Here is a 46512-nt window from a genome sequence, read left to right as displayed (position 1 = left end):
GGCCGGTGGAGGGCATGGCCGGCCGCGGCCCGGGGGTGGTGGGTGCGGCCCGGTGGCGGGTTGTCCCGTCGGGGCGTCAGTTGTCGTACGGGCGGCAGGCCTTGGCCTCCCTGGTGGCCAGGGCCCACCAGCTCAGCTTGTCCCACAGGACCTTGGCGGCCCCCTCGGCGGCCGCGGGCTCGGTCAGGGTGCCCTCGGAGTCGAACTGCTCCCAGGGGCCGTGGAAGCTGACGGCGTCGCGGACGGTGACCGCGTGCAGCTCGTTGAAGATGTGCCGCAGCTGCTGGACGGCGCGCAGGCCGCCGGCGAGGCCGCCGTAGCCGACGAAGCCGACGGGCTTGGCGTGCCACTCGTTCTGGGTCCAGTCCAGGGCGGCCTTCAGCGCGGCCGGGAAGCTGTGGTTGTACTCCGGCGTCACCACAACGAAGCCGTCGGCCTCGGACAGCCGTGCCGAGAACGCGCCGAGCAGTTCGGCGACCTCGGGCGTCGGCTGGTCGGTCAGGGCGGTCGGCAGCGGGAAGTCCGCCAGGTCGACCAGGTCGACCTCGATGTCGTCGCGCTGGTCGGCGGTGCCGACGAACCAGTTCGCGATCGTGGGGCCGAAGCGGCCCTTGCGTACGCTCGACAGGATCACGGCCACGCGGATGCGTTCACTCGACATGTCAGCCCTTTCACGGCGGTCGGTCTTCCACCAACAGGGAAACAAACCGGCTTGGCGGTTTTCAATTCGTATCGAAGAATCCGATGGGACACACCGCTGCCGGGCCCGCCGCCGAAGGGCGGGCCCGGCAGCCGGCGGGCCGTCGGAGCTCAGTCGATGCCCTGCAGGATGTGGGGTTCGGCGAGGTCGTCCTCGTAGCCGGCAAGGCGGATCGGGGCCGACCGCGCCCAGACCTCCAGGAAGCCCGGTTCCGGGGGAGCCGGGCCGCGGCCCACCTCCAGCGGCTCGGGCGTCTGACGTGCTGTCACCCGTACACTCTCCCTTCACTCGGCCGGCCTGCCCGCCGAAGCCGTTCAGCAGGCGGCGATGCCGGTTCGGTCCAGGGCCGTCTGCTGCGGCTCGTCCGCGGTCCTGCCCGGTGCGCGGGGCTCGGCCAGCTGCCGGGCCAGCTCCAGCCGCCGGATCTTCGCGGTGGCCGTGCGCGGCAGGTCGGACAGACGGCGCTGGACCGGCGCGCACAGCGCGGGCTGGTCGGCGACGGCGGCCTTCCAGCGCTCCGGGTCGAGCGGCTTGTCGCCGCGGGTGCACACCACCGGCACCGGCCGCCTGTCGGGGCCGGGCACGATGACCAGCTCGGTCAGCTCGTCCAGCCTGTGCAGCACCGCGTCCTCGAGCTCCAGGGTGGACTCGATGCCCGGGATGACGTCGACCTCCCGGTCGAGCAGGTGCAGGCAGCCCCACTTGGTGCGGTAGCCGACGTCGCCGCCGCGCCACCACTCGCCGATGACCTGCTTGCCGAAGCGCTCCTGCTCGCCGTAGTACGTCAGCGCGCGGCCCGCCGTGGAGACGTCGATGTAGCCGGGGTTCTCCTTGGACGGCTTGGCGCCGCCCCGGGACACCAGCCGGTACTTGGTCATGCCGGGCGTGGGATAGCCCTGGCAGCGGCCGTCGGCCTTCAGGGCGTTGCGGCGCCGGTAGGTGCGGGCGGCCAGCGGGCCGCACTCGCTCTGCCCGTACACCTGGAGGAACACCGGGCTGCGGCGGTCCGAGGCGTGCAGGAACTTGTGCATCGTGCTCGGGTGGATCGCGTCGAAGGTGCTGTTGAAGTACTTGACGTTGGAGACCGGCCGGCGCGGGTCCTTGAGCATCTCCTCCCACTCCAGGAACGAGTTGGGGTGGGTCTCCAGGACGCCCGGGCGGTGACGGACCAGCATGTCGGCGACGTGCGCCGGGCCGGCGTCGTTCATGAAGACCATCGGCATGCCGCGCATCTGCAGCACGGCCAGGCCCAGGTACATCCGCGAGTGCACGTACGACACGTGCATGGCGACGGTCTCCCGCTTGCGGATGAAGGAGACGACCTTGTCCTGCCAGTTGCCGCGGGCGCCCAGTGAACGCGCCGAGTGCACCACCAGCTTGGGTATGCCGGTGGTCCCTGAGGTGTGCGTCATCAGGGCCGGCTGATCGGGCCCGAGCAGCACCGGCCCGCGCGACGGCGCCCCCTCGAGGTCCGTCAGGCAGACGGCGTCCGGGTGGGAGCCTGTCACGGTGACGACCCGCGCGGTCAGCCCGGTGAGCGGCAGCCCGGCGAGCGAACCGGTCAGCTTGGCCTCGTCGGTGAGCAGGGTGGGACGCTCCAGCCGCTGAAGCAGCCTGCCGATGGTCTCGCCGTCGAGGTGCGGGGAGAGCATGGCCGGCACCGCGCCGATCCGTGCCGCGGCGCAGGCCAGCACCGTGATGTCGAAGCTGGACGTCTTGTGCACGGCCACGTGTTCACTGGGGCGCACCCCCGCCGCCCACAGCCGGTCGGCAGTGTCGGCCACATGGCCGGCGAACTCCGCGACGGTCAGCTTCCGGCCCGCCTCGGGGAAGGCGTCCATGTCGTGGTCGAGCGTGATCGGGGTGTCGCCGTACTTCTCGGCCGCACGCTCGGAGACGACCCCGAGGTGGAGGAACTTTCTGCTCTTCGGCACCTTAAACATCAGAACTCTTCCTCTGAGAACCGACACGCGAAATAAGAACTCCCCTGAAAAAACTCCCACATCAAGTCGTCACCAGAAAGAAAGGAACGGTTAATGCGTCACCTCGTCAGCAAAAGAGAAAGCCGGACCGCGCGAATTGCGCGGCCCGGCCGGTCGTACGGAAAACAGGCTCGGAAAAAGTCAGCCCTTCTTCAGCCCCTGCTTCAGCGCCTCGGCCACCTGGAGGGTGCGCACGGTCTGGTAGCCGACGGCGGCGAGGTTGTCCTCGGTGACGTTCTGCGCGAGGTGGCCCGGGATGGCCTGCAGGCCCGAGGTGGCACTGACCCCGTAGGGGTTGCCGTTGCTCGGCGTGAGCAGGATGTCGTCGGTGACGCCGGGCGGCACGATGACGGCCCCCCAGTGGTAGAAGACGTTGCTCAGGGACAGGATCGTGGACTCCTGACCACCGTGCGGGGTACCCGTCGAGGTGAACGCGGACATCGCCTTGTTCATCAGCCCGCGCCGCGCGTGCAGTTCGAAGGTCTGGTCGATGAAGTGCTTGAGCGGGCCGGCCGGCAGACCGTAGCGGCCCGGGGTGCCCCAGACGACGGCGTCGGCCCAGTCCAGGTCGTCGATGGCGGCCACCCGCACCTCTCGGGCGGCGGCCGCGTGCTCGTTGTTCGCCTCCGTCCATTCCCTGTAGTTGGGCGCGAGCGGCTCGTCGGTGATGTCCGCGACCCGCCGCAGCCGTACCTCGGCCCCTGCCTTCTCCGCCGCCTCGGCGGCGGCGACAGCCAGCTTGTGGATGTTTCCGGTGGCCGAATAGTAAACGATGGCGACATTGGTCATGGCCGTACTGCTCCCTCATTGGATTGGGTGCTCGTGCCGTTTCCGGCTGCTGGGTGCGTGCTCCATGGTGTCGCGGGCAGGACCGGGCGGCCAACGGAATTCACTAATCCGTCAAGTGCCTCCCCTCTTCCAGGCGGGCGGCCGGTCTTCCGGCCACTCTCCACGGCGGCGGGCGGGCAGCGGGTCACCCCCCGCCCACCTCGACCCCGGGCGGGTTGTCGATGATGTAGCGCCACAACCCGTCGGCTCCACGGCGGGCCACGTCGGTGGCGGTGCCCTCGATGTACACGTCCTCACCATCGGGCTTTGTGCCGTCGATGACGAAGTCACCGATCAGCAGGGCCGTGTCGTCGTAGACGTAGGCGTGCCTGAGACTGATCCTGATGGGGATGCCCAGCGCCAGGAAGCTGCTGGTCGCCCGGCGGCGGCCGTCGCCGGTCACCACCACGCCCGGCTGCAGCACCCGCACGGCCTCCGGCTCGAAGAGCCGGTCGATGGCGACGAGATCCCTGGCGTTGAAGGCCTCGACGAAGGCCGAGGGCAACTGGGCCGGGTCGCTGACTGCCATGATCTTTCCTCCCTTGGGTCAGGCTGCGGCCGGGGCGGCGGCCTCGGAGGCCTTCAGGGCCGCGGCGACCCGGATGGTGCGGCGAGTCTGGTAGGCGATGGCGCCGACGTTCTCGTCGTGGATGAAGCCGACGCGGTTGCCGGCCACGGTGCTCGCGCCGTACGGGTTGCCGTTGTTCTTCTCGTACAGCACCGCCTCGGCGGATCCGGTGGCCACGATGACCGAACCCCAGTGGCAGATCGCGTTGTGCAGCGCGAGAATCGCCGTCACCTGGCCGCCGTGCTCGGCGGAGCCGGAGGCGAAGGCGGAGACGGCCTTGTTGAGCAGCTTGCCGCTGATCGACAGCGGCGAGGAGGTGTTGATGAACTGCATGAGCTGCGGAGCGGCCAGCCCGAAGTGGACGGGCGAGCCCAGCAGGACGGCATCGGCCCACTCCAGGTCGTCCAGCGTCGCCTCGGGTATGTCCGCCACGCCGGCGGCGTGCTCCTCGGCGCCGGGCCGTCCTGTGGCGGCGAGCTCGGGCACCCGGCGCAGACGGACCTCGGCACCCTCCGCGGCCGCGGCGTCCGCGGCGGCCTGCGCGAGCCGGTGGGTCGAGCCGGTGGACGAGTAATAGATGACGGCGACGTTGGTCATGGTCGGGCGCTCCCTGGGCCTACGGGGTCATGGGCGGTACCTGGGCGCTGGAGTGTGCGCGCTGTCCGGCATCGTCAGGCGCCCGGCGAGCGCCCGGCAACGAACAGACCGCGAGTGCGTCAGGTCCTGCGGCCGCCGCGCAGGACGCCGCCGACGGCAACGGCCAGGGCGAATGTCAGGAACAGCGCCAGCGCAGCGAACCGGTCGAAAAACGCCGCGAGTTGGGCACCCGCTCCGGCTCCCAGGTTGAGCGTGAAGCCGTACAGGGCGATCGCCGTGGTCTGGGCCGCCGCCCCGGCCCGGGTACCGACCGACTCGATGAGCGCGGGGCCGAGGGTGGAGAAGCCCGCCATGAACGCGAACAGGGCGGCCCCGAGCACGAGGGCGTCGTCCCCGCCCAGGGCGGCGGCCAGCATCGCGACGGCGGTCACCACGAGCGCTCCTGCGGCACGGCGCGAAGCGGGCAGGCGGGCCAGGACGGGCGCGACCAGGACGGCGCCCAACAGCGCCGGCAGCGCGCTGGCGCGCAGCGCGAGCAGAGGCGCGCCGCCGCCCGCCACATCGACGGGCCCGTACAGCTGGACCCCCGTGTAGACGGCGGTGAGGCTGCCCGCGCCGACCAGGATGACCAGGTACAGCGGGACCAGCCGGGCGCCCAGCGCGCCCCTCAGGCCAGAGAGTCCGCCCGCGCTCAGCCGCCCTTCGGGCAGCAGGACCCGCCAGGAGACGGCGGCCCCCGCCAGCAGCAGTGGCACGGTCCCCCAGAACACCCACACCCAGCCGAGCCACGCCGTCACGAGCTGCGCCTCGACCTGGCCGATCACGACCGTGGCCCCCATGCAGGCCGAGACCACGGTCAGGGCCAGGGAGACACGATGCGGAGCGATCCGGGCGTGCAGATAGGCGTACGACATGGGGATGAACGAGCCGGCGAACAGGCCCTGCAGGGCGCGCAGGACGACCCCGGCGGTCAGGGAGGGCGCCAGAGGCAGCAGGGCGGTGACGACGGCCATGGCAAGGACATTGGCCACCATGACGGTACGCCGCCCCCAGCGGGTGGACAGCGGCCCGCTGACGAGCGAGCCGAGCGCGTGGGCGAAGGCGAACGCGGTGGTCGAGGCCGCTGCCGATCCGGCCGGCACCCCCCAGGCGTCGGCGAGTTCGGGCATGAGCGGGATGGTGACGTACATCTGGCCGACCACGAGCACGCCCATGACGGACACGGTCGCGACGGTCGTGGCGAGCGGTGCGGTCCCCGGCGTCGCTGAGGCCGGTACCTCGGCAACCGATGATTTCGACATACACCGATCTTCGGAGCGGCCTTCGGCCGCAGCAATCAACCGCCCGACCATGCGTCAAGTTCCCTCTGTGAAAAGGGAACGCGACATGCCGAAGACATGCCGAACCCCCGCACCCGCGGGGGAATGACCGGTGCGAGGGTCCGGCGCCCGGCGCGCCCGGGAGAGCGCGCCGGAGAGTGGATCAGACCTGGGCGGTCTGCGGCTCGTCGGCGGCCCTGGCCGCGGCCCCGCCCTGGGCGACGGCCCGTTCCTTGCGCGGCTTCTGCAGACCGAGGGCGACCAGCGCGGTCAGCGCGATGCCGCCCGCGGCGATGAGTACCGCCGTGCGCAGACCGTCGTTGGTGGCGGCGCGCAGCGCCTCGCCCTGAAGGCCGCCGAGGCCGGAGTTGGCGATGGCGACCAGGATGGCCAGACCGACCGCACCGCCGATCTGCTGGGTGGTCGAGGCCCAGCCGGAGGCGATGCCCTGCTCCATCGGGTCCACACCGACCGTGGCCGCACCGAACATCAGGGTGTAGCCGGCGCCCTGGCCGAGGCCCATGACGACCATGCCGGGGATCAGCGCGAGGTAGGAGCCGTCGGTGGCCAGGGTCAGGCCCACGATGACAGTGCCGACGAAGCCCACCACCAGGCTGACGATCATGATGGAGCGCAGACCGTACTTCGTGGCCAGGCGGCCGGCCGTCTGGGCGCCGATGGAGATGGCGACCATCGGGACCAGGAAGGCCAGGCCCGTCTCCAGCGCGCTGTAGCCGTGCACGCCCTGGAAGTAGACGGTCAGGAAGTACAGCAGGGTGCCGAAGGTCGCCATGTAGAAGAAGGTGACCGCGGCGCCGGTGCTCAGGTTGCGGTTGCGGAACAGGCGCAGCGGCATCAGCGGGTCACTGCTGCGCTTCTCGATGACGAGGAAGGCGGCCAGCAGCGCCACGCCCAGGACGAAGGCGCCGATGATCAGGCCCGAGCCCCAGCCCGACTCCGGGCCCTGCACCAGGGCGAAGACGACGGACGTGGTGCCGACGGTGGAGGTCAGCGCACCGGCCAGGTCGAAGGTGCGACGGCTGCCGCCCAGCGCGTCCGGGGCGATCAGCGGGAAGGCGAACAGGATCGCGAGGACGGCGAGGGGGACGTTGACGAAGAAGACGGACTCCCAGCCGAACGCCTCGGTGAGGACGCCGCCGAGCAGCGAGCCGAGGATCATGCCGGAGCCGCCGGCGGTGCCCCACACGGCGAAGGCGCGGTTGCGCTCCTTGCCCTCGGTGAACTTGGTGGAGACCAGGGTCAGCGTGGCCGGGAAGAGGAAGGCGCCACCGATGCCTTGCACCGCGCGGGCCGCGACCAGTACCCAGGGGTCGGCCGCCAGCCCGCCGAGCAGCGAGGACACTCCATACAGGGACAGGCCGAGGATGAAGATGCGGCGCGGCCCCCACAGGTCGCAGGCCCGGCCGCCGAGCAGCAGGAACCCGCCGAACGCGACGGCGTAGGCGCTGATCACCCACTGCAGGGTCTGGGCGGAGAACCCGAGCCCGTCACCGATCTCGGGGAGCGCTACGTAGACGATGTTGTAGTCGATGGAGATGATCAGCTGGGCGAACGCCAGCAGCGCCAGGAGGAGTCCAGGGCGCCGGCGCGGTGCCTCGGTGGCGGCGCCTGTGGCCGAAGACGGCATGACTGTGCCTTTCACTACGGGGTCGGAGATTCAACGGGCGCGCGAGGCGCCACCGCCGGGGGACGGCCCCGGCGCGTACTTCAGGTGCGCTCTCGGTTTCCGGCTCAGGTCCGGTCGAACCAGTGGCGTACGTGGTCCGGTGCGGCGGGGTTCGCCCGCCGGACCTCGTCCGCCAGACCGGCGATCGTCTGGCGCGCCAGCCTGCGCCGCCAGGCCAGCTCCGCACGGGAGAAGGCCTGGGACACGGTGCAGGGGGTGCGGTGGCCGGCCGGGCCGGCGATGCGGCCGGCCGGGCCCTGGTGGCGGATGCCCGTGCACAGGAAGGCCCGTGCCGAACCGTCGATGGCCGCCGCCACGTCCATCAGGGTGATCTTCTCCGGTTCACGGCCGAGACGGAATCCGCCGCGAGGGCCGGAGCGGGACGAGACGATGCCGGCTCGTCCCAGCGCGTTCAACTGCTTGTTCAGGTAAGCCGTGGGCAGGTCGTGGAACGCGGCCAGCCTCGCTGCCGGCACCGCCCTGTCAGGGGAGATGAAGGACAGGTTGATGCAGCAGTGCACTGCCCATTCCACGCCCTCTCGCAGCTTCATGTCCTGGACATTACGCATCGGGAATGTCCGCCAGAAGGGCCCGCCCCTTTTAATGTCAAGTCGCTTCGGGCAGGCCCGTTCCAGCCGGTCAGAGCATGTTTCAGCTCGGCTTCCAGACGGCTGAGGTCAGCCTCGTGGCCGTGGGCGGCGATGTGCCCGTCCGGGCGCACCAGCCAGTACCCGGCGCTGCGGCAGCCGGTGACGAAGGAGCTCTCGCGGCGCCGCAGCACCACCGTGCGCACCGTCTCGCCGTGGCGGGCCGCGATGTGCCCCGCCTCGGTGCGCCAGCTGTCCGACGCCGGTGCGAGGACCAGCGTCCAGGCGTTCGGGTCGGCGCCGGGCCCGCTGATGCCGTAGGCGAGGGCGTGCCGCCGCGGGAAGACGGCACCGTCCTTCAGACCGCCCGGCATCCGGCCCCGGACCCGGCAGCCGGCGAGCCCCGAGGGCCGCTGGGTGTCGCGCACCGGCGGGTAGGCCAGGCGCCGCCCGGCCATCACCGGGGTGTAGAACCGCGACACGACACCGGTGCGGTCGAGCAGTTTGAAGGCAGCGTCCCGGGCGAGCACCTTGGCCCGGCTGTTCGCCACCCAGGCACGGGTCTGCAGATCGGTGTCGCGCACGATCTGGCGGGTGGCCTCCGAGCGCTCGGTGCCGTAGCTGTCGAGCACCGAGACCGGCGACTCGCCCCGGATGACGGCGGCCAGCTTCCAGCCCAGGTTCTGGGCGTCCTGCAGGCCGTTGTTCATGCCCTGGCCGCCGGCCGGGCTGTGCACGTGCGCGGCGTCGCCGGCGAGGAAGACGCGACCGGCCTGGAAGTCGCAGGCGCGGCGGGCGTGCACCCTGAAGACCGCCTGCCACACCGACTCGGTCAGACGCACCCCCCGCGGCCCGCGCTCGTCGAGGATCTCCTGCATCATCTCCAGGGAGACCTCACGCCGGCCCCGCGGCATGACGGACAGGAAGCGGTGCACTCCGCCGGGCATCGGCACGACCACCAGGGCACCGCTGGGCGCCTGGTAGAACAGGCACTCGTCCGGGGGGAGTTCGCCCTCGATCCGCGCGTCGACGAGCGCGAAGGCCATCTCGTACGTACTGCCCTGGAAGCCGATGCCGAGCTGGCCGCGCACCGCGCTGCCGGCGCCGTCGGCGCCGACCACGAAGGGTGCCCGGATGCGGTCGACGCTTGCGTCGGGCAGCTCCACGACGGCGGTGACGCCGTCGCTCGCCCCGATGCCGCCGGAGAAGTCCACGCCCTCCAGGGCCAGCAGCCGCACTCCGCGCTCCACCTTGCCGCCGAGCTCGGCAAGACGCTCGGCGAGCAGCCGCTCGGTCACATGCTGCGGCAGCACCCGGCAGGCGGTGTCCTCGGTCAGGGCGAAGGAGGCGAGCGGCCTGCGTTCGGAGAAGTAGCTGAGCCGACCGACCGGCACGGACTCGCCTCTGATGCCGTCGGCGAGCCCTGCGTCCTCCAGGATGTCGAGGGCGCGGGGCCACACGGACAGCGCCTTCGGGGTGGTCGACGGGGCGTTGGCACGGTCGATGACACGCACCCGTATGCCACGGCGCATGAGCTCGACGGCGGTCAGCAGGCCGGTGGGTCCGGCGCCGACGACGAGCACGTCCATGTCGGACGCGCCGGTGGTGTTCTCACTCATCGCACTCATTCCGTCCGCACGCCGGCGGTGACGCCCCCGGCGGGCTCGTCGGGCAGCCGGTCCAGACTGATGCCGAAGTACTCCTTGTACGCATCGAGTGCCTCCGCCCCGCTCTCCAGGGTGCGCTTGGAGCGCTCCTCGCCGGCGACGGTGCTCACCTGCTTGTTGCCCTTGAGGGTGACCAGGCCGTCGGGGGTGCGGATGGAGCAGAACAGGCCCTGGAGGAACGACGAGTCGGGCGAGGTGCGGTACCACCACAGCGTGGGAGCGAAGTCGGCGATGGTCACCGGCCGGTCGGCGACCCGGTACAGGGGCTTGCCGCCGAGGTGGACGTCGATGACGCCGTCGCCGACGTCGTGCAGCTGGTAGTCGCCGTGCGGGTCGTGCTGCACCTCGCGCGAGGCCAGGTTCAGCGGGAAGCGGCTGTTGCGGCCGAAGCCGACGTCGACGAGCCAGTCCTCGCCGTCGGCCTTGACGCGCAGCGCCAGATGGCCGAGGAAGGGGCCGAGGACCCCGCCCGGGCGGTGCACCCAGCCCGGCAGGATGTCCACCTCGTAGCGAAGCGAGGTCAGCAGGAACGACAGGGCGGGGTTGACCTCGTAGCAGCCGCCGCCGCGGTTGCCGCGGACGATTTTCTCCAGGACGCGTTCGTCCATGACGACGTCCTCGTCGAGGTGGTAGCCGAGGTTCTCGAAGGGCACCGACAGAAGGTGACGCTCCATCAGATGACGGAGCCCCTTCAGGTCCGCGCGCTCGGGCCGCGTCGCTCCGATCCGGCGCAGGTAGTCGTCCATGATGCCGTCCAACATCACCGTCTCCTTAGGCGTACGTGGTGCTGTGTGAGGGGTGGGTGCGCTGCCAGCGCAGCAGCGACAGGCCCATCGCCATGCCGCCGCCGAAACCGGCCAGCAGAACGAGGTCCCCGTCCTCCAGTTGCCCCGAGCGGGCCGCCCGGTCGAGGGTGATGGGGACCGAGGCGGCTCCGGTGTTGCCGAAGTCCTCGTAGGTGACGCGGGTGCTGCCGGCCGCGATGCCGAGCGTGGCCGAAAGGTCCTCGAGCATCCGGCCGTTGGCCTGGTGCGGCACGAAGTGGTCGACGGCGCCGGCGGTGAAGCCCGACTCCTCGACGAAGGCGGTGACGGCCGGGGCGACTGTGGCGTTGACGAAGTCGCGCACCCCGCGCCCGTTCATGGTGAAGTAGTGCAGTCCCCCGGCGAGGGTCTCGGGGCTCGCGGGCAGGCGGCTGCCCCCGGCCGGCACCTCGATCAGATCGCGTTCGGCGCCGAATCCGGCCAGCCGTCCGGCCAGCAGGCCGCGCCCGGGCCGGGCCGGGCCGAGCACCACCGCTCCGGCGCCGTCGCCGAAGAGGATGGCGGTGCGCCGGTCGGCGGGGTTGAGGATGCGGGAGTAGATGTCCGCGCCGATGACCAGCGCATACGGCGAGTCGGCGGCGGCGAGGACGTGCTGGGCGGCGTTCAGCGCGAACACGAAGCCGCTGCAGACCGCGTTGACGTCGAAGGCAGCGGTGCCGTGGCCCGCGCCGAGGCCGTCGGCGACCACACTGGCCGTGGCCGGCTGCGGCTGGTCGGGCGTCGAGGTGGCGACGACGATCAGCGAGAGGTCCGCGGCACCGATGCCGGCAGCCTCCATCGCGGCCCGGCCCGCGGCGATCGCCAGGTCCGAGGTGGCCTCGTCCGGTTTGGCCCGGCGCCTGCTGCGTATCCCGGTCTTGAGCCGGATCCACTCGTCGGTGACCCCGGCGGCGGCTGCCACCTCGTCGTTGCCGACCACATGCGAGGGCAGACAGGACCCCGTCCCCAGGATCGCGACAGCTGCACTCGTCCGGCCGGACCGGGCCGTACCCGTTGTGATCATGAATGTGACCCTTCCGTGAGAGTTCGGGCCTCCCCACGCAGGCAGATGCTCCCGAGGGCGCCCGGCCGCGGGCAAAGCCCTGACGGCGAACCCGTCAGGTCGCCGGGGAGTACGTCAGATGGCGGCCGGCCCGGCCTCGAGGGGTGCGGGCCGGGCCGGAGGGGCCTTTACGCACTCGGCGCGAGCGGGAATCCGGTCAGCAGGCCGCGCACCAGGTCGCCGGTGATGGCGACCCCGTTCTGGGTGAGCACGGACTCGGGGTGGAACTGCATCGACGCGAAGTGCGTGCCGCGCAGCGCGTGGACTTCCCGGCTGCCGGGGTCGCGGGCGATCTCGACGACGCCGACCCCGGCAGCCTCCGTCTTGTCCTCGGCGCTCGCGGCCGCGAACGTGTTGTAGAAGCCCACGCGTTCGGGTCGCCCGAACAGGTCGATGTCCCGCTGGACGCCTTGGTTGGGGACGGCCCGGCGCACCAGGCCGAGGCCCAGACGGCGGCTGAGCACCTGGTGGCTGAGGCAGATCGCCAGGAACGGCCGGCGCTCCTCGATCAGCCTCGCGATCGTGCCGTCCAGGTGGGCGATCTTGGGGTGGGACAGGTCGCGCGGGTCACCGGGGCCGGGCCCCATCACCACCAGGTCGTGGCCGGCGAGGTGATAGGGCTCGTCGAAACGTCTGACCGTCACCTCCAGCCCCAGGGACTGCAGTTGGTGCCCGATCATCGAGGTGAAGGTGTCCTCGGCGTCCACCACCAGGACCTTGCGGCCCGGCGGCAGGGACATCTGCCCGCCGGGCGGCGCTCCGTGCGCGAGCCAGAACCCGGCAATGGTCTCGTTGCGCCTCTGAAGCGCCCGGCGCACCTCGGGGTGGGCCGCGAAATGGGCCGGCCCCTCTCCCTCCAGGGCGGCGAGCAGCCCGGCGGCCTTGGCACGGGTCTCGGCCACCTCGGACAGCGGGTCGGAGTGGCGCACCAGGGTGGCCCCGACGCCGATGCGCACCGCTCCCGCCGCGTCGATGTCGGCGGTGCGGATACAGATCGCGGAGTCCAGGACCGGGCCGCCCTCGGCGTCGCGGCCCATCAGAGCGACGACGCCGCTGTAGTAGCCGCGTCCCTCCTGCTCGTAGCGCCCGATGACCCGGCAGGCGCTCTCCAGCGGGGAGCCGGTGACCGTCGGCGCGAACAGCGTCTCGCGCAGCACCTCGCGCGGGTCGCTGACGGTCTTGCCCTCGATGAAGTACTCGGTGTGCGCGAGCCGGGCCATCTCCTTGAGGAAGGGGCCCGTCACCCGGCCGCCGCCGGGGCAGATCCGGGCCATCATCTTCAGTTCCTCGTCCACGACCATGTACAGCTCGTCGGCCTCCTTGCGGTCGGCGAGGAAGTCCATCACCTCCGTCAGGGTGGGGCCGGAGGCCGGGTAGCGGTAGGTGCCGGAGACCGGGTTCATCACCGCGGTACCGCCGTGCACGCTGATGTGCCGCTCGGGGGTGGCGCCGACCAGGGTGCGCTCGCCGGTGTGCACGACGAACGTCCAGTACGCGCCCTTCTCGCGCTCCAGGAGCCGCTTGAAGAAGGTCAGGGCACTGCGCGGGGTGTAGCCGGAGATGTCGACGGTGAAGGTCCGCTTGATGACGAAGTTCGCGCCCTCGCCGGTGCCGATCTCGTCGGTGATGATGCGGCGGACGGTCTCGGCGTAGGCGTCGTCGTCGACGTCGAAGCGGGCCCCGGTGGTGTGGATGGGTTCGTCGGGAAGCCGTTGCAGTACGGCGGTCAGCGCAGCGGTCTCCTGCCTGGTGACGCTCAGCGCCACCAGGGGGGTGCCGTCGTCGTGGCCGGTGAAGCCCCGCTCGGCGATCTGCCGGTAGGGCACGAGGGCGAGCACCTCGTGCCGGGGGGCGCCGGTGGCCCCCGACGGCTCGGGCAGCGGGATGCCGGCCAGGGTCCTGGGGTGCGACACCTCGCCGACGAGGAGGTCGAGCACCCCGGGGCCGGTGGCCTCGGGCCGGTGCAGCAGGGCGAACGGCGGCGGCGTGGGGCCGAGGATCATCTCGAGCAGACCGCCCTCGTACGGGCGTTCGGCGCGGGTGCCGGTCATGCGAAGACCTCCTTGGCGGTGGTGACGACCGCACAGCGCGCGGCCGCGTACTCGACGGCCATCCGATGGTGGCTCTCGGTGAAGTCGGCGACGGCGTCGGCGACCAGGAACGTCTCGATGTCGTGGCTGAACGCCTCCACGGCGGTGATCAGCACACCGACGTGGGCATAGACTCCGCAGACGACGAGCTGGTCACGCTGGTGCAGACGCATCCGGGTGAGCAGGTCGGTGTGGTGGAAGGCGCTGTAGCGCCACTTGGTGACCAGCCAGTCCCCGTCGCGGGGGGCGAGTGCGTCGACCACCGCGCGGTCCGCGGGTGCCGGACGCATGCCCGGGCCCCAGAAGTCCTTCAGCAGGCCCCGCTGGTGTACGGTCATGCCGCCGGGCTGGGCTGTGTAGGCGACCGGGATGCCGAGGCCGGCGCAGCGCTCGCGCACGTGGGCCGCGTTGTGCACGAGCTGGCCGCGCAGCGGCTCGGGGAACGGCTCGAGGAAGTAGCGCTGCATGTCGTGGACCAGCAGCACCGCGCGGGCGGGGTCGGGGGTCCACGGTGCGGTGTTCGCCGGCAGCTCCGGCGCGGTGGGCAGTGGGTAGGACTCGATGCTCGGAAGGCCGGCCATGACGTCCGGTGTCCTTTCTCGACGGGTGCGGGTGCGGCTGGGCGCTCTTGCGGATCGGCCCGCCGGGCGCGGGCCGGCGGCGGGCCGATCCGTCAAGGGGAGACGGCCCGTCAGACGCCCAGTGCGGCCCCGCCGTCGACGGTCAGGGTGTGCAGGGTGATGTGGGAGGCCCGGTCGGACAGCAGGAACGCGACGGCGTGCGCTACGTCGACGGGCTGGGCGAGCCTGCCCAGCGGGATGCCGACGCGGAACGCCTCCGGATTTCCGGAGACGGTGGCGCGCGGGCCGCTGTCGTCGTGCCACATCGAGCTCAGCATCGGGGTGTCGGTGGAGCCGGGAGCGACAATGTTGCAGCGGATGCCGTGGCGGGCGACCTCCAGGCCGAGACTCTTGGTGAACATCTCCGCCGCCGCCTTGGACGCGGCGTAGGCGGCCATGCCGGTGCGGGGTGTGACGGCCGCGTTGGAGGCGACGGTGACGACGGCTCCGCGGCGACGCGGCACCATACGGCCGACCACGGCGCGCGAGAGGTGGAAGACGCCCGTGGCGTTGACGGCGAAGACGCTGTTCCAGTCCTCGTCGCTGATGTCGGTGACCTCGCCGAGGCGCAGCACGCCGGCGGCGTTCACGAGGTAGTCGATGGGTCCCAGGCGCTGTTCGATGTCGGCGACGACGGCCTCCACCGTTTCGCTGTCGGTCACGTCCGCGGCGAACGGCGCCACGGGCAGGTCGTCCGCGCCCAGTTTCGCCATCACCTCCTCGAGCTGGCCGGCGTCGCGGTCGACCGCGGCCACCGCGACACCCTGCTCCCCCAGGACGCGGGCCACGGCTGCGCCTATGCCCCCGGCGGCACCGGTGACCAGGGCCAGTCTGCTTTCCATGTTGTGCCTCTCCTTCGCATGCCGTGCGGGCAGGGATGTGCACTGTTCGGCAGGGATCACCGGGGCCATACGGACACCACGGAGACGGCCTGGCCGACGTTGAGCCGTGGGTCGCAGAGGGTCTCGTAGGCGTCGCCGATCAGGTCGGCCGACCGCGCGTCGGGAACGCACTCCATGACGGCGTCGGGCGTGGTCTCCAGGTGCAGGCCGCCGGCGATGCCGCCGTGCTGGACGACCGCGTGATGGAAGGCGGCGACCTCGCGCTCGGCGGCCTCCACGTAGCGGGTCTTGAATCCGCTGGCGGTGGTGACGGTGTTGGCGTGCAGCGGGTCGGTGAGCCAGATGACCGGGTGGCCGGCGTCGCGGACCGCCTCCACCAGCGGGGGCAGCGCGTCGGCCACCGCGTCGGCGCCCATGCGCGCGATGAGGGTGAGCCGCCCGGGTTCGCGTGCCGGGTCCAGGCGGCGGCACAGCTCCAGCAGGTCGTCACGGGTGGTGCTGGGGCCGACCTTGCAGGCCACCGGATTGACCACCCCGGCGAGCAGGGCGACGTGCGCGCCGTCGGGCCGACGGGTGCGCTCCCCGATCCACGGCCAGTGCGTCGAGGACAGCAGCAGTCCGTCCTCCGAGGACCGCAGCAGCGGCACCTCGTAGTCGAGCAGCAGGGCCTCGTGGCTGGTCCACACTGTCGGGCTGATGCCCTGCACCGGTGATGTCCGGTGCCATCCGAGGTGGCCGATGATGTCGTCGGCCGCCATGTAGCCGGTCAGCAGACGCAGCGGGTCGGGGCGGCGGCCCTCCGGGGTGGGCTCGGGGTCGTTGACCATGTGCCCGCGGTAGACGGGCAGTTCCAGGCCGGCGACGTGCTCGGTGGGCTTCGAGCGCGGTTTGCCGAACTGTCCGGCGATACGGCCCACCCTGATCACCGGCTTGCCGGTGATCAGGCCGAGTGAGCCGGCCAGCAGGTCCAGGACGGCCGCCTTGCGGGCGACGTTTCCGGCAGCGCACTCGGCGGGGTTCTCCGCGCAGTCGCCGGCCTGGACCACCAGCGCCTCGCCGGCCGCCACCCGCGCCAGGTGGCGGCGCAGCAGGCGTACGTCGTCGGCGCGCACCAGCGCCGGCCGGCTCGACAGGTCCGAGCGGACGCGCAGCAACTGGTCCGGGTCCTCCCAGTCGGGCTGCTGGTAGGCGAGTTTCAGGTTGATGTCGAGCAACGAGTTGTCCACGAATATCTCCAGATGAGAGCGAAGGCGGTGCGGCCGTGGGCCGCGGTGTGCGTGACGGTGGAATGAAGGGCCTCAACCGGGCCGGGCGACCATTCGCCGTGCCGGCGTCACGCGCGTCACAGGCGCGGTGTCCAGCCGGCCGCGTCCCAGAAGCCGAGCTGGGCGAGCCTCGGAGTGCGAACGACCCCGGCGATGGCAGGGCCGCCCAGGACGAGGGTGCTGGGCGCACCGGGGTTGAACGGCGGCCAGTCAGGAAGATCCGCGGTGCCCGGGCGGGAAGTCCGGGCGAAGGCGGCCACGGCGTCGATGAGGAGGTCGGACAGCAGCCGTTCGGTGCGGCCGCCGCCGAAGACGTCGATGAGCTGGGGCAGCCGGTGAGTGCCGAAAAGGAATGGCGACGTCGCCTCGTGCGGGGTTCCGAAGTGCGGGGAGCGCACCGGGTGGGCGAACTCCATCGCGTACAGCGCGGTGCGGCCGTGGCGGGCGTGCCGTTCGGCGAACCGGACGATCTGGTGCCGGAACAGCGCGTCACCCCAGATCTCGGTCCACAGCGTCAGCGGGTCACCCGGCAAGGACTCGTCCCGGGCAGCCGTCCGGTAGGCGCCCAGGCAGGCGTCGGCGATGTCGTCACCGGCGTCCGGCTCGACCAGGCGCAGCACGGAGCGCACGGCCCGGCGCAATTCGGCCTCGTCACGCGGGGCGGGCTCCGGCTGCGGGGAGGAGGGGCCGGTGTAGAAGGAGCCCTCCGTGCTGGTGTGGATCGACAGCACCGGCACCTCGGGCGTGGGCAGCAGGTGGTCGTAGCCCGGCATGGTGCGCCCGTCGAGCACGGGCCCGCGGTACCAACGTCCGCTGCCGACGATCCGCCGCTTGGGCGGGGCCGCGAAGATCTCCTCCCATGCCCCGGCGAGCGCGGCCGCCGGAACCCCGCGCAGCCCCGTGACGGTGGTGCCCAGACGGCGGGCGACGGCCTCGTAGGCGGTGCGCGCGTCGCCGGGCGTCAGCGAGGTCGCGGGCGGGGTGACATGGCTGGGACTGATGGAGACGATACGGCGGATCAGCCCGCGCAGTTCGGGCAGCAGTGCCAGCTGCCAGGCGCTGGCGCCGCCGGCGGAGGTTCCGCACACGGTGATGTTGCCGGGGTCCCCGCCGAAGGAGGCGGCATTGGCGTGCACCCAGTGCAGCAGCGCCTGCTGGTCCTGCAGGCCCCAGTTGGCGCAGTGCCCGGTCTCCGGATCGGTGAGGTCCTCGTGCAGGCCGAACCCAAGGACACCGAGCCGGTAGTTGAAGGTGACGACGACGAGGTCACCGCGTCCGGCCGGCCGGGCGCCGTCGTAGGTGGGCATGCTGCCGGCGCCGGCCTGCCAGCCGCCTCCGTGGATGTACACGAGGACAGGCCGCGAGCCGTGCGGATCGGGTGTCCAGACGTTGGCGTACAGCGAGTCCTCGCTGCTGGGCGGCACCGGACGGTTGGGGACCGCGCTCTGGAAGGAGACGTCGGTGAACCGCAGCGCCGGGCGGACGCCGCGCCAGGGCAGCGGCGGCCTGGGGGAGGCCAGGCGCAGCTCACCCAGGGGCGCCCGGGCGTAGGGGACGCCCCGGAAGGCGGTGACGGCGCCGGCACGCTCGCCGGCCACCAGCCCGCCCGAGGTATGCACCACGACCCGGGACCCGGTCGTGGCGCGCGGGCGGGGCTCGGCCGTGACGAGGGCAGGGGCGCCCCGCACCCCTGCGGCCTCCGGCTGGCTGGTCATGGTGAACTCCTCGCACACACGGACGGGTTGGTCCGCCGATCGTGTGACGGGAGTTCCGGGGTCACCAAAGCACACCCGGGCAATACGTCAGCTCGGTGGCTGGATCACCACCGCAGCTGACGCAACGACCGATACGGCGGCTGACAGCCGGCGCATCGATGACTTATAGTTCGCCGCTCGCGGCGCTCACGAGGCCTTGGCCACCTCCGTCTCGGGCTCGGCCGTCCCGGACAGCACCGCGATAGCGTGTGCGGCCGAGGCGAGGGTCGCATGGCGGTGCCAGCCGCGGTAGGAGCGGCCGGAGAAGTCCCGTATGCCCACCCGTTCAGCGACCCCGGCGAAGTCCAGGTCCACACGGTCAATGAACCGGCTCATCCGCAGCAGCTGGGCGGGGCGCAGATCGGTGATGTCGGTCAGCCACAGTTCGGCCGGCCAGCGGCCGCCGTTCTCACCGACGCCGAGCAGGAGCAGGTCACGCTGGGAGGAAAGACGTCGTGCGGTGCGCCGGGGAAGCCGTACCCGGACAGTGGCGGTCAGCCCGGTATGGACGGCGCCGCCGCCGGGGCCCGGTTGGCGCTGGATGACCGGCTGGCGCAACGGGCGGGCCATGAGCATCAGCTGATGCGCCGCCATTTCCGCGCCGGCGGCGGTGCGCGATATCCCCGGGCCGACGGCGGCCAGCCGCAGGTTGGTACTGACCCGCAGCAGCATCAGGGCATCGGCGGCCTGCAGCAGCCGGACGGCGCCGGCGACGTCCGACTCGCGGGCGTCCATGACGACGGGGCGCATGGGCAGACCCCAGTTCCGGGCGACGTCGAGGTAGGCCTCGATGCCGGCCTGGTCGAGGGTTTCGGGCAGTACGCTCTCGGGGATCGCCGCCCGGCGGCGGCGGGTCTTGTCGTCCAGCCAGGTCTCGGGCAGGTGCAGGCGCCAGTTGATGGGGGTGCTGTGCTCGTCGGAGACCGCCCAGACGCCCACGGCCTGCTGGGCGTTCATCATCTGTCCCCGGCTCGGGCAGAAACGGCGGTCCACGCCCACGGAGCTGTCGCCGGCCTTGGGTATCACCATCGGCCGCAGCACGTAGGCGCGGGCCGGGGAGATCTCTTCCAGATGGCGTGCCAGGGAACGACGGACCGGCTCCCAGTCCCAGGTGGAGCCGCTGATGAAGTGATGCAGGCTCTGTTCGGCCGCCTCGCCCCCGAACAGGGAGGAGATGTTCCGGATCGACTTGCGGCCCTCGACGCCGAGCAGGCCCCGGACGTACTCCAGGCCCCGGCGCCGCTGGTCGCTACGCGGCAGGGACGTGAAAAGCACCGAGGTCAGTTCTCCCAGGATGTTCTCCTGGACATTCTCCTCGAACGCCCCCCGCACCGGACGGGACAGTCCGGCATCGTAGATATGCGTCTGCGTCCTGGTCTGCATCCCCGTTCCACCTCACCACTTGGTCGGCAGATCACGGCCGACCGGCCGTGATCTGCGTCTGCGCGGTTGCCACCGAGCGGTCATCGGTCGAAGCACGGCCCGGCTGTTCTGGCTGTGTCAGCAGCCTCGGAGGGAGCGCCCAAGGGGGGACCAAGGACCGGGAAACGTACAGGTCACGACGGTTTTCGCGGCTCAGGGGTCCTTGCACTGTGAGTGTCCGACAGCTCGCGCGACCCGGGCGGGCACAGTGCAGGGACCCCCAAGGCGCGAGGTACGCCCTGCACGGCGGGCCGGACGGAGGCGGTTCGCCCCGAAGAGGAGGGCGAATCACGGCCGCGCCCGATGGGAAACGGACAGTCAGGCCCGTGGGCGGCGAGGACACGTGCCCTTCGGCCGCGGAGGACGGTGCCGGCTCAGCGGCCGTGTCAGATCTGCGGCAGCTGTGGGCGGGAGGACCTCCCCGCCGCCGGGGCGCCCCCGGCGCACCGTGCACCACTTTGCGCTGAACCTCGGTGGAGGGGCGCCGGCCGGCCGCAGAGGCGCTCGATGAACCGGCTCCTGCGGCCTCCGCCGGGTGAGCGGGAGCTCCGTTCAGGGGCCGCCCCGGCCCGCCGCCGGGGCGGCGGGCCGGGGGGCACCGCAGCGGCGGCAGAGGGCCGGGGGCGCCGGGTTTGGAGGGCGGCCGCTGTATTCGTCCTCAGCGGACGGCTCGGATGCGAAGCCTGCGCCGTACCGGCTCTGTTGTCCGCCGCGCGGCGCGGTGATCTCGACGTCCAGTCCCGCAGGCACCATCAGCCAGCGGGCCGGCAGCACCGCATTCTCCTCGGACCGCATACCGCCTCCCTCGTCGGAGCCCTTCACGGACGACACGTGCCGTCGCCGCTCGAGCTTGCGACCACCCGGTCGAGGCAGGACGAAGCACCGCCCAACACCGAGGACCCGGGCTCTCACACCGCTTGGGCCGCTGCCACCGCTTCGGCCGTTCCACTCCGGGAGCCGCCGATGGGGGTCCTCCTGCGCTCGTGAAGAGGCTCGGGAGCGGCAGCGGCTGAAGTACGGCGACTGTCCAAGAGCCGGGCCTGTTTGAGCCGCTCGGAGAAGAGCGCGGGTCAAAGGCCATATCCCAGCCCGGACGGCGACTGAAGCGACTTAAGGGTCCGGCATATGAAGACATTCGCGTGTGCGCGCGTCCGTGCGCGCGTATGCGTGCAGACGTCATGTATAGAGGCCTTGAGTCGCTTCAGTCGCTTTTTGGTCACTGGCAAGTCTGTGACCTGTGGTTTTTCGCAGCTGCTGAGAAAGCGACCGAAAGTCCGCTCGGTCGCTGGGCCGGGACTGCTTCGGCAGCTCGCGCAGGAAGACGTTCGGAATCGCTGCTTCCCACAGGGCTCCTCCTTTGTCACCGACGCTTCGCCAGTCGGTTTCCCGTCCTGAGTCGCTTCGGCTGCTGACGGGGGAGTTCCATGACCGATGAACTGGGGCTTTCACGCAGCGACTTGTCCGCTGCTCACGCCCGGCGGAGCGTCCGGAGTTCGCCGGCCACTGCCCCGTGGTGTGCGGGACGAGGCCGGCCGGTGCATCCGCCGGCACCGGGCCGCAAGACGCCCGCAGGCAACTGCGTCCCCTGCCGGGAGCGGGGACACACCTACCGGGGGATGCCCCTGCGGGGCCGCCGGCCGCTGGTGCCACGGATTCCGAGGGACACCCCACGGGCCTGGCCCAACTGCACGGCCGGCGGATCATCGTGTGCAGCGAGGTCGAGCCCGGCGACCGTTTCGACGAGGCCCGCGTCAAGTTGCTCACCGGCGGTGACCGCACCAAGGCGCGCCGGATGCGACAGGACTTCTTCAGTTTCCAGCCCGCGGAGATCCTCGTCACCGAGGAGGGGCCGGGGATCCTCAACTGGCTCATGGCGGGCGCGCGCCGTTGTCCGGCGGGGGAGGAGGACCTCAACCGACCCGAGCGCGTCCGGACCGCCCCGACCGCTTATGCCGAGACGGAGGACCACACCGGCCGGTTCCTGAGCGAATCCTGCCGGTTCGAGCCCTCTTTGGGGGCGGAGCAAACCCGGCTCTACGCCGCTTACAAGACCTGGTGTCAGGATGAGGTGCCCCGGCCGTCTCATCCCGGGCGTTCGCCGCGCGTGTCCGTGAGGCGGTGGGACTGGCGTCTGGTCGCCGACGAGGAGACTGCATGAGCGCCCTCATCGCGGAGGACGAGATCATCCACGAGGCCGAACTCGTCCGGCTCGAGGACACAGCCGCACTCGACTATGTGCGCCAGAGCCTGGACCGGCTGCCGACGCGGCTGGTCAGGCCCGCCTGCCGCCAAGACGGGCGCATGGCCGGATACGCGCTGCTCGGCCCCAAGGCCGAGCCCTCCCGTTCCTCGGGACCCTTCCGCCGGCGTGTGTTCTGGCTGCTTCCGTATGACCGCGACACCAACCCGGACGGCCTGTACGCCACCGGGGCGCCCGCAAAGGCCGTGGACCCGCGCACCCTGGCCCCGGGCAGCAAGGGCCGCAAGACGGAACGCTCGGAGGGCGGTCCGCCGTCCTCGGCGATGCGGGAACTGGACGTCAGGTTGCCGCAGTAGGGGTGTCTCCCGCTGTCACGCGCTGTGCTCCAGCTGCCGCGCGTACCAGGAGGAACAGGCGGCGAAGCATTCGTCGAAGCCCGGGCCCGGATCCAGTTCCGTCCGGCGCCAGATGCGGCTCGTGTCGAACCAGTGGTCCTCGGTGAGGAGAGCGTATTGATGGTCGGAGAGTTCCGGCATCGTGCGTCTGAGCAGTAAACGGTGTTCCGCGGCCGGTATGCGCCCTCCCTCCGGCAGGCGCAGCAGTTTCCGCAGGCGGGTGAGCAGATCGTCCATGGCAAGGGGACGCGGATCGGCCACGTGGTATGTTCCGCCGCCCTCGTGCGGTCGCTGCGACCGCACGAGGGCGACCGCGACTCGGGCGAGGTCTTCGACGGCGATGACGGAGGAGCGGGCGCAGGCCCCGGCAGGCCATGACGGCACCTGCCGCAGGACGCGTGCCAAGCCGGGGACGAACCAGCGGTCTCCCACGCCGTAGACGAGGTGGGGGCGCAGGACGGTGCCGCCTGCGGCGCGCACCTCCTCTTCGGCCCGTAGCCGTGTGGTGCTGGCCCAGGAGACAGGTGAAGGCGTCAGCTGCCCCTCGTGGGGCCCGCGGTGGGGGCCCATCCCGTAGACAGCCGCTGTGCTGACGTAGATGAAGCGCCGCACCCCGTGACGGCGGGCCTCCTCCAGCAGGGCGCGCGTGCCGGTGTAGTTGACATCACGGCACTTGTGCGGATCGTGTCCCACGTAGCTGGCGGTGTGTATCACCGTTCCGATTCCCGAGCAGATGTCGCGCAGTGCGGTCGGGTCCGTGAGGTCGCCGGCCATGTACTGGGCCCCGGCGGCCTCGGGGGTCCGAGGCGGCCTGCGGCACAGCGCCCGTGGGAGGGGCGCCGTGCCGACAGGGCCGCGCCGCCGGGAGAGTTCCCTCAGTACGGCACTTCCGATGAAGCCCGTGCCGCCCACCACGAGAACGGTGTCGCCGCCCGGGTCGCGGTGATCGCGTTGGGCCACGTCGGCCTGCGGGCCGTCAGGGCGGCGGGCTTGCGGAAGTGCAGTCATCCCTGGCCTCCTGGCATGCGTATGACAAAGGGTGGCCGAGCGTTACGGGCAGCGACCCGACGTAACAAATCATACCTTCCGTCTGGTATGTTTTTATGGGAAAACTCCGGACCGGCTCGGGACCGGCTCGGTCCCGGCGCAGGTGTCAGAGGCGGGAGCCGCCGCTGGCATCGAGGCACTGGCCGGTGATCCAGCGGGATGCGTCCGACGCCAGAAAAGCGACGATCTCGGCGATGTCGGACGGCCGGCCGACCCGGTTGAAAACGGACCAGGCCGCGAGTTGCGCCGCGGATTCCGCCGTGGCCCGTTTCCTCTGGTTCATGTCGGTTTCCACGAAGCCGGGGCTGACCGCGTTCACCGTGATGCCGCGTGGCCCGAGTTCCTTGGCCAGGGCCAGCGTGAAGGTGTTCAACGCTCCCTTGGTCATCGAGTACACGACGGACTCCGGGTAGGCGATCCGGGTGGCCGCCGACGAGACATTGATGATGCGGCCGTTGTCGCGCAGGTTCTTCAGACCCCGCTGGACGAGAAAGAGCAGCGACCTGGTGTTCACGGCGAAGAGCCGGTCGAACAACTCGGGTGTCACCTCGTGGATGCTCGCTGACCCGCTGATCCCCGCGTTGTTGACGAGAATGTCGAGCTCGATCCCCTGCCCCTGCTGTGCCAGCCCTTCCTCCAGCCGGCCGTACAGGGTCTCGACATCACCCGGTACACCCAGTTCGGCGCGAACGGGAAAGGCCCGCCCTCCCTCCTGGTGGATCAGCTCGAGGGTCTTGCGCACCGCCGCATCGTTGCCGCCGTAGTGGACCGCGACCAAAGCCCCTTCGCGAGCCAGTTCCCGTGCGATTCCCCTGCCGATCCCTCGGCTGGCGCCAGTGACGAGCGCCGTCTTTCCGGCCAGCGCGCCCATGCCTCAACTCCCCCCTCGTGACCTGCGACATCACATCGGCAACGGCGCATGCCCCCACCCCTTGGCCGAGGGATGCGCGACTGCCGGCGCCACGGGTGCGGTCTGCCCGCGGCGGCTCCGGTCGTCGGTAGCACAGCACAGACGCAAGCGCCCATCACCGAGGAGACCGCGCGCTCGGTGCCCCGTGGGCGTGCCCGCTGGTCCGGGCCCGGCCGGGGCCGTCGGCCGCGTCCCGTGGACGCCTGCCCGTTCAGGGTCTCCGGCGAAGGCTCGTGCCGTCCTTGCGATGGCGCCGGGGCGCCGGGGTCCGGTCAGCCGACCGCCAACGCGGACGGGTCGTGCTCCTGCAGCCGCTCGACTTCCTCGTGCACCACCGCCCCGCGGGACCCGGACATGTGCAGCGAGGCGATCACGGACGGCTGAGCCACGCTGGGAAGCAGGTGGCGCAACAGGTCACTGACCCGGCCCATGAGATCCTCGTAGTCGCTGATGGTCTGCGACATGGACTGTATGCCGGCAAAGGAACCCACGAACACGTCCGCGGTCCGCGCCGGTGTGATGTGGGACAGCAGTTCGCCCCTGGCTTGCGCCCCTTCCAGCAGTTGCTGGATGACATTGCTCCAGCGCAGGAAGGGGCCACTGCGGTCCAGGTCGGCCGCCTTCTGGTCCATGGCCAGTCGCACGCTGGCGCGCACCATGGGATTGGTCTGCAGCCGGTAGGCGTGCAGCATCACGGCATCCACGATTTCCTGCATCTTGCAGGCGCGGTCGGGGACGACGAAGTGACTGTCCTGTTCGTCCAGCACGCCCAGGGCCAGGTCGTCCTTCGACTTGAAGTGGAAGTAGAGGGCGCCCTTGGTCACTCCGGCCTCGGCGAGGATCTCGGAGATGGTGGCGGCCTGGTAACCGCGTTCTTCGAAAACCTTGGCCGCTGCCAGAAGGATCATCCGACGCGTGCGGATGGCTCGGTCCTGTTTCGCCACACTGTCCTCCTCTGTTCAGCGGCTGATCAGGCCACCTAAAAAAACCGCCCAGTTCGTATTGTACAGAGGTTGTCGCGCTGCGCACTCTCCTGTTCGTGAAGATCGTGGAAATGCGGGTTCGTGAGGGGGCGCCGGCCTCCGGCGGATCGCGGTGACGTGAGCGGGGGTCCGGCACGGGCCTGCCGGCGGGATCCGCACGGTGTCCGGATGCACAACGGCTCCCGGGCGGGACGGAAGGCCTCGCCCGGGAGCCGCGGCCGAGGTGCGGTGGCCGATCGACGTCCTGTGGTGTTCTGCCGCCCTTCGGTCAGACGGCGGTCGAGGCCACGGTGACCACGGACCGGAAGACGGGTTCGTCCATCTGATGGCCGGTCACCAGCACGCAGTCCCCGCCGTCCGAGGAGTCGCCGGGAAGACGGCGGGCCTCGATCACGCACGGCGTGTCCAACTCGGCGTAGCGTCCGAAGGTGCTGGCGATACCGAGGGGCAGGGCGGGGCGGTCCAGGGCCGCGGCCGTTGCCTGGCGGGCCGCTTCGATCAGCACCATGCCCGGCACGTGGTCGACCGGGTGGTCGAAGAGGACCGGGTGCCGGGTGTCCACTCTCAGCTGCCAGCGGTTGTCCTCGCCGACCGGTGTGAGCACGACGTCCCTGGGTGACATCCGCCCCACGGACTGCGGTGCCACCGGCGCCGTCAGCGCAAGGAGCTGGGGGCAGTCGCCGTCGAGCGTGCGGTTGGCGCGCACACGCCGGTAAACCGCGGGCGAGGTGCAGGTGAAGGAGGCGCCACCAGCCGCCACGGGCCGCCCGTGGCGACGGATCACCACCTCGTAGTGCAGCCCGGTCAGGCTGCTGCCGCGCCACTTGATGTCACTGCAGGTGATGTCAAGGTGGAGCGATGCGGGTGCGCTGCCCATGAGCAGTTGCTCGGGGCACACGTCGACGTGCAGGTCCCACATCAGGAAGTGATGACCGAGCGGGACACCGAACTCTGCGTGAGCCAGGAGCAAACCGGCCTGACGGATCGTTTCGGCAGCGATGAGTGGGTCATGGTAGCCGTCAACGGCGGTGAAGAAGCTGTGCCCGCGGGGCCATTGGGCGGTCATGGAGAGGCGGCTTTCGTCCGTGCGCTCCCAGTCGGTGAGCAGGACCTCGGCCACGCTGGCGCGATGGACGAACTCCTTGGGGACCGTGGTGGTCAGGGACGGGTAGCGGAAGACGCCGGGCCTTGTTGGTTCCGGTGCGTCGTTCGTGATCAGCGATGAGCTGGGTACCGGGCGTGCGACGCGGAAGGTGCTCGCAGACATGGCTGTTCCCCCTGAGCTGCGCTGGCGTAGGAGCGGACAAGCGGGTCGGGCCCTAGGGGCCCCCTCCGGCACAGGAAGATACATACCACCCGGTTTAATTTCCACCGGTAGGGCTGACTCCGCTCGAGCAAGATATGGAGCGGTCTGTTCCGGGCTGTGCGCACGGCCGCCCTTCCGGCCCGTATTGCCTCTCTGACGTGCGCCGCGGAGCGCTGTGGGGGCGAGCGGCCTCGGCGAGGCGGCCGACCGCCCCCTGTAGCCCTCCGGGCTTCGCGGGGTGTGGCAGGCCTCCGGTGTGGAGCGGTTCTTGAATGTATCGGTGCGGTGCCGGTGAGGCGGCCGGAACCGCCCGCGCGAGGTTCGCGCGTCCGGGGGCGAAGAGAACCCGTAGACCATCAGCCACCCGCCCCCGGGGCGGCATTTAAACCACATAGACGGTTTGTTAATATGCGGGGAACTGAGATGCTTCTCTTGCGGAGCGTGGGCTTCCGGGAGGAGCCGGGGCAGTATCTGCGCCCCGCCGTGTCGGCACCCGATGCCGACGAGCTCGTGAACCAAGGGCTCGACCCGCCAGCACCTACGGGGCAGGCCCGCAGGGCCGGCGCCCCGGCATCCAGGAGACAGCCGATGGTCAAGCAGGAGCGTGCAGCCCGTACGCGACGGGCGTTGATCCGTGCCGCAGCCGAGGTCTTCGCCGAGGAGGGGTATGTGTCCGCCTCGCTCGCGGCGATCAGCAAACGGGCCGGAGTCAGCAACGGTGCCCTGCACTTTCACTTCGACAACAAGAAAGCGCTGGCCCAGGCCGTCGAGGAAGAGGCGGTGCGGGTCGTCCGCCGGATCACCGGCGAGCCGCCGGGCGGTGACACGTGCGCCCTGCAGCAGGTGGTGGACTCGACGCACCACCTGATGCGCCGGATCGCCGACGACGCGATCGTCCGCGCCGGCTTCGAGCTGTGCGCGGACCCCGCCAGCCGTGCGGGCTGTTCCCTCCGCTGGGAGTGGTGGCGCTGGATCGAGGACGTGCTCCAGCGCGCCCAGCGGGAGGGAGGGCTGGCCGAAGACATCTCGGTGGAGAACGTGGCCGCCCTCATCGTCGCCGTGACCGTGGGCTTCGAAGTGCTCGGTGTCTCCGACCGGGAGTGGCTGTCCGAGCGCAGAGTCACGGGCTTTTGGACTCTGATGCTGCCGCGACTGGCGGAGCGGCGCACCCTCGCCCGCGTCAGCCCCGGCCCGGCCCGCCCCTCCAGCACCACCCTGTTGCGTGGCAGGGAGCAGGCGGCCGGCTGAACGCCGGGCCCGGTGTGGATGTGCCGCCGCGGCGAAACGGGGCCTTCCGACGGTAAAGCCGGGAGAACGCAGCCGCCGCGCGCAGGCACTCACCGTCCACCGTCCACCGGCCGCCGCGCCGCCCCTTGGCGTGCCGGCGTTCGGGCGTCGTCCGCCCCTGTATCCGCCCCACGGCAGCTGACGGCCCGTCACGACGGATGGCGGATGGGGAGGAACCCGCCGGGCCCGACCGGTCGTACGCGTCACTGCCGCCGGGCTGCGTGGCCGCTCGGCGCCGCGCCCAGTGCCAGCCGAAGCTCCACCGCGGCCGCCACTTGCGCCACGGACCTGCCTCGCGTGGGCACACTGAACCGGGCCGTGCCTCGGTAGAGCGGGCCACGGGTCCGTGCCAGCTCTCGCAGCGCCGCGCTCCGCCCCGCCGCGAGCAGCGGACGGGTGGCGTCGCCGGTCAGGCGGCCGGCGATCTCGCCCGGATCGGCTTCCAGATGAACGACGGGACCGCCTCTGAGCAGGGTGCGGCTACGGGGGTCCAGGATCGCTCCGCCGCCCAGGGCCAGTACCCCCCGGTGCTCGGCGAGCGCCGCGCGCACCGCCTCGCGCTCCCACGCCCGGAAGTGCGGCTCGCCCCGCTCCTCGAAGATCCTCGAGACGGACTGGCCGGTCAGACGCTCGATGTCGCTGTCGGTGTCGCGGAAGGGCAGCCCCAGCCGGCCGGCCAGCAGGAGCCCCACGGACGTCTTGCCGCAGCCGGGCAGGCCGATCAGTACGACGGCGGGCAGCATCGTCCTCATTCCGTCACCAGCGCGTCGGCCGGACCGTCAGCCCGGTGGGTGCCCTGCAGCGCGGCCCGGCCCAAGGTCGGCATGATCTCCTCCAGGGGGACGCCCTGGCCGGTCAGCAGCCGTACCTGGGCAGCCGCCTGCGCGACCATCACCGGCAGGCCGTCGGCGGCCCGGCCACCGGCACGGGTGACTGCGCGCGCGAGCGGGGCGGACCCGCAGAGCGTATCGACGGCCGCGACGCCCGGACAGGCCAGACAGTGCGCGGGGGCGACAGCGTTGCCGGGCAGGGTGGAGATCACCGGATCGGTCCGGGGCGACTGTGTGCTGCCGGGGGCGTGCACCCGTATCCCGATGCCGATACGTTCCGCCGCCTCATGCAACCGGCGGACACCGGAAGTGCCGCGGACCGCCACCTGTGCGCTCGGCGGCCCCAGTACGTGCAATGCCATCAGCGCCGGGCAGGCGGCCGCGCCCTCTTCCAGGAGCAGGACGGATTCCGTGTCGGGGCGCATTGCCTCTCCGGGCGCGGCTGCAAACCCCAGGACACCGGTGTCATACGCCGTGACAGCCCCGTCCGAGAACACCGGGGTGTCGGCCGCTCCCGTGTCCCGGGCCACGCCGGTGACCGTGTCGGCGGCCTCGAAGGCGGCCGTCTTCAGGGGCGAGGTCGGGCACAGGCCTGCCCATGATCCGTCCAGCGCGCCGAGCAGGCCGGGCACTTCCTCCTCCCGGCACTCCAGGGCCGTGCAATGCCGGTCGGGCCCCAGCAGCGCGTAGGCCAGGGTGTGCAGCAGAAAAGACACAGAGGCGGCGAGGGGCCGGCCGGGAACGGCGGAGCGCCACGGGCCTGCTCCGCCACCGGCGGGATGTGCGGTGTCCAAGGGAGAGTCCTTCCTCCGGGGAGACGGATGGGCGGCTGGCCGGATGTTCCGCCGCCGGCCGCACGGACGGGAAGGACGACCTGACATCGCGACGCGGACGGGAGCGGGTATCGGTCCTTTCGATCACCATTGAAACCGGCATGTCGGTTTGTTTGCGTCATCGTGCGCCCTGGGGCAGGCCTGCGCCCGCGGCCGGAGCCGCCGGCCCGCCCGTTGGCCACTGCGTGGCCGGTGCGCCCGCGGTCCGGGCTCAGCCTGTGCAGCCACGGAGAGAAGCCATGCGCCTCCGGCGTGGTCCTCGTGACGTCCCGGGGGCGGCCTGGTCGAGCGTGATGACATCCGCCGTTGTGTGTGCGGGAGGCGACCGCGATCGCCGGCGGCGGGAGACGGCTGACCGGCGAGAAGTGCGTGCAGGCGGTGGGCCGGATGGCAGCCGGCCGCGTCCATCGGCTGCCGCGGGAGGGGCCCGCCCGCGCGGTCTGCCCGGCCGGCCGGTCGCAGCTCGCGGCCGTGAGGCCACCTGCGGGTTGAACGCCTGCGCCGCGCGGGCCGCGCCCGGCAGTGCGAGGATCGGCGCACGCCGGCTTCGGCGGACTGTTGGAGACCGGGCCCCTCCTTTGGCTGCCCGGGCCGCTCGCGCACGCCTTCGCCGCCGTCCGGGCGAGGGCCGGACGGCAGTCGCCGTACGCCGCGCCTTGGCCGGGGCCCGCCGGTTGACCGGCCGGGACCTGCCCGCGCCGGTTGCTGCGTCGGACTGAGCTCCTGCCTCGCTCCCGCAGTCGCGTCGCCCCCCGGGGGGCGACGCGACTGCGGGCTTTTCGTGTGCCCGCGGTCATGCTGCCGGAGAGGGATTAAAAAACCGGGCTGTTGGTATATTATTTTTCCGCAGCGGGGGTCACGGACGGCCGAACAGGCCACCGGGGAGAGGAGCCGACGTGCACTTGCAACAGTTGCGTGCCTTCTGCGAAGTGGCGAACGAGTTGAGCTTCACCCGTGCGGCGAAGAACCTCTACTACGCCCAGTCCAGTGTCACAGCGCAGATCCACGGGCTCGAAGAGGTCATCGGAGCCCGGCTCTTCGACCGCAGCGGCCGACAGGTGGCGCTCACCCCGGCGGGGCTGCTGCTGCTGCCCTACGCTCAGCACATCGTCGAGGTCACCGAAGAGGCGCGGCGGTCCGTACAGGAAGCCTCCCGCGCTTCGGAGAGCGTGGGCAGTGGCGCCCGGCTCAAGTGATCTTGACGGCATCACCGGCCGTGCCCGGTTCCCGGGCGGGCACGGCACGCCGCGCCCGGTATGCACGCCGGGGCGCGTACTCATCGGCGACCAGCCGGGTGAGCCGGCGCGGCTGCCGGCCGCCGCCTCCGAACCCGGCATCAACTCCGAGGACATGAGCATCGACCACTCGCCGGGCGACTGAAGCGGTCTGGTCGAACTGATGGTTGCCCCGACGCCGGCCGTGGACGTGGCAACCCGGCTGCGGCAGGGCGGCCGGTGCGTGCAGCGCGTGCCGGACGTCTTCGGCGGCACGGTCACCGGAGCCGAGACCGCCCCGACCCGCTGGCCGTGCCGAGCGCGGCTCGAACCGCCCGGCGGCGTCCTGCCACCGGGAAGGACAACGAAGGAGTTGCTGTGCCCACGCTTCGATGGCTCACCGCGGGCGAATCGCACGGACCGGCTCTGACAGCCGTGCTGGAGGGCCTGCCCGCCGGTGTCGGGATCACCACCAAGCAGGTGGCGGACGGGCTCACCCGCCGTCGGCTCGGTCACGGCCGCGGCGCCCGCATGACGTTCGAGCGGGACGAGGTGACCCTTCTCGGCGGCGTGCGGCACGGCCGTACGCAGGGCGGCCCGGTCGCCGTACAGGTGGCCAACACCGAATGGCCCAAGTGGCGCTCCGTGATGGCCGTGGACCCGGTCGACCCCGAGGAGCTGGCGGGCCAGGCCCGCAACGCCCCGCTGACCCGGCCCCGCCCCGGCCACGCCGACCTCGCCGGCATGCAGAAGTACGGCTTCGACGAGGCCCGACCGGTGCTGGAGCGGGCCAGTGCCCGGGAGACCGCCGCCCGGGTCGCGCTCGGCGAGATCGCCCGCGCCTTCCTCGAGCAGGCGTACGGCATCCGGCTGCTCAGTCACGTCGTCGGGATCGGCGGCGCGCGTTCGCAGTCCGCGTCGCTGCCCGGCCCGCAGGACGTCGAGCGTCTCGACGCCGACCCGGTGCGCTGCTTCGACACCACGGCGTCGGCGGCCATGGTCGAGGAAATCGAGCGGGCCCGCACGGCGGGCGACACCCTCGGGGGTGTGGTGGAGGTGCTCGTGCACGGACTGCCGCCGGGCCTGGGCAGCCACGTCCACGCGGACCGCCGGCTCGACGCCCGGCTCGCCGGCCACCTGATGGGCATTCAGGCCATCAAGGGGGTGGAGTTCGGTGACGGCTTCGGGCTGGCCCGGGTGCCGGGCTCCGCCGCGCACGACGAGATCATGAGGGCTGACGGCGTACTGCGTCGCCGCACCGGGCGGTCCGGTGGGGTCGAGGGCGGCATGAGCACCGGCGAACTGCTGCGGGTGCGGGCCGCGATGAAGCCGATCGCCACCGTTCCCCGCGCGCTGGCCACCGTGGATGTGGCCACCGGGGCCCCGGCCCACGCCCACCACCAGCGCTCCGACGTGTGCGCGGTGCCCGCCGCCGGAGTCGTCGCCGAAGCCGTGACGGCTCTCGTCCTCGCGGACGCCGCCCTGGAGAAGTTCGGCGGCGACAGCGTGGCCGAGACGGCCCGCAACCACCGTTCGTACCTGGAACACCTGGCGCTGCGATGACCACCTCCGCTCTCGCCCTGCGGACCGTGCCCGACGCCCCGCCCCGTCCCCGCCGGTATGCCGCACCCGCCGGTCTCCTCTCCGAGCCGGCCCTCGACCCGATCGCCGAACTGGCCCGTGAGGTCCTGCACTCGCTGCCCCGCAGCGACCAGCGGCGCAGTGGCGAGCTGTACCTGCGCGGCCTGCTGGCGGCCGAGGGGCGCAAGACGCTGCGCAACATCGCCGCGCCCACGGGCCGCCCGGCCGACGCCCAGCGGCTGCACCACTTCGTCAGTGACTCCACCTGGGACTGGGGGCCGGTCCGCCAGGCGCTTGCCACACTGGTCGACGATGCCGTACGCCCCGTTGCCTGGGTGGTGCGGGCCACCAGGACCAGCAGGCACGGACCCGGCGGTGTCGGCGTCGGCCCCGTCGTGGACCCGGGCACCGGACGCACCGTGAACGGCCGCAGGTCCGTGGGGCTGTGGCTGGTGACGCGCGACGCGGGATTCCCCGTCAACTGGCGGCTGATCCTTTCCTCCGCCTGGCGGGACGACCCGCGACGACGTGACCGGTTCGGCATCCCCGCCACCGCGGCCGGCGGCGGCAGCACTTCGTGCGGCATCGACATGGTCCTGGAGATGGCGGGGCGGTGGGGAGTGCGCCGTGCACCGGTGATCATCGACGCGCGCCGCGCGCACGTGACCGGTGTCGTCGACACGCTCTCGGCCCTGGACATGCCGTACCTGCTGCGTATCCGGGGCTCTCAGCACGTCGGCCCTGGCGCGCTGCCGCAGCGCCGTTCCGGGTCGGCGACGCTCGTGACGGCGCGTCAACTGGCGACCGCCGACCAGGGCTCCGCGGTCGGTCACGCCCGCAACGGCGCCTTTGGCGCCCGCCGTGAGGTGGTGCGCCACCCTTGCCACACCCCCGCGACCCGGCACGCCCGCCGGCCGCACGTCCTGCTGGTGGAGCGGGACCCGCTCCGTCCCCAGTGCGCCTCCTACTGGCTGACCAACCTGACGGGCCATGGCACCGCCGCGCTGCTGTGGCTGGCCAGGACCCCCGGGCGGGTGAGCCGGTACGAGGCCGGTCCTGGCGGCGGCATCGGGCTGCACGACTTCGAGGGCCGCTCGTTCGCGGGCTGGCACCGGCACATCACGCTCGCCTCGGTGGCCCACACGGCGATGACGCTGCTGCCCGCGCACCACCCGCACCGCACATCCGGCGTCATGGCCCCCTGAGCCGACGGCCACGACGGACACCGACATCTCTCCGCGGACCGACAGAAGAGGCACGATGACTGCAGTGCACCCTCCAGGGGACACCCGCGCGGGCGGACCGCCCACAACGCGCGGCGAGTACCGCCCGGCCCAGCCCACAGGCGCCGTACGAGGCGCCCGGCCCGGTCCAGGGCACTGCGCGACCGGGCCGGACGACGCCGAGGCCCGAGGCGGCTACGTCCTCGCCGAGGCGTCCGCCGAGCGCCCTGATGCCCTGCTCGTCGCCGCCGGCGGCGACGAGCCCGTGGCGCTGGCGGCGCGCCGCATTCTCGAGGCCGAGTCGATCGGCACCCGGGTGGTGGCCATGCCGCGTCCGGACCGGTTCGCCCAGCAGGACCAGGAGTACCAGGACACGGTCCTGCCGCCCGACACGCCCGTGCGGGTCTCGGTCGAGGCCGGTGCCGCGCTGGGCTGGTACGCCCTGCTGAGCGATGCCGGACGGACCGTCGGTATCGACGAGTTCGGTTACCGGGCGCCCGGTGAGAGCCTGAGCCGGCACTGCGGACTCACTCCCGAGCGGGTCGCGGCGGCGGTCCGCGCCGGCCTCGCCCGTGCACGGCGGAAGGCCGCGTGATGATCCTCTCCCTCCTCTCCCTCCTCGCCCACGAAGCCCGGCTCACCGCTTAGGCGCGGCGCGGGGCACCCTCCCTCGCCACTCTGGCGCAGGACAACCGCACCGAGCGGTTCGAGGGGGCGTCGTGCCCCCGGGGACGCCGCCGCTGACGGCCCGGATCCCCGGATCCAAGAGCATCACCCACCGGGCGCTGTTGCCGGCCGCTGCCGCGCACGGCCTCAGCCGGCTGCGCGCCCCGCTGGTCAGCGACGACACCGTCGCCTTCCGGCAGGCGCTGAGGGCCCCGGGCGTCACGGTGCGCACCGAGGACGGCGGCTGGACGGTGACCGGTCTGGGAGGCGGCCTGCGCGGCATCACCGGCGTGTGGTGCGCGGACGCGGGAACCGCCGCCCGGTTCCTGCCGGTTCTGGCCGCGGCGGGCCGGGGCGATGTCCTCTTCAACGGCTCCGCCCGGCTGCGGGCCGGGACGCTGCGCCCTCTGGTGGACGCGTTGCGGCGACTGGGGGTGGAGACCGTGCCCGGGCCCGCCGGCGGGCTGCCGCTGCTCGTACGGGCCGACGGGCTTCCCGGCGGGGAAGTGGAGCTGGATTCCTCGACCGGCAGCCCGTACTGACCGGGCTGCCGACGTCGGCACCACTGGCCCGGGGCCCGCTCACCGTCGTCGCACGCGACCGGGTGAGCAGTCCGTACCTCGAGATGACGCTGGAGCTGATGGGGCGCTTCGGCGCGGACGTGCACCACGACGACGAGCGGCTGCTGGTGCGGCCCGGCGCCCGTCCGGACGGGCGCCGGGCACGGGCCGCCGACCGACGCGGCATTGAAAACTCTGATCCAAAATCAAACCGACGTGCTGGTATGTTTTGATGTGAAGGACCGCACGAGACCAAGAGGGGGCGACCTGTGGAACGTGACGAGGGGCTCGGTACCGGCCCGGTGCAGACACCGGGAGAGCTGTCGATCCGTGTCCTGGGGCCCCTGGAGGTGCGTGCAGACGGCCACGACCGCACGCCCACGGCCCCGATGGCCCGGCGCGTCATGTCCGTGCTGCTGCTCCAGGCGAACCGGCCGGTCCCGGTCTTCACTCTGATCGACGAACTGTGGGAGACCGAACCGCCCCGCCTGGCCCGCAAAACCATCCAGACGTACATCTACCACCTGCGCCGCGCCCTGCAGGACGACGGCAGGCCCGCCGGGCAGGAGCGGCTGCAGACCCGGCCCAACGGCTATCTGCTGAGACTGGCGCCCGGTGAACTCGACCTGTGGGACTTCGAGGAGCGGGTCCACCGCGCCCGGACCGCGCTGGCGGCGGGCGACCCCCGCCGTGCCGCCGCCCTGCTCCGTGAGGCCCTCGGACTGTGGCGGGGCGACGCCTTCGCCGGCGTCGACGCCGGTCCGCTGCTGGCCGCCCGGCTGCCGCAGATCACGGACAGCTGGCTGAGCGCGGTGGAACTGCGGGTGGAGGCGGACCTGCGGCTCGGCGGGCACCGCAGTCTGCTCGGGGAGCTTCAGGAACTCACCGCGCTCCACCCTCTGCACGAGGAGTTCACCGCCCAGCTGATGCTCGCCGCCCACCGTTCCGGGCAGCGCCGCGCCGCACTGGACGCCTTCACCCGGCTGCGCAGCAACCTCGTAGACGAGCTGGGCATCGAGCCCTCCGACCGGCTGCGGCGGCTGCAACAGGACATCCTCAACGAATCCCCCGGCCTGGAGCTGCCCCACGAGCCCGTCGACCTGCCGGCCGAGTCCCCGGCACCACCCCCCAAGGACACCCGGCCTCAGCCCGCAGCCCTGAGCCAACTCCCCCCGGACACCGGCGACTTCGTGGGCCGGACCGAGGAACTGGCGTGCCTGGCCGACCTGGTCCGTCCCGACGGCACCCCGCGTACCTCGCCCCGCGTCATCACACTCCTCGGCGGTCCCGGTACGGGCAAGACCGCCCTCGCCCTGCGGGTCGCCCACGCGTTGCGCAACCGGTACCCCGACGGCCAGCTGTACGCCCGGCTGCACGACGGTCACACCGACGCCCCCGTCGACCCGGCGGCTGCACTGCGCTCGCTGCTGGAGGAGATCGCCGGCACGGGGGCGCCGGTGCTCCGTCCGGCACCGGGCGCCGGCGCGCTGGACGAACTGTCCCGGCGGTTCAGGACCTGGAGCGCGGGCCGCACCCTCGTCCTGCTCCTCGACGACGTCGCCTCCGCCGACCAGGTTCGACCCCTGCTGCCCGGCGGAGGAACCAGCACCGTACTGGTGACCGCACGCAGCCGGCTCGCCGGGCTGGAGGGCGCCACCCACATGGAGATCGGCCCGCTCCGCACCACGGACGGTGTGCGTCTGGTGACCTCGCTCATCGGTGAGGAGCGCGCGGCTCGCGAGCCCGAGGCGGTGCGCCGTGTGGTCACCCTGACCGGCAACCTGCCGCTCGGCGTGCGCGCGGCGGGGGAGAAACTGGCCGCCCGGCGGCTGTGGACCGTCGCCCACTTCGCCGAACGGCTCGTGGACGAAGCGGTACGCGGCGAGGAACTGCGCACCGGCACCTACGACGCCACGGCCTGGATGGTGCGGGCCCTGGCCCGGCTGCCGGGCCCCCTGCGCCAGGCCCTGGTGCGGCTGAGCCGGCCGGGAGACACTCCCATGGATTTCGTCGGCGCGCAGCGGCTGCTGGGCGTCAGCAGCAGATTCGCGGAGTACCTGATCGGCGACCTCGTCGACCACTACCTGTTAGTGGCCGAGCCGCGACGCGACAAGGGCGGCCTGGTGTTCCGGGTCCCCGAACTGGTGCGCGTGGCACTGCTCGACGAACAGACCACTCCCGTGGAGCTGAAGCTGCTGCCCGGGGGCAGTCCCGATCCGGTGCGGCGCGGTCCGGCGGGATCCGTCCCCGCGACGGGCTGACACCCATGCGGGCGTCTTCATGGTCACACCGGGCGGACGCGAACTGCTCAGTCCCGGGGCGTCTCCGTACACCTGGGCCTCGGCGCCGCTTTCCAACGTGGCGTAGGCCGCAGGGCCCTGCCGGCAGCGGCCCACCACGACCGCGCCCGGACGCCACCACGCCGGTGCCCCCGCCGAGCCGGTCCGATCGCGACCCTACTAGGCGGCGGCGCGCCGAGCGCAGGGACACAGTCCGCGAAGGCCTGATCCGCCCACGCGCACCACGGCGTCCTGCCCCGGAACTCGCTCCGGGGCAGGACGCCGTGTCGTTCGCGAACAGCCCGGGTGGTGCGGCCGAGACAACTCGAGCCGGCTGATGTCTGCCCCGGTTACCGCGTGGATGGCCAGGGCTGTCGCCTGCAGGGGGTGCGCCACGGTGTTCAGCCGGGCGGCGAGGACATCTGCTGGTGTGTGGCTCTGCGCTTGCGCGGGCGGTGCGCCGCTCTTCGTGGAAGAGAGCTCGGGCGCGCCCCGGCACCCGGCGCGTGTTTCGGACGGTCTGTCACCACGCCGTCCGACCATGCCGGAGAGGTGATCCACTGCGCGTCGTCCAGGCTGGAGTCCGGTCCGGTGGGCTCTTGCTGTCCGGTGCTTCGCGTGCCGTTCGGTGAGTGTTCCGTGCGGGCCAGGACCGCACGGGCCTGGGGGAGGGTGTCGACGAGGCGGTACGGCGTTTTTTCGAGGAGCGTTCCCAGGGCTGGGCCGGCTGGCCGATGCCGGAGGAGGGTGAGGTGGATGGTCAGCAGCATGTCGGTGCCGACCAACTGGGCCTGCTCCAGGCCCAGGAAGTGGTCTTCGCTCTCGTCGGGCAGCAGCCCGTAGTCCAGGTCAGCGATCATCAGCTTGGTCCTCGTCCGGAGTGGGTGTGCGCGGGGGCCTGGGGCAGGCTCAGGTATCGGGTGCGGGGCCGTGCGGAACCAAGTCGGGACGGGCCAGCGCACGGCGGTCCGTCTGCGCCGCCGCTCCCAGTTCCTCTGCGGCCTGCGTGGAGGTTGGGGCGACGAGTGGACGAGGCGGGGCCGCGGTGGTGGAGGCCTCGAAGCGCCGCCGACGCAGTTTCTCCGCAGCCCTCAGATCGGCCTTGAGCCGCCGGGCGGCCGCTGTCCGTGCTGCCTGGACGGAACGGATCTGCTCCCGGCTCGCCGCAGCGGCCAGGAACGCCGAGCCGAGGTGGCGGCCGGTCGCGGCGTCGAAGACTTCGATGGTGTCGTCGTGATGGGGCAGGTGTCGTACCAAGACCTTGGTGCCGGTCCGGCCGTTCATCCACGGGGCGGGGTAATCGCGGCGGCGCCAGCGCACCCCACTGGTGCTGATCGTGTACGTGCGGCCGTTGTCCTCCAAGGCGAACGTCGCCAGTTGCCCCGCGGACACGTCCGTGAGCGGCGTCGCATCGGCCTGCCACGCCTCGACGGGAGTCTTCCCGTTCAGCGCGGACGGGTGATGGCGGGTGTTCCACCAGGTCACCCAGTCCAGCAGCAGGCCGACGAACGCCTCGTAGGTGAGCGGTGGAGCGTCAGGGTCGGCGGGCTGGCCGCCGGTGAGTTTATGGCGGCCGGTGTAGCGGGGGAGGGAGACGAGGAGCATCTCCTCCACCGCGTCGTTCAGCGCCTCGATGGTGCCCTTCAAGTGCGGGCTGTAGGCGGGCAGATCGGTCACGGGGACGGCGAGCGCGCCCATCGCCGCGGTGACCGCCCGGCACAGGAACTCCTTGCCTCGGTCGACCCGGATCTGACTGGGTAGCCCGCCCACCGGTCCGAACGGCTCGGTGCGGGTGATCGCGATCCGTAAGGACGCCAGCACCGCGTCGCGGCTCGGAGCGTGAGCTGTGACCGCGACCCCGGTGATCGCCTTGGTGGCGCAGTCGATGAACCAGGTCACCCACGGCGTGGCCGGCTCACCTTCCACGTCCACCTCGACGGGCACGTGCTTGTGGTCGCCCTCCCACACTGCGTTGCGGTGCGTCGCCGGCCGCTGCCCGAAGACGTCATGCGCGCGCCGCGCCGCTTCCCCGCTCTTGAGACCGGCCCGTTCCCCACGGGTCAGGTCCCGGCGGATCGCCCGGTGCAACGTCGACAGCGACGGCACCGCGGGCGCGTCCGGATCGTCGGCAGCCCGCTGCATCAGCTCGGCGTGGACCCGGGAGGCGTTCCCGCCCCATAGCGCCAGCAGCCCGCCGGACTTCCGTGGTGACCGTGTAATGGGACGACTCCACCCGGGCGAGACGGTGATCCTCCCGGGCAGTGGCCAGCCACCGCCACACCGTCCGCTCCGACTTCCCCAACGCCTGAGCCACCAGGCGCACATGTGCGGCTCTCAACTCACCGCGGCTGTCGAGGTCCAGCAGTCGGGGCATTGCCGCCGCCCGCCCCGACGCCGGCGGGAACACGGCCATCGGACCGTCTTCGGGATCCTCGGCACGGCTTCCCGGCATGTGCGACCCCTTCTCCGCCGGTACTGGAGAGCACGGCCTGCCGTCCTGGTCTCAGGTATCCCAGCCCTTCGGCACCCAACTGACGGGAATCGGCATACGACTGACAGCAACCATCGCCATCCGGTACAGCCGTGCCCGCACGGGCTGCCGATCTGCTGGACGGAGTTCTCGCGGACATCGGAGAGCTGGTGGGCACACTCCGGGTGTGGCGAGCGGGGAGCGCCGGCCTTTCCCGACGCTGCGAAGCTGCTCCCAGTCGACCTCCGGGTGCGCCGGGCGGCGCGTCGACGGCCGCCGTGGTGAACATCGACGCGTCGACAGTCCCGGCCCGGGAGGTGCCGAACCGCACCTCCCGCCAATCCGTGGGCCTGATCCATTTCAGGGTCCGCAGGTGCTCGAACTCGACTCGCCTCACCTCGAGACGGTCGGCGGCTTGGTCGGGACCGAGCGGGGTGTTGGCGGCGACCAGGTCGGCCGTGCGGCTGCGCTGCTACCTGGACAGGCGGCGGCTCAGCGAGGGCATCTGAGCCTGGTCTGATGGGCCGCTGGTCTCATGCTGCCCACGGTGGCAACGGGCGAGGACGTGGTGCCAACACCGCGACCGGCCGCCGTCTGCGGCAGCCTGTCTCATCTGTGCTGATCCGCGGGTGCGAGTGTTGCGTGTTGCTGGTACCCGGGCTGGCAACGGGAGTTGGCGTTGCCGGTTTGGCGGTTGCCTGCTGCAACACCTTTGCCGCATTCCATCCTGTTGTTCATCTTCAGGCGGCCCACCAGGGGTGCTGCCGGGCCCGGCCGTGCCTGGTCGGGTGACACAGGAGGGGACACGATGGATCGTTCGCTTGTGTCGGTGAGGGCGGCGCTGGTGCTGCTCCTTGCCGCACTGGCCGGGCTCGCAGCCGGTCTGCTGGCGGTACTGGCCGGACAGGGATGGGCTGGCAGTGTGTTGTACGGCCTTGCCGCCACAGGCACCGCAGTACCGGTTTTCAACCAGGTCATCGCGCCGGACCCGGTGGACGTACACCGGCGCCTGCAGGGGAAGGGCGGCGACTGTGGGTGAGCTGCGGCCGCTGGCCCTGGACCTGACATCCGAAGCCCGGGCACTGGCCACGGTGCTGCGGGAACTGTTCGAAGGCCTGGAAATCTCGGTACGCCGCTACGCGGCCCGGCGCATACGAGACGCCGGCACCTTCTCCCGCTACCTCAACGGAACCCGCGTTCCGCCGTGGGAGGTCGTGATGGACCTGCTCACCGACGTGGCCGAGCACCGGGGAACAGCCGCGACTCCAGATGCCATCGAACTCGTTCGCCGCCTGCACCGAGCCGCCGTCGAAACCAGTAGTTCACCCCGCCACGCCGTCGAGGTACTCGAACAGCAACTCGCCGAAGCCGACCGCGTCTCCCGCCGCTCCACGGCCCGCGGCGACGCCTTGGGCGACGCCCTGCTGGACCGCAAGCACCGCATCGCCGATCTCGAAGTACGGCTGAACCAGCTCGAAGCGGAATGGAGCGCCGAACGGGAACGAGCCGATCGTCTGGCTGCGGCCAACCCCGACCTCACCGACCTCCTGCGTGAACGCGACCAACTGCAGGGGGAAGTCGCCCGTCTGTCCTCACAGGTGCACGAAGCCCGAAAGCAGCGCGACGAAGCCGAAGAACGCTGCGCCCTGCTGGAACGTCAGATGGAAGCTGTCGAGCAGGTTCAGCAGACCGCGGCCGCAGTACGGGCAGCACCCTGCCAGGTCATGCCCAAGATCCTCATCGTCGACGACCAGCCCAACAATCTCCTGGCCATGACCGCGGTGCTGTCCACCCTCGAGCAGGAACTGGTCGCGGTCTCTTCAGGACAGGAAGCCCTCAAAGCCCTGCTCGATCACGACGACTTCGCCGTCATCATCATGGACGTCCAGATGCCCGACATGGACGGCTACGAGACCGCCGCGCACATCAAACACCGCCCCCGCAACCGAGACGTCCCCATCATCTTCCTCACCGCCATGGGCATCGACCCCGAACACTCCGCCCGCGGATATGCCGCCGGCGCCGTCGACTACATAGCCAAACCCTTCGACCCCTGGGTACTGCGGGCCAAGGTCGCCGTGTTCACCCGCATCTATCTCGAGCGCCGCGTCAATGGCGACCGCTACTCAGGATGAACTCCGGGTGCCGCGGAAGAGAAGTCCCCCACAGCCGGGGAGGCCCCCGCTACCCGGACCCAGCCGTACGCCGACTCTGGGCAGCGGGGGCAGTTACATGCCGAGCATTCGGCGTACGGCATCGGCCGGGTCCACGCCCAGGACGTAGGCGACGGCGCCCACGCCCAGGACGGGCGCGGTGATGGCGCCGGCCTTGTTGGCGAAGCCCTTGATGTACTCCTCGCCGGACAGCTTCACCAGCTTCCAGGCGATGGCCCGCGTGCGGGCGGCCATGATGCGCAGACGCTGGGCGAGGCGGCGCGACGGGTTCGGGCTCGCGGGGGTGGTGGCCTGGTGGCCGGGGGAGGGCTGAACGGGCAGCGCGGGATCGATGTCCCGGGACATGGTGGGGCTCCTCTGGGCGGGGAGAGCAGGGAACGCGGACACCCGCGTGGTGTCGTCCGCGGGGGTGTGCGCCGCGCGGTCGGCGGTCCTGCGGCTCTCTGCCTGAGAGCGTCCCTGTGGGGTCTCGGCCCTGGCCCAGGGTGGCGTGTTCAGCGTAGCCGCGATCGGGGCGTGCGTTCCCCCGGCCACCTGGTGAGTGGTCATCAGCAAGTCCTTTCCTGCGTGTCGTTGGCGGATGAGCGGCACAGTGACCGGTGCGGCGTGCTTGTGTCGCGGCCTCGCGAAAATCGACTTCTTCACCCCCTGGGGCCGTAAACCCGGGCAAGGACAGCACCGGCTGGGAGAAATTCGCGAGACATTGCGAAGTCCCGGACCACCTGGTCCGGGACTTCGCCCTCGCGGGAGTTCTAGGGAGCCGAGCGCTTTCCAGTAGGGCAGTCGGCGACCTGCTTACAGAGTGGTTATGAGGCGCCAGCGCCTGGATGTGACGCGCGCCTTCTATGCCCACCGCATTCCGATCGCGGACAGTTGCTCCACCCGCTCCTGCGTCAGCGTCGCGGCCCTGCTCCGCTGGTTCCCGATCCAGGCGCCCAGCTTCAGCTCCCGCCCCTCCTGGTCCTCGCTGCTGCCGCCCTTCCCATCGCTGCCGACGACGATCCGTTCGACGTGCTGCCTGGGCACTCGCAGGTGTCCCTCGCGCTCGTAGAACTGTCGAGCGGCGGCGAAGTTGAGCGCCCACTTGTCGGCCTGCGTACGGCGCGGGGCCGGTTTCTCGTCCTCGGTGGCGGGTTCGATCCCGAGGACCTGTTCGCACATCCACTGCTGTACAGCGGTGAGCTTGTCCCAGCCGAAGCGAACGGCCTTGACCCACCGTCCGAGATCTTCGCCCTGGCGCACGACGTTCCCGGGCTCGGTCGGCAGTGCACCGCCTTCGTCCAGGTGCTGCCGGGTGAGGTGGAAGGCGCGCTGCCATTCCACGGGCCAGGTGGGGCACCAGGACGGGTCGATCTCCTCCAACTGCTCCCGGCGGTTCTCCGACAGGGCGCCGGCCGACGATCCGACCGGGAGCCCCTCGGCACGCCGCTGCTCGATCTCCATGGCCTTCCGCGCGGCGGCCCGTGCGTTCTTCAGGAAGATCCCCACCTTCGCTCCCTGATAGGTGGCGTCCAGCGGAGCCAGCAGGTGCCCGTTCTCGGCGGCCCACTCGCGCGCCGTAGAGAGACCTTCCTCCCATGCGACGTTGTAGTGCGACCACACCATGCCGAGCCGTTCCAGCTGCTCGACGCGGGCCTCGTCCAGCGTTCCGCGGGCGTAGAAGCGGCGGGCGTCGGCAACCCATTGCCCCAGGGGGAAATCGGCCAGCGAGGCTGGCCACCTCTCAGCTTGAGCCTCCTCACCCGTCGGCACTCGGTACGTGAACGGCACCTTCAGATCACCGGCCTCACGTGCGTACAGCACGGCGGCCTCGATGCCGCGCCGCCAGTGCTCGTGCTCGGGGTTGAGGACCCGCAGGTTGATGAACGCGGCGAGCGCGGCCGGGTCACGCGGCGTGGAGAACTTCAGCAGCGCCTTCGCCGATGCGGACGGACCGCCGGACCCCTCCCCGCTGCCACTCCTCTCCTTGCCCTTGGCGTCCTTCTGGATGGGCTTGTGGCGGCTCGGGGCCTGCTGTTGGGCCAGTTGTTCGACGATGCGGGTGTCGTGCGCCCTGAGCGCCTCCAGCAGCTTCGCCAGCCCGCCGAACGCCCGGCTGGTGAGCATGTTGTCCGCCGTCTCCCCGGGCGCCAGCAGCACCGGCACCACGAGGGAGGCCATCTTGCCTTCGCCGGGCTGCATCCGCAGCGCCCGGCCCACGGCCTGGACCAGGTCGGGCATTGAGCCGCGCACGTCGGCGAAGTACACGGAGTCGCAGTTGCGGGTGTCGACGCCCTCGCCCAACACCTTCACCGAGCTGAGGAACGCCTTCTCCACCACCGTGCCGTCCGTGGCGGTCAGGGAGGAGAACTCCCCGAGCACGCGCCGGCGGTGGAGCGCCTTGTGATCGCCGCACAGCCAGTCCGCCCACACTGTCGCCGGGTACAGCTCCGGATCGGCGGCGTGCAGCTGCGCCGCGACATCCGGGACCCCGGCCGAGAACGCTTCGGCCTCCTTCACGACGTGGTGGAACACCAGCGTGCGCTTGAAGGCTTCCTCGGCTGACGCCTTCACCAGGGCCGTCTGGAGCGCGGCGAGCCGGGCCCCGCGCATCTCGTCCGACCGGCCCTCGGCACCCAGCAGCATGGCGGCCTGGAACTGCGTGTCGGTGATGTCCACACACACCACCTGGTACGGCGCACAGATGCCCCGATCGATCGCCTCCGACAACGTTAGGGTGAAACACCTGCTGCCGAACGGCGAGTTGGGGTGGTTCTCCATCGAGGCCACCAGCTCGCCCGGCGTGCCGCCCTGCTCCTGGTCCTCGTCCAGCTGCCACAGCCGGGGCGTGGCCGTCATGTACAGCCGCCGCAGGGACGGGATGCGGGTGTTGTCGTGAACGACCGCCCACGGCTTCCCGATTCGGCCCGAAGTCCTGTGTGCCTCATCGACCACGATCAGGTCCCACGCCGAAAGGCCGGCGGCGTGCGCCCGCTCCAGCGTGCCCAGACCGAGGCTGGCGTACGTGGCGTACACAGTGACCTTGTCCAGGCCCCTCGTCCACTCCACCAGCTCGTCCACATCCGTGGTGTTGGGGAAGGACACCTCCTCACCCCGCAGGGAGGAGACACCGATCATCGGGCCCCTGCGGCCGCCCTCGCGCCACGCAGCCTCGGTCTGGGCAAGCAGATCCAGCGAGGGCACGAGGACCAGCACACGGCCCGCGTGGAGCTCTTCCGCGCTGCGGACCGCCACCCGGGTCTTCCCGGACCCGGTCGCCATGATCACCTGTGTCCGCAGACCTCGCTCCGGCACCAGCGATCTTGCAGGAAGTTCGAGGGAACGGAGGATCGCATCAATGGCTTCTCGCTGGGCGGCCTCACGCTGATCTGCGCGGTTCGTGGTCGACATTCCTGTCTGCTTTCTCCTGGGCGGCGTCCGGTCGATTCAAGCGGCAGGAAACGGTAAACCTACACGTAGAAGTGCTAAAAGGGTTACGGCTGATCTGGCGCGGCTGCTCCGCCTCACCGAAGCACTGACAAGGCTCTCCGGTAGATCTCTATAAGCCTCCGAGCGCTCCAAGAGTGGTGCGCTCTGCGTCCAGAGTCTATCTCGGACTTTAAAATGAAGCAGCACTGCAGAGAAAATCCCTCGAACTTGGCTCGGTGCCGCTGACGGGGTCTCATCGCAAGTCGAACGGTGCCTTGACAGCCCATCAACCCGTTTCTTGTCTGGGTGCCAGTCCCGGACTGGCTTCTCTCGCTGCTGGCGATACGTGCGACGACGGTCTTGTCAGTGCTGCATGGCAGCGTGTGGTGACCTGACTCAGATTAGAGACTTCTACAGGGGGCACCGTGTCCGATGCTCTGATGCCGTTCCGCTGGCTGGGCGGCTTTGATGGCCCGATGGGCGAAATCTTCACCGTGTCTTTCCTTCACCGGCTTGATCCGGCCGAGGTGTTGCGGTGCTTCATTGCATCCACCGGAGAGCTGATGGACTTTGAGGAACTCTCCAACCGGACCTCCGAATACTTCTTTGACACCGGTGGGGGAGAGGGGGGTGGGTACATCGGTGTCATGCGTGCCGGCGAGTGGAGTGTGGCCATCGAGTTGTGGGGCTGGCAGGCCACATTGTCCGAGATGGCGAGCCGTCTTTCATCGGCTGGCGAGGTCGTGGCCATCACCCGTCATGACTATGCGGAGGACCGTTTTGTCTACGCGGTGCACGGCACAGTCATCACGGACTTCATCCCCCGCCGGCCCAGCATTCGCCATGGCAGTGAACCGGACCGGCTGGACGCGTTGATGCGTGAGGTTGGCTTGGAGTCCAAGGAGGACAGGCCAGTCGAAGCCCCCATGGCCGCCGCGTTCGCATTGGCGGCGAGGATGATGGGTGTGGCCTTCACACCAAGCATCCTGACGAAGCCACTTCTGGTCGGCGGTATTGGGAACTGACCGCTCTGCCCCGCATCCCCCCGCCCCGTCAGGTCCACGGGTCACCCTCTTGCTGCCACCCGGGCCGCAGGCCCGGTTTCACCGCACGGAGTGCGGTGCCGACTGAAGCGAAGCGGAAGTCGCTGACCGGGCGAAGCCCGGTTTCGGCCGCAACGCGGCCGGACTCGCTCCCAGAGCGCAGCGGAGGGAGCGTCAACCTGCTGGCGCAGCCAGCAGGTTGGGTGGCGAGCGGAGCTCGCCACTTCCGCTCCCGCGGAGCGGGAGCGGAACCACCGTGCGCAGCACGGTGGTTCGTTTGCTTCGGGCGCAGCCCGAAGGTACCCGCTC

The 46512-nt window shown here is 71.2% G+C and carries 41 protein-coding genes and 2 pseudogenes; 14 read left to right on the top strand and 29 right to left on the bottom strand.

Annotated elements, in window-relative coordinates; all coding sequences use genetic code 11:
- Nucleotides 1-76 precede the first annotated feature (76 nt).
- The 19 genes from FPZ41_RS15935 to FPZ41_RS15850 form a co-directional block, all read right to left on the bottom strand.
- Nucleotides 77-661, bottom strand: coding sequence for an NADPH-dependent FMN reductase (locus FPZ41_RS15935; RefSeq protein ID WP_152863156.1), 585 nt, complete (start codon nucleotides 659-661; stop codon nucleotides 77-79).
- Between the two features lie 149 nt (nucleotides 662-810).
- Nucleotides 811-969, bottom strand: a complete 159-nt coding sequence (locus tag FPZ41_RS47075; protein ID WP_194236110.1) for a hypothetical protein — start codon at nucleotides 967-969, stop codon at nucleotides 811-813.
- 45 nt (nucleotides 970-1014) lie between these two features.
- Nucleotides 1015-2643, bottom strand: coding sequence for a class I adenylate-forming enzyme family protein (locus FPZ41_RS15930; RefSeq protein ID WP_152863154.1), 1629 nt, complete (start codon nucleotides 2641-2643; stop codon nucleotides 1015-1017).
- 180 nt (nucleotides 2644-2823) lie between these two features.
- Nucleotides 2824-3471: a flavodoxin family protein gene (locus tag FPZ41_RS15925; protein WP_152863151.1), complete on the bottom strand. Its 648-nt coding sequence runs from the start codon at nucleotides 3469-3471 to the stop codon at nucleotides 2824-2826.
- 184 nt (nucleotides 3472-3655) lie between these two features.
- On the bottom strand, nucleotides 3656-4039 hold the full coding sequence (locus FPZ41_RS15920; protein ID WP_152863149.1) for a YybH family protein: 384 nt from the start codon (nucleotides 4037-4039) through the stop codon (nucleotides 3656-3658).
- 18 nt (nucleotides 4040-4057) lie between these two features.
- Nucleotides 4058-4675, bottom strand: coding sequence for an NAD(P)H-dependent oxidoreductase (locus FPZ41_RS15915; RefSeq protein ID WP_152863147.1), 618 nt, complete (start codon nucleotides 4673-4675; stop codon nucleotides 4058-4060).
- Nucleotides 4676-4794: 119 nt separating this feature from the next.
- Entirely contained in the window at nucleotides 4795-5976 is a 1182-nt protein-coding gene (locus tag FPZ41_RS15910) for an MFS transporter (protein ID WP_194236107.1), read from the bottom strand.
- Nucleotides 5977-6157: 181 nt separating this feature from the next.
- Nucleotides 6158-7642: an MFS transporter gene (locus FPZ41_RS15905; protein ID WP_152863143.1), complete on the bottom strand. Its 1485-nt coding sequence runs from the start codon at nucleotides 7640-7642 to the stop codon at nucleotides 6158-6160.
- A gap of 104 nt (nucleotides 7643-7746) precedes the next feature.
- A complete protein-coding gene (locus FPZ41_RS15900; RefSeq protein ID WP_228022767.1) occupies nucleotides 7747-8232 on the bottom strand; it encodes an RrF2 family transcriptional regulator in 486 nt (161 codons plus the stop codon).
- Nucleotides 8229-9887 (bottom strand): FAD-dependent oxidoreductase, encoded by a 1659-nt coding sequence (locus FPZ41_RS15895; protein ID WP_194236106.1) that lies wholly within the window; start codon nucleotides 9885-9887, stop codon nucleotides 8229-8231. The genes FPZ41_RS15900 and FPZ41_RS15895 overlap by 4 nt, the downstream gene beginning before the upstream one ends.
- A gap of 5 nt (nucleotides 9888-9892) precedes the next feature.
- Nucleotides 9893-10696 (bottom strand): arylamine N-acetyltransferase family protein, encoded by an 804-nt coding sequence (locus tag FPZ41_RS15890; RefSeq protein WP_152863140.1) that lies wholly within the window; start codon nucleotides 10694-10696, stop codon nucleotides 9893-9895.
- Between the two features lie 10 nt (nucleotides 10697-10706).
- Entirely contained in the window at nucleotides 10707-11762 is a 1056-nt protein-coding gene (locus tag FPZ41_RS15885) for a 3-oxoacyl-ACP synthase III family protein (protein ID WP_152863138.1), read from the bottom strand.
- A 167-nt stretch (nucleotides 11763-11929) separates the two neighbouring features.
- Nucleotides 11930-13852 carry an anthranilate synthase family protein gene (locus FPZ41_RS15880; protein WP_152863136.1) on the bottom strand — a complete coding sequence of 641 codons (1923 nt, stop codon included), beginning with the start codon at nucleotides 13850-13852 and terminating at the stop codon, nucleotides 11930-11932.
- Nucleotides 13849-14472 carry an isochorismatase family protein gene (locus FPZ41_RS15875; protein ID WP_152863134.1) on the bottom strand — a complete coding sequence of 208 codons (624 nt, stop codon included), beginning with the start codon at nucleotides 14470-14472 and terminating at the stop codon, nucleotides 13849-13851. The genes FPZ41_RS15880 and FPZ41_RS15875 overlap by 4 nt, the downstream gene beginning before the upstream one ends.
- 110 nt (nucleotides 14473-14582) lie before the next feature.
- Nucleotides 14583-15353, bottom strand: a complete 771-nt coding sequence (locus FPZ41_RS15870) for a 2,3-dihydro-2,3-dihydroxybenzoate dehydrogenase (RefSeq protein ID WP_152863132.1) — start codon at nucleotides 15351-15353, stop codon at nucleotides 14583-14585.
- Nucleotides 15354-15409: 56 nt separating this feature from the next.
- Nucleotides 15410-16579 carry a 3-deoxy-7-phosphoheptulonate synthase gene (locus FPZ41_RS15865; protein WP_322620289.1) on the bottom strand — a complete coding sequence of 390 codons (1170 nt, stop codon included), beginning with the start codon at nucleotides 16577-16579 and terminating at the stop codon, nucleotides 15410-15412.
- A gap of 116 nt (nucleotides 16580-16695) precedes the next feature.
- On the bottom strand, nucleotides 16696-18333 hold the full coding sequence (locus tag FPZ41_RS15860) for a carboxylesterase/lipase family protein (RefSeq protein ID WP_152863130.1): 1638 nt from the start codon (nucleotides 18331-18333) through the stop codon (nucleotides 16696-16698).
- A 186-nt stretch (nucleotides 18334-18519) separates the two neighbouring features.
- On the bottom strand, nucleotides 18520-19755 hold the full coding sequence (locus FPZ41_RS15855) for an IS701 family transposase (RefSeq protein WP_228022766.1): 1236 nt from the start codon (nucleotides 19753-19755) through the stop codon (nucleotides 18520-18522).
- Between the two features lie 591 nt (nucleotides 19756-20346).
- On the bottom strand, nucleotides 20347-20589 hold the full coding sequence (locus FPZ41_RS15850) for a hypothetical protein (protein ID WP_152863128.1): 243 nt from the start codon (nucleotides 20587-20589) through the stop codon (nucleotides 20347-20349).
- A gap of 811 nt (nucleotides 20590-21400) precedes the next feature.
- On the opposite strand from FPZ41_RS15850, the pseudogene FPZ41_RS15840 reads away from it, so the two are divergent.
- Nucleotides 21401-21927: pseudogene (locus FPZ41_RS15840) on the top strand (primase-like DNA-binding domain-containing protein); the annotation flags it as partial.
- A 21-nt stretch (nucleotides 21928-21948) separates the two neighbouring features.
- Nucleotides 21949-22350 carry a DUF6009 family protein gene (locus FPZ41_RS15835; protein ID WP_152863168.1) on the top strand — a complete coding sequence of 134 codons (402 nt, stop codon included), beginning with the start codon at nucleotides 21949-21951 and terminating at the stop codon, nucleotides 22348-22350.
- A 15-nt stretch (nucleotides 22351-22365) separates the two neighbouring features.
- Here FPZ41_RS15835 and FPZ41_RS15830 read toward each other — a convergent pair whose 3' ends face one another.
- From FPZ41_RS15830 to FPZ41_RS15815, 4 genes are all read right to left on the bottom strand, one after another.
- Nucleotides 22366-23397, bottom strand: coding sequence for an NAD-dependent epimerase/dehydratase family protein (locus FPZ41_RS15830; protein ID WP_152863126.1), 1032 nt, complete (start codon nucleotides 23395-23397; stop codon nucleotides 22366-22368).
- A 145-nt stretch (nucleotides 23398-23542) separates the two neighbouring features.
- Nucleotides 23543-24307: an SDR family oxidoreductase gene (locus tag FPZ41_RS15825; RefSeq protein WP_152863124.1), complete on the bottom strand. Its 765-nt coding sequence runs from the start codon at nucleotides 24305-24307 to the stop codon at nucleotides 23543-23545.
- Nucleotides 24308-24618: 311 nt separating this feature from the next.
- A complete protein-coding gene (locus FPZ41_RS15820) occupies nucleotides 24619-25290 on the bottom strand; it encodes a ScbR family autoregulator-binding transcription factor (protein WP_322620288.1) in 672 nt (223 codons plus the stop codon).
- A 307-nt stretch (nucleotides 25291-25597) separates the two neighbouring features.
- On the bottom strand, nucleotides 25598-26596 hold the full coding sequence (locus tag FPZ41_RS15815; RefSeq protein ID WP_152863122.1) for a ScbA/BarX family gamma-butyrolactone biosynthesis protein: 999 nt from the start codon (nucleotides 26594-26596) through the stop codon (nucleotides 25598-25600).
- A 462-nt stretch (nucleotides 26597-27058) separates the two neighbouring features.
- On the opposite strand from FPZ41_RS15815, the gene FPZ41_RS15810 reads away from it, so the two are divergent.
- Complete coding sequence (locus FPZ41_RS15810) at nucleotides 27059-27883, top strand: ScbR family autoregulator-binding transcription factor (protein ID WP_228022765.1); 825 nt, start codon at nucleotides 27059-27061, stop codon at nucleotides 27881-27883.
- Between the two features lie 242 nt (nucleotides 27884-28125).
- On the opposite strand, the gene FPZ41_RS15805 is transcribed toward FPZ41_RS15810, so the two are convergent.
- Complete coding sequence (locus FPZ41_RS15805) at nucleotides 28126-28674, bottom strand: shikimate kinase (protein WP_152863120.1); 549 nt, start codon at nucleotides 28672-28674, stop codon at nucleotides 28126-28128.
- Nucleotides 28671-29546: a shikimate dehydrogenase family protein gene (locus FPZ41_RS15800; RefSeq protein WP_194236105.1), complete on the bottom strand. Its 876-nt coding sequence runs from the start codon at nucleotides 29544-29546 to the stop codon at nucleotides 28671-28673. Before FPZ41_RS15800 ends, FPZ41_RS15805 begins: the two co-directional genes overlap by 4 nt.
- Before the next feature lie 935 nt (nucleotides 29547-30481).
- On the opposite strand from FPZ41_RS15800, the gene FPZ41_RS15795 reads away from it, so the two are divergent.
- The 8 genes from FPZ41_RS15795 (at nucleotide 30482) to FPZ41_RS15765 (ending at nucleotide 37090) form a co-directional block, all read left to right on the top strand.
- A complete protein-coding gene (locus FPZ41_RS15795) occupies nucleotides 30482-30781 on the top strand; it encodes a LysR family transcriptional regulator (protein ID WP_322620287.1) in 300 nt (99 codons plus the stop codon).
- Nucleotides 30762-30965 (top strand): hypothetical protein, encoded by a 204-nt coding sequence (locus tag FPZ41_RS15790; RefSeq protein ID WP_152863116.1) that lies wholly within the window; start codon nucleotides 30762-30764, stop codon nucleotides 30963-30965. The genes FPZ41_RS15795 and FPZ41_RS15790 overlap by 20 nt, the downstream gene beginning before the upstream one ends.
- A 212-nt stretch (nucleotides 30966-31177) precedes the next feature.
- Complete coding sequence (aroC, locus tag FPZ41_RS15785) at nucleotides 31178-32362, top strand: chorismate synthase (RefSeq protein ID WP_322620286.1); 1185 nt, start codon at nucleotides 31178-31180, stop codon at nucleotides 32360-32362.
- Nucleotides 32359-33585 (top strand): IS701 family transposase, encoded by a 1227-nt coding sequence (locus FPZ41_RS15780; protein ID WP_152863114.1) that lies wholly within the window; start codon nucleotides 32359-32361, stop codon nucleotides 33583-33585. The genes aroC and FPZ41_RS15780 overlap by 4 nt, the downstream gene beginning before the upstream one ends.
- A 55-nt stretch (nucleotides 33586-33640) precedes the next feature.
- Nucleotides 33641-34198, top strand: coding sequence for a transketolase-like TK C-terminal-containing protein (locus FPZ41_RS15775; RefSeq protein WP_152863112.1), 558 nt, complete (start codon nucleotides 33641-33643; stop codon nucleotides 34196-34198).
- Between the two features lie 124 nt (nucleotides 34199-34322).
- Nucleotides 34323-34811 (top strand): 3-phosphoshikimate 1-carboxyvinyltransferase, encoded by a 489-nt coding sequence (locus FPZ41_RS15770; RefSeq protein WP_322620285.1) that lies wholly within the window; start codon nucleotides 34323-34325, stop codon nucleotides 34809-34811.
- Between the two features lie 83 nt (nucleotides 34812-34894).
- On the top strand, nucleotides 34895-35062 hold the full coding sequence (locus tag FPZ41_RS48285; RefSeq protein ID WP_228022764.1) for a hypothetical protein: 168 nt from the start codon (nucleotides 34895-34897) through the stop codon (nucleotides 35060-35062).
- Between the two features lie 36 nt (nucleotides 35063-35098).
- The gene (locus FPZ41_RS15765) at nucleotides 35099-37090 is read left to right on the top strand and encodes an AfsR/SARP family transcriptional regulator (protein ID WP_152863110.1); all 1992 of its coding nucleotides are present in this window, start codon (nucleotides 35099-35101) and stop codon (nucleotides 37088-37090) included.
- Nucleotides 37091-37509: 419 nt separating this feature from the next.
- Here FPZ41_RS15765 and FPZ41_RS15760 read toward each other — a convergent pair whose 3' ends face one another.
- Nucleotides 37510-37968, bottom strand: coding sequence for a hypothetical protein (locus FPZ41_RS15760; RefSeq protein WP_152863108.1), 459 nt, complete (start codon nucleotides 37966-37968; stop codon nucleotides 37510-37512).
- Between the two features lie 49 nt (nucleotides 37969-38017).
- Nucleotides 38018-39482 (bottom strand): annotated as a pseudogene (locus tag FPZ41_RS15755) (Mu transposase C-terminal domain-containing protein).
- 904 nt (nucleotides 39483-40386) lie between these two features.
- Between FPZ41_RS15755 and FPZ41_RS15750 the strand changes: the two are divergent.
- Nucleotides 40387-40617: a hypothetical protein gene (locus tag FPZ41_RS15750; RefSeq protein WP_152863103.1), complete on the top strand. Its 231-nt coding sequence runs from the start codon at nucleotides 40387-40389 to the stop codon at nucleotides 40615-40617.
- Complete coding sequence (locus FPZ41_RS15745; RefSeq protein WP_322620284.1) at nucleotides 40610-41713, top strand: response regulator; 1104 nt, start codon at nucleotides 40610-40612, stop codon at nucleotides 41711-41713. The genes FPZ41_RS15750 and FPZ41_RS15745 overlap by 8 nt, the downstream gene beginning before the upstream one ends.
- Before the next feature lie 93 nt (nucleotides 41714-41806).
- Here the strand turns inward: FPZ41_RS15745 and FPZ41_RS15740 are convergent, their stop codons facing one another.
- On the bottom strand, nucleotides 41807-42301 hold the full coding sequence (locus FPZ41_RS15740) for a hypothetical protein (protein WP_152863101.1): 495 nt from the start codon (nucleotides 42299-42301) through the stop codon (nucleotides 41807-41809).
- Between the two features lie 294 nt (nucleotides 42302-42595).
- Nucleotides 42596-45142 (bottom strand): DEAD/DEAH box helicase, encoded by a 2547-nt coding sequence (locus FPZ41_RS15735; RefSeq protein ID WP_152863099.1) that lies wholly within the window; start codon nucleotides 45140-45142, stop codon nucleotides 42596-42598.
- 443 nt (nucleotides 45143-45585) lie between these two features.
- On the opposite strand from FPZ41_RS15735, the gene FPZ41_RS15730 reads away from it, so the two are divergent.
- Complete coding sequence (locus FPZ41_RS15730) at nucleotides 45586-46185, top strand: DUF6461 domain-containing protein (protein WP_152863098.1); 600 nt, start codon at nucleotides 45586-45588, stop codon at nucleotides 46183-46185.
- Nucleotides 46186-46512 lie beyond the last annotated feature (327 nt).

Origin of the sequence: Streptomyces acidicola (assembly GCF_009377235.1) — a bacterium.
In the GTDB taxonomy this organism is placed as follows: domain Bacteria; phylum Actinomycetota; class Actinomycetes; order Streptomycetales; family Streptomycetaceae; genus Streptomyces; species Streptomyces acidicola.
The sequence above is the reverse complement of the archived record's forward strand: the minus strand, read 5'-3'. Positions and strand labels throughout refer to the sequence as shown.

Coding starts and splice junctions, on each gene's coding strand:
- FPZ41_RS15885 (WP_152863138.1), bottom strand. CDS start 11,762: ATGATCACAACGGGTACGGCCCGGTCCGGCCGGACGAGTGCAGCTGTC.
- FPZ41_RS15895 (WP_194236106.1), bottom strand. CDS start 9,887: ATGAGTGAGAACACCACCGGCGCGTCCGACATGGACGTGCTCGTCGTC.
- FPZ41_RS15850 (WP_152863128.1), bottom strand. CDS start 20,589: ATGCGGTCCGAGGAGAATGCGGTGCTGCCGGCCCGCTGGCTGATGGTG.
- FPZ41_RS15875 (WP_152863134.1), bottom strand. CDS start 14,472: ATGGCCGGCCTTCCGAGCATCGAGTCCTACCCACTGCCCACCGCGCCG.
- FPZ41_RS15905 (WP_152863143.1), bottom strand. CDS start 7,642: ATGCCGTCTTCGGCCACAGGCGCCGCCACCGAGGCACCGCGCCGGCGC.
- FPZ41_RS15900 (WP_228022767.1), bottom strand. CDS start 8,232: ATGAAGCTGCGAGAGGGCGTGGAATGGGCAGTGCACTGCTGCATCAAC.
- FPZ41_RS15805 (WP_152863120.1), bottom strand. CDS start 28,674: ATGAGGACGATGCTGCCCGCCGTCGTACTGATCGGCCTGCCCGGCTGC.
- FPZ41_RS15860 (WP_152863130.1), bottom strand. CDS start 18,333: ATGACCAGCCAGCCGGAGGCCGCAGGGGTGCGGGGCGCCCCTGCCCTC.
- FPZ41_RS15855 (WP_228022766.1), bottom strand. CDS start 19,755: ATGCAGACCAGGACGCAGACGCATATCTACGATGCCGGACTGTCCCGT.
- FPZ41_RS15910 (WP_194236107.1), bottom strand. CDS start 5,976: ATGTCGAAATCATCGGTTGCCGAGGTACCGGCCTCAGCGACGCCGGGG.
- FPZ41_RS15835 (WP_152863168.1), top strand. CDS start 21,949: ATGAGCGCCCTCATCGCGGAGGACGAGATCATCCACGAGGCCGAACTC.
- FPZ41_RS15775 (WP_152863112.1), top strand. CDS start 33,641: ATGACTGCAGTGCACCCTCCAGGGGACACCCGCGCGGGCGGACCGCCC.
- FPZ41_RS15825 (WP_152863124.1), bottom strand. CDS start 24,307: ATGGGCGCGCTGGCCGGAAAGACGGCGCTCGTCACTGGCGCCAGCCGA.
- FPZ41_RS15780 (WP_152863114.1), top strand. CDS start 32,359: ATGACCACCTCCGCTCTCGCCCTGCGGACCGTGCCCGACGCCCCGCCC.
- FPZ41_RS15830 (WP_152863126.1), bottom strand. CDS start 23,397: ATGACTGCACTTCCGCAAGCCCGCCGCCCTGACGGCCCGCAGGCCGAC.
- FPZ41_RS15935 (WP_152863156.1), bottom strand. CDS start 661: ATGTCGAGTGAACGCATCCGCGTGGCCGTGATCCTGTCGAGCGTACGC.
- FPZ41_RS15925 (WP_152863151.1), bottom strand. CDS start 3,471: ATGACCAATGTCGCCATCGTTTACTATTCGGCCACCGGAAACATCCAC.
- FPZ41_RS15890 (WP_152863140.1), bottom strand. CDS start 10,696: ATGTTGGACGGCATCATGGACGACTACCTGCGCCGGATCGGAGCGACG.
- FPZ41_RS15810 (WP_228022765.1), top strand. CDS start 27,059: ATGCTTCTCTTGCGGAGCGTGGGCTTCCGGGAGGAGCCGGGGCAGTAT.
- FPZ41_RS15880 (WP_152863136.1), bottom strand. CDS start 13,852: ATGACCGGCACCCGCGCCGAACGCCCGTACGAGGGCGGTCTGCTCGAG.
- FPZ41_RS15920 (WP_152863149.1), bottom strand. CDS start 4,039: ATGGCAGTCAGCGACCCGGCCCAGTTGCCCTCGGCCTTCGTCGAGGCC.
- FPZ41_RS15930 (WP_152863154.1), bottom strand. CDS start 2,643: ATGTTTAAGGTGCCGAAGAGCAGAAAGTTCCTCCACCTCGGGGTCGTC.
- FPZ41_RS15760 (WP_152863108.1), bottom strand. CDS start 37,968: ATGATCGCTGACCTGGACTACGGGCTGCTGCCCGACGAGAGCGAAGAC.
- FPZ41_RS15735 (WP_152863099.1), bottom strand. CDS start 45,142: ATGTCGACCACGAACCGCGCAGATCAGCGTGAGGCCGCCCAGCGAGAA.
- FPZ41_RS15750 (WP_152863103.1), top strand. CDS start 40,387: ATGGATCGTTCGCTTGTGTCGGTGAGGGCGGCGCTGGTGCTGCTCCTT.
- FPZ41_RS15740 (WP_152863101.1), bottom strand. CDS start 42,301: ATGACCACTCACCAGGTGGCCGGGGGAACGCACGCCCCGATCGCGGCT.
- FPZ41_RS15915 (WP_152863147.1), bottom strand. CDS start 4,675: ATGACCAACGTCGCCGTCATCTATTACTCGTCCACCGGCTCGACCCAC.
- FPZ41_RS48285 (WP_228022764.1), top strand. CDS start 34,895: ATGACGCTGGAGCTGATGGGGCGCTTCGGCGCGGACGTGCACCACGAC.
- FPZ41_RS15815 (WP_152863122.1), bottom strand. CDS start 26,596: ATGTCTGCGAGCACCTTCCGCGTCGCACGCCCGGTACCCAGCTCATCG.
- FPZ41_RS15870 (WP_152863132.1), bottom strand. CDS start 15,353: ATGGAAAGCAGACTGGCCCTGGTCACCGGTGCCGCCGGGGGCATAGGC.